Origin of the sequence: Kitasatospora sp. NPDC057223, from assembly GCF_042669755.1 — a bacterium.
Classification (GTDB): Bacteria; Actinomycetota; Actinomycetes; order Streptomycetales; family Streptomycetaceae; genus Kitasatospora.
Genome location: NZ_JBHUWW010000018.1, coordinates 1 through 54,881 on the forward strand (window position 1 = coordinate 1; position 54,881 = coordinate 54,881).

At 74.4% G+C, this 54,881-nt stretch carries 55 protein-coding genes, 1 tRNA gene, 1 other RNA gene and 1 riboswitch (1 of these 58 running past the window's edge); of the genes, 29 read left to right on the top strand and 28 right to left on the bottom strand.

All coding sequences use genetic code 11. The annotated features are described in order from the left end of the window. Positions 1-269: 269 nt before the first annotated feature. Both ACFUK0_RS09815 and ACFUK0_RS09820 read left to right on the top strand, forming a co-directional pair. Positions 270-668, top strand: coding sequence for an ACT domain-containing protein (locus ACFUK0_RS09815; RefSeq protein ID WP_380248036.1), 399 nt, complete (start codon positions 270-272; stop codon positions 666-668). A gap of 134 nt (positions 669-802) precedes the next feature. Then, positions 803-1,060, top strand: coding sequence for a Prokaryotic metallothionein (locus ACFUK0_RS09820; protein ID WP_380248038.1), 258 nt, complete (start codon positions 803-805; stop codon positions 1,058-1,060). Positions 1,061-1,224: 164 nt separating this feature from the next. Here ACFUK0_RS09820 and ACFUK0_RS09825 read toward each other — a convergent pair whose 3' ends face one another. Next, positions 1,225-1,899, bottom strand: coding sequence for a hypothetical protein (locus ACFUK0_RS09825; RefSeq protein WP_380248040.1), 675 nt, complete (start codon positions 1,897-1,899; stop codon positions 1,225-1,227). Positions 1,900-2,051: 152 nt separating this feature from the next. Further along, positions 2,052-2,897, bottom strand: coding sequence for a ketose-bisphosphate aldolase (locus tag ACFUK0_RS09830; RefSeq protein WP_380248042.1), 846 nt, complete (start codon positions 2,895-2,897; stop codon positions 2,052-2,054). Between the two features lie 356 nt (positions 2,898-3,253). Here ACFUK0_RS09830 and ACFUK0_RS09835 point away from each other — a divergent pair. The 5 genes from ACFUK0_RS09835 (at position 3,254) to ACFUK0_RS09855 (ending at position 6,374) form a co-directional block, all read left to right on the top strand. After that, positions 3,254-3,327, top strand: a tRNA-Met gene (locus tag ACFUK0_RS09835). A gap of 188 nt (positions 3,328-3,515) precedes the next feature. Continuing rightward, positions 3,516-3,770, top strand: a complete 255-nt coding sequence (locus ACFUK0_RS09840; RefSeq protein WP_380248044.1) for a hypothetical protein — start codon at positions 3,516-3,518, stop codon at positions 3,768-3,770. 546 nt (positions 3,771-4,316) lie between these two features. Further along, complete coding sequence (locus tag ACFUK0_RS09845; RefSeq protein WP_380248046.1) at positions 4,317-4,820, top strand: methylated-DNA--[protein]-cysteine S-methyltransferase; 504 nt, start codon at positions 4,317-4,319, stop codon at positions 4,818-4,820. A 33-nt stretch (positions 4,821-4,853) separates the two neighbouring features. Beyond that, positions 4,854-5,579: a 2OG-Fe(II) oxygenase gene (locus ACFUK0_RS09850; protein ID WP_380248048.1), complete on the top strand. Its 726-nt coding sequence runs from the start codon at positions 4,854-4,856 to the stop codon at positions 5,577-5,579. Positions 5,580-5,591: 12 nt separating this feature from the next. Beyond that, positions 5,592-6,374, top strand: a complete 783-nt coding sequence (locus ACFUK0_RS09855) for a hypothetical protein (protein ID WP_380248050.1) — start codon at positions 5,592-5,594, stop codon at positions 6,372-6,374. A gap of 128 nt (positions 6,375-6,502) precedes the next feature. Here the strand turns inward: ACFUK0_RS09855 and ACFUK0_RS09860 are convergent, their stop codons facing one another. From ACFUK0_RS09860 to ACFUK0_RS09885, 6 genes are all read right to left on the bottom strand, one after another. Beyond that, positions 6,503-7,357: an NmrA family NAD(P)-binding protein gene (locus ACFUK0_RS09860; protein WP_380248052.1), complete on the bottom strand. Its 855-nt coding sequence runs from the start codon at positions 7,355-7,357 to the stop codon at positions 6,503-6,505. Between the two features lie 8 nt (positions 7,358-7,365). After that, positions 7,366-7,860, bottom strand: a complete 495-nt coding sequence (locus ACFUK0_RS09865; RefSeq protein WP_380248054.1) for a hypothetical protein — start codon at positions 7,858-7,860, stop codon at positions 7,366-7,368. A gap of 94 nt (positions 7,861-7,954) precedes the next feature. Then, positions 7,955-8,476, bottom strand: coding sequence for a MarR family winged helix-turn-helix transcriptional regulator (locus ACFUK0_RS09870; protein WP_380248056.1), 522 nt, complete (start codon positions 8,474-8,476; stop codon positions 7,955-7,957). A 91-nt stretch (positions 8,477-8,567) separates the two neighbouring features. Further along, positions 8,568-8,969: RNase P RNA component class A (gene rnpB / locus ACFUK0_RS09875), an RNA gene on the bottom strand. A 13-nt stretch (positions 8,970-8,982) separates the two neighbouring features. After that, entirely contained in the window at positions 8,983-10,464 is a 1,482-nt protein-coding gene (locus ACFUK0_RS09880; RefSeq protein WP_380248058.1) for an MFS transporter, read from the bottom strand. A gap of 27 nt (positions 10,465-10,491) precedes the next feature. Then, on the bottom strand, positions 10,492-11,955 hold the full coding sequence (locus ACFUK0_RS09885; RefSeq protein ID WP_380248060.1) for an RNB domain-containing ribonuclease: 1,464 nt from the start codon (positions 11,953-11,955) through the stop codon (positions 10,492-10,494). 99 nt (positions 11,956-12,054) lie between these two features. Between ACFUK0_RS09885 and ACFUK0_RS09890 the strand changes: the two genes are divergently transcribed. Beyond that, complete coding sequence (locus ACFUK0_RS09890) at positions 12,055-12,495, top strand: DUF3995 domain-containing protein (RefSeq protein WP_380248062.1); 441 nt, start codon at positions 12,055-12,057, stop codon at positions 12,493-12,495. 77 nt (positions 12,496-12,572) lie between these two features. Further along, the gene (gene yaaA, locus ACFUK0_RS09895; RefSeq protein WP_380248064.1) at positions 12,573-13,370 is read left to right on the top strand and encodes a peroxide stress protein YaaA; all 798 of its coding nucleotides are present in this window, start codon (positions 12,573-12,575) and stop codon (positions 13,368-13,370) included. Positions 13,371-13,434: 64 nt separating this feature from the next. Here yaaA and ACFUK0_RS09900 read toward each other — a convergent pair whose 3' ends face one another. Genes ACFUK0_RS09900 through ACFUK0_RS09910 form a run of 3 tightly spaced genes read right to left on the bottom strand, consistent with a single transcriptional unit; the run spans position 13,435 to position 16,194 of the window. Beyond that, positions 13,435-14,586, bottom strand: coding sequence for a bifunctional RNase H/acid phosphatase (locus ACFUK0_RS09900; RefSeq protein WP_380248066.1), 1,152 nt, complete (start codon positions 14,584-14,586; stop codon positions 13,435-13,437). Positions 14,587-14,590: 4 nt separating this feature from the next. Then, complete coding sequence (locus ACFUK0_RS09905) at positions 14,591-15,334, bottom strand: zinc ribbon domain-containing protein (RefSeq protein ID WP_380248068.1); 744 nt, start codon at positions 15,332-15,334, stop codon at positions 14,591-14,593. Positions 15,335-15,357: 23 nt separating this feature from the next. Then, positions 15,358-16,194 carry a Nif3-like dinuclear metal center hexameric protein gene (locus tag ACFUK0_RS09910; protein ID WP_380248070.1) on the bottom strand — a complete coding sequence of 279 codons (837 nt, stop codon included), beginning with the start codon at positions 16,192-16,194 and terminating at the stop codon, positions 15,358-15,360. 539 nt (positions 16,195-16,733) lie between these two features. Here ACFUK0_RS09910 and ACFUK0_RS09915 point away from each other — a divergent pair. From ACFUK0_RS09915 to ACFUK0_RS09940, 6 genes are all read left to right on the top strand, one after another. Then, on the top strand, positions 16,734-18,758 hold the full coding sequence (locus tag ACFUK0_RS09915) for an alpha/beta fold hydrolase (RefSeq protein ID WP_380248072.1): 2,025 nt from the start codon (positions 16,734-16,736) through the stop codon (positions 18,756-18,758). Between the two features lie 219 nt (positions 18,759-18,977). Continuing rightward, on the top strand, positions 18,978-19,151 hold the full coding sequence (locus tag ACFUK0_RS09920) for a hypothetical protein (RefSeq protein ID WP_380248074.1): 174 nt from the start codon (positions 18,978-18,980) through the stop codon (positions 19,149-19,151). A 190-nt stretch (positions 19,152-19,341) separates the two neighbouring features. Then, the gene (locus tag ACFUK0_RS09925; protein ID WP_380248075.1) at positions 19,342-20,004 is read left to right on the top strand and encodes a class I SAM-dependent methyltransferase; all 663 of its coding nucleotides are present in this window, start codon (positions 19,342-19,344) and stop codon (positions 20,002-20,004) included. A 225-nt stretch (positions 20,005-20,229) separates the two neighbouring features. Continuing rightward, entirely contained in the window at positions 20,230-21,501 is a 1,272-nt protein-coding gene (locus ACFUK0_RS09930) for a hypothetical protein (RefSeq protein WP_380248077.1), read from the top strand. A 7-nt stretch (positions 21,502-21,508) separates the two neighbouring features. Then, positions 21,509-22,498, top strand: coding sequence for an N-acetylmuramoyl-L-alanine amidase (locus ACFUK0_RS09935; protein WP_380248079.1), 990 nt, complete (start codon positions 21,509-21,511; stop codon positions 22,496-22,498). A gap of 167 nt (positions 22,499-22,665) precedes the next feature. Then, complete coding sequence (locus tag ACFUK0_RS09940; RefSeq protein ID WP_380248081.1) at positions 22,666-23,610, top strand: hypothetical protein; 945 nt, start codon at positions 22,666-22,668, stop codon at positions 23,608-23,610. 107 nt (positions 23,611-23,717) lie between these two features. On the opposite strand, the gene ACFUK0_RS09945 is transcribed toward ACFUK0_RS09940, so the two are convergent. The 3 genes from ACFUK0_RS09945 to ACFUK0_RS09955 form a co-directional block, all read right to left on the bottom strand. After that, entirely contained in the window at positions 23,718-24,776 is a 1,059-nt protein-coding gene (locus ACFUK0_RS09945; RefSeq protein ID WP_380248083.1) for a prenyltransferase, read from the bottom strand. Continuing rightward, positions 24,773-25,507, bottom strand: a complete 735-nt coding sequence (locus ACFUK0_RS09950) for a class I SAM-dependent methyltransferase (RefSeq protein WP_380248084.1) — start codon at positions 25,505-25,507, stop codon at positions 24,773-24,775. The genes ACFUK0_RS09945 and ACFUK0_RS09950 overlap by 4 nt, the downstream gene beginning before the upstream one ends. A gap of 64 nt (positions 25,508-25,571) precedes the next feature. Then, entirely contained in the window at positions 25,572-26,879 is a 1,308-nt protein-coding gene (locus ACFUK0_RS09955) for a glycosyltransferase family 4 protein (RefSeq protein WP_380248086.1), read from the bottom strand. A 234-nt stretch (positions 26,880-27,113) separates the two neighbouring features. On the opposite strand from ACFUK0_RS09955, the gene ACFUK0_RS09960 reads away from it, so the two are divergent. The 7 genes from ACFUK0_RS09960 to ACFUK0_RS09990 all read left to right on the top strand — a co-directional run bounded on the left by ACFUK0_RS09960 (position 27,114) and on the right by ACFUK0_RS09990 (position 33,872). Further along, positions 27,114-27,737: a TetR family transcriptional regulator gene (locus ACFUK0_RS09960; protein WP_380248088.1), complete on the top strand. Its 624-nt coding sequence runs from the start codon at positions 27,114-27,116 to the stop codon at positions 27,735-27,737. Positions 27,738-27,885: 148 nt separating this feature from the next. After that, positions 27,886-27,959: riboswitch (cobalamin riboswitch) on the top strand. Positions 27,960-28,068: 109 nt separating this feature from the next. After that, positions 28,069-29,352, top strand: coding sequence for a hypothetical protein (locus ACFUK0_RS09965; protein ID WP_380248090.1), 1,284 nt, complete (start codon positions 28,069-28,071; stop codon positions 29,350-29,352). After that, positions 29,349-30,020 (top strand): SCO2322 family protein, encoded by a 672-nt coding sequence (locus tag ACFUK0_RS09970; protein ID WP_380248092.1) that lies wholly within the window; start codon positions 29,349-29,351, stop codon positions 30,018-30,020. The genes ACFUK0_RS09965 and ACFUK0_RS09970 overlap by 4 nt, the downstream gene beginning before the upstream one ends. Positions 30,021-30,051: 31 nt before the next feature. Beyond that, a complete protein-coding gene (locus tag ACFUK0_RS09975) occupies positions 30,052-31,155 on the top strand; it encodes an energy-coupling factor transporter transmembrane component T (RefSeq protein WP_380248094.1) in 1,104 nt (367 codons plus the stop codon). Next, on the top strand, positions 31,152-32,771 hold the full coding sequence (locus ACFUK0_RS09980) for an ABC transporter ATP-binding protein (protein ID WP_380248096.1): 1,620 nt from the start codon (positions 31,152-31,154) through the stop codon (positions 32,769-32,771). The genes ACFUK0_RS09975 and ACFUK0_RS09980 overlap by 4 nt, the downstream gene beginning before the upstream one ends. Continuing rightward, positions 32,768-33,634: an ECF transporter S component gene (locus ACFUK0_RS09985; RefSeq protein WP_380248098.1), complete on the top strand. Its 867-nt coding sequence runs from the start codon at positions 32,768-32,770 to the stop codon at positions 33,632-33,634. Before ACFUK0_RS09980 ends, ACFUK0_RS09985 begins: the two co-directional genes overlap by 4 nt. A 37-nt stretch (positions 33,635-33,671) precedes the next feature. Continuing rightward, positions 33,672-33,872: a hypothetical protein gene (locus tag ACFUK0_RS09990; RefSeq protein ID WP_380248100.1), complete on the top strand. Its 201-nt coding sequence runs from the start codon at positions 33,672-33,674 to the stop codon at positions 33,870-33,872. A 37-nt stretch (positions 33,873-33,909) separates the two neighbouring features. Here the strand turns inward: ACFUK0_RS09990 and ACFUK0_RS09995 are convergent, their stop codons facing one another. Further along, the gene (locus tag ACFUK0_RS09995; RefSeq protein WP_380248102.1) at positions 33,910-34,242 is read right to left on the bottom strand and encodes an antibiotic biosynthesis monooxygenase family protein; all 333 of its coding nucleotides are present in this window, start codon (positions 34,240-34,242) and stop codon (positions 33,910-33,912) included. 110 nt (positions 34,243-34,352) lie between these two features. Then, positions 34,353-36,440, bottom strand: a complete 2,088-nt coding sequence (locus tag ACFUK0_RS10000; RefSeq protein ID WP_380248104.1) for a DHA2 family efflux MFS transporter permease subunit — start codon at positions 36,438-36,440, stop codon at positions 34,353-34,355. Between the two features lie 289 nt (positions 36,441-36,729). On the opposite strand from ACFUK0_RS10000, the gene ACFUK0_RS10005 reads away from it, so the two are divergent. Beyond that, positions 36,730-37,815, top strand: a complete 1,086-nt coding sequence (locus ACFUK0_RS10005) for a peptidoglycan-binding protein (RefSeq protein ID WP_380248106.1) — start codon at positions 36,730-36,732, stop codon at positions 37,813-37,815. A 19-nt stretch (positions 37,816-37,834) separates the two neighbouring features. On the opposite strand, the gene ACFUK0_RS10010 is transcribed toward ACFUK0_RS10005, so the two are convergent. The 4 genes from ACFUK0_RS10010 to ACFUK0_RS10025 form a co-directional block, all read right to left on the bottom strand. Beyond that, positions 37,835-38,419 (bottom strand): TMEM165/GDT1 family protein, encoded by a 585-nt coding sequence (locus ACFUK0_RS10010; RefSeq protein WP_380248108.1) that lies wholly within the window; start codon positions 38,417-38,419, stop codon positions 37,835-37,837. 206 nt (positions 38,420-38,625) lie between these two features. Next, positions 38,626-39,342, bottom strand: coding sequence for an ABC transporter permease (locus ACFUK0_RS10015; protein WP_380248190.1), 717 nt, complete (start codon positions 39,340-39,342; stop codon positions 38,626-38,628). A 65-nt stretch (positions 39,343-39,407) separates the two neighbouring features. Continuing rightward, positions 39,408-41,054 carry a dolichyl-phosphate-mannose--protein mannosyltransferase gene (locus ACFUK0_RS10020; RefSeq protein WP_380248110.1) on the bottom strand — a complete coding sequence of 549 codons (1,647 nt, stop codon included), beginning with the start codon at positions 41,052-41,054 and terminating at the stop codon, positions 39,408-39,410. Between the two features lie 166 nt (positions 41,055-41,220). Beyond that, complete coding sequence (locus tag ACFUK0_RS10025; RefSeq protein WP_380248112.1) at positions 41,221-42,543, bottom strand: MFS transporter; 1,323 nt, start codon at positions 42,541-42,543, stop codon at positions 41,221-41,223. A 123-nt stretch (positions 42,544-42,666) separates the two neighbouring features. On the opposite strand from ACFUK0_RS10025, the gene ACFUK0_RS10030 reads away from it, so the two are divergent. Beyond that, positions 42,667-43,227, top strand: coding sequence for a MarR family winged helix-turn-helix transcriptional regulator (locus ACFUK0_RS10030; protein WP_380248114.1), 561 nt, complete (start codon positions 42,667-42,669; stop codon positions 43,225-43,227). Between the two features lie 91 nt (positions 43,228-43,318). Here the strand turns inward: ACFUK0_RS10030 and ACFUK0_RS10035 are convergent, their stop codons facing one another. The 5 genes from ACFUK0_RS10035 to ACFUK0_RS10055 all read right to left on the bottom strand — a co-directional run bounded on the left by ACFUK0_RS10035 (position 43,319) and on the right by ACFUK0_RS10055 (position 48,863). Then, positions 43,319-44,545 carry a hypothetical protein gene (locus ACFUK0_RS10035; RefSeq protein WP_380248116.1) on the bottom strand — a complete coding sequence of 409 codons (1,227 nt, stop codon included), beginning with the start codon at positions 44,543-44,545 and terminating at the stop codon, positions 43,319-43,321. Positions 44,546-44,621: 76 nt separating this feature from the next. Continuing rightward, positions 44,622-45,152: a SigE family RNA polymerase sigma factor gene (locus tag ACFUK0_RS10040; RefSeq protein WP_380248118.1), complete on the bottom strand. Its 531-nt coding sequence runs from the start codon at positions 45,150-45,152 to the stop codon at positions 44,622-44,624. Positions 45,153-45,352: 200 nt separating this feature from the next. Continuing rightward, complete coding sequence (locus tag ACFUK0_RS10045) at positions 45,353-47,167, bottom strand: glycosyl hydrolase family 18 protein (protein ID WP_380248120.1); 1,815 nt, start codon at positions 47,165-47,167, stop codon at positions 45,353-45,355. A 397-nt stretch (positions 47,168-47,564) separates the two neighbouring features. After that, positions 47,565-48,176, bottom strand: a complete 612-nt coding sequence (locus tag ACFUK0_RS10050; protein WP_380248122.1) for an FxLYD domain-containing protein — start codon at positions 48,174-48,176, stop codon at positions 47,565-47,567. A 126-nt stretch (positions 48,177-48,302) separates the two neighbouring features. Further along, positions 48,303-48,863, bottom strand: coding sequence for a DoxX family protein (locus ACFUK0_RS10055; RefSeq protein ID WP_380248124.1), 561 nt, complete (start codon positions 48,861-48,863; stop codon positions 48,303-48,305). Positions 48,864-49,031: 168 nt separating this feature from the next. Between ACFUK0_RS10055 and ACFUK0_RS10060 the strand changes: the two genes are divergently transcribed. Both ACFUK0_RS10060 and ACFUK0_RS10065 read left to right on the top strand, forming a co-directional pair. Then, entirely contained in the window at positions 49,032-49,334 is a 303-nt protein-coding gene (locus ACFUK0_RS10060) for a barstar family protein (RefSeq protein ID WP_380248126.1), read from the top strand. A 42-nt stretch (positions 49,335-49,376) separates the two neighbouring features. Further along, the gene (locus ACFUK0_RS10065) at positions 49,377-50,009 is read left to right on the top strand and encodes a MarC family protein (protein ID WP_380248128.1); all 633 of its coding nucleotides are present in this window, start codon (positions 49,377-49,379) and stop codon (positions 50,007-50,009) included. Positions 50,010-50,062: 53 nt separating this feature from the next. Here the strand turns inward: ACFUK0_RS10065 and ACFUK0_RS10070 are convergent, their stop codons facing one another. Next, on the bottom strand, positions 50,063-50,596 hold the full coding sequence (locus ACFUK0_RS10070) for an NADPH-dependent FMN reductase (protein ID WP_380248130.1): 534 nt from the start codon (positions 50,594-50,596) through the stop codon (positions 50,063-50,065). 38 nt (positions 50,597-50,634) lie between these two features. Next, a complete protein-coding gene (locus ACFUK0_RS10075; RefSeq protein WP_380248132.1) occupies positions 50,635-51,069 on the bottom strand; it encodes an Lrp/AsnC family transcriptional regulator in 435 nt (144 codons plus the stop codon). A 224-nt stretch (positions 51,070-51,293) separates the two neighbouring features. Between ACFUK0_RS10075 and ACFUK0_RS10080 the strand changes: the two genes are divergently transcribed. The 3 genes from ACFUK0_RS10080 to ACFUK0_RS10090 all read left to right on the top strand — a co-directional run bounded on the left by ACFUK0_RS10080 (position 51,294) and on the right by ACFUK0_RS10090 (position 53,980). After that, on the top strand, positions 51,294-52,127 hold the full coding sequence (locus ACFUK0_RS10080) for a tryptophan 2,3-dioxygenase (RefSeq protein WP_380248134.1): 834 nt from the start codon (positions 51,294-51,296) through the stop codon (positions 52,125-52,127). Between the two features lie 11 nt (positions 52,128-52,138). Beyond that, positions 52,139-53,362, top strand: a complete 1,224-nt coding sequence (gene kynU, locus ACFUK0_RS10085) for a kynureninase (RefSeq protein ID WP_380248136.1) — start codon at positions 52,139-52,141, stop codon at positions 53,360-53,362. Positions 53,363-53,494: 132 nt separating this feature from the next. Further along, entirely contained in the window at positions 53,495-53,980 is a 486-nt protein-coding gene (locus ACFUK0_RS10090; protein ID WP_380248138.1) for a hypothetical protein, read from the top strand. 85 nt (positions 53,981-54,065) lie between these two features. On the opposite strand, the gene ACFUK0_RS10095 is transcribed toward ACFUK0_RS10090, so the two are convergent. Beyond that, a protein-coding gene (locus tag ACFUK0_RS10095; protein WP_380248140.1) for a choice-of-anchor A family protein crosses the window boundary here: on the bottom strand, positions 54,066-54,881 show its final stretch. The gene runs 1,068 nt beyond the window's last position; only the last 816 of its 1,884 coding nucleotides appear in the window; its start codon lies beyond the right edge, outside the window — the gene reads right to left on this strand; it ends in the stop codon at positions 54,066-54,068.

The window sequence follows — 54,881 nt, forward strand, 5'->3', positions numbered from 1 at the left end:
ATCGGCAACAACGGATGGATCACCATCCTCTGGTGCCTCACCCTCGCCACCCTCGGCTACCGCTGGTCCAAAGCCGCATTCGACCGCGACCCGAAATAACTCCATGCCCCAGCTCGTCCCGCCCCGGGGCGGCGTGCTCCGACACCGAGTCGGCGTACGCCGCCCCGTAGGCGTCGCGGCGGCACCGTCGGCCTGACCGCTTCCGGCGTCCGCAGTCACCCGCACGTCGATCACCCCCGGCCGGGCCGACGGCGGCTACGGTGGCCGCCATGGCCGGTGAAAGAGATCTCGCGAAGCTGCTCAGCGGAATGCACCCCGTGCTCAACCCGGGCCGGTACGTGTACTGCACGCTCCCCGGGAAGGTGCCCGCGGGCATGCGGCCGGTGGTGACGGTCGCCGAGCCCGAGGGCGTCACCGCGGTGGTCGCCCAGGAGGAGGCCGACGAGCTCGGCCTGCGGTACGAGTACGTGGCCGCCTGGATCACCCTGCGGATCCACTCCGCCCTGGAGGCGGTCGGCCTCACCGCCGCCGTGTCCGGGCGCCTCGCCGAGGCCGGGATCAGCTGCAACGTGGTGGCCGGCTTCCACCACGACCACCTCTTCGTCACCGCCGACGACGCCGACCGCGCCGTGCGGGCGCTGGAGGACCTGGCCGCCGGCCGGGCCTGACGGGCGGCACCCGGGCGGCCGCGCCTCCCCGGACGGCTGAGCGCCGATGGCCGCGCCCGCACGCCGCTCGGAGACTGGGAAGCGCTGAGCGCCGCCCCGGCCGGTCAGCCCCCACAGGAAGGGAGACCGACCCCATGGCGGTCTGCGACGTCTGCAGGAACGACTACTGGCTGTCCTTCGAGGTGAAGACGATCACCGGCGACACCTACACCTTCGACAGTTTCGAGTGCGCGACGGAGAAGCTGGCGCCGCGCTGCGAGCAGTGCCAGGTGAGGATCGTCGGCCACGGGGTGGAGGTCTCCGGACGCTTCTTCTGCTGCGCCAACTGCGCCCGCGTCAACGGCGGCCTCGGCGAGCAGATCCGCGACGCGGTCGGCGCCCACCCGTCCTGACCCGGTGCGGTCCACCGGGGGCGGCGCGGCGACCTGCGCCGCCCCCTCGGCCCGGCAGTCGGTTGCCCTGGTCGGTGACGGCGGGAGCGGCCGCACGAGCGAAGCCGTCCACCGTCCGGACAGCGTGGCGCACGGCCCACCGGCGCATCCGCCACGCGTTCCGGCTAGCGGCCGGGCGGGCGGTGCGGCGGGGGCTCGGTCGTGTACCGGGTCACCGCACTGACGGCGATCGACTCGTGGTCCGCCAGCGTCATCCTCAGCTTGCCGCCCTCGCTCCACAGGACGTTCACCCCCTGGAGATCCTTGGTCGCCGTGGCGACACGGAGCGTCTCGGGGTGGGCCGCGAACGCGAGCAGCAGCTCCAGCTCGGCGGCGGGCAGGCCTGCACCGGCCGGGCCGGGCCCGGTCCTCTGGAACCCCGCGGCCTTGTCCAGGAAGTCCCTGGCGATCGCGGTGCCCGCCTCGACCCGGCTCACCGTGGCCACCACCCGGCCGTTGACGTCCGCCTTCACGATGACCGCGATCGCCAGGGCCACGACCGCCACCAGCAGCGCCGTACCGGCCACGATGGCGGTCTTCACCTCGGTGCCCTGCCCGTCGAAGTCGGCCCAGGCGGTACCGACGACGGCGGCGCCCCCGGCGGCGGTCAGCCCCGTCCAGACCTTGGTGACCGCCAGCGCACCCGACTTCAGCACCTGGACGCTGTAGGGCGTCCTGAGCAGGCCCCCGTCGGTCGGCTCGTCGTCGCCCAACAGGTGCAGTCTCTGCAGGAGCCCGGCGATCGGATCGGCCAGGTCCGCGCCGCTCACCGCATCGCCGGGCCACTTGATCTTCGCCATGGGACCTCGCCTGTCGAGAGCGGCACCGGCCCGCTGCCGGGTCACGTGCACCGGTTGCGCATCCGGCCGTGCTCCCAGCATCGGCTCCGCGCCTGCGGCCGTCGCGGCCGTCGCGGCCTGCGCGGCCTGCGCGGCCGAACGGGCCCCAGAGCCTACCGGCTGCTCCCTGCCGCCAGCACCCGCAGCAGCCGGGCCACCTCGGCGGCGACGGACTCGCGAGCCGGACCGAAGTACGTACGAGGGTCGACGAGTTCGGGCCCGGCGGCCAGGCCGGCCCGGAGCTCGCGGGTGAACACCCGGTTCAGCTGGGTGCCGATGTTGACCTTGGTGATTCCGGCCCGGACGGCCCGGACGAGGTCGTCGTCGCCGACACCCGAGGAGCCGTGCAGGACGAGCGGTACCGGTACGGCCTCGCGGAGCCTGGTGATCAGCGCGAAGTCGAGGACGGCGTCGCGGGTGCGCATCGCGTGCGAGCTGCCGACGGCGACGGCGAGCGCGTCCACGCCGGTCGCGGTCGCGAAGGCGTACGCCTCGGCCGGGTCGGTGCGGACGCCGGGCGCGTGGGCCCCGTCCTTGCCGCCGATCTCGCCCAACTCGGCCTCCACGAAGACGCCGTGGCGGCGGCACAGGGCCACGGCCGCCACCGTCGCCGCCACGTTCTCGGCGTAGGGCAGGCGAGCGCCGTCGAACATCACCGAGGTGAAGCCCAGTTCCACGGCCTCCGCCACCAGCTCGGCCGACTCCGCGTGGTCCAGATGGACGGCCACCGGGACGCTCGCCGCGCGGGCGGCGGCCAGTGCCGCCAGGCCGATCGGGCCCAGGGCGCCGTGGTAGCGCACGGCGTTCTCGCTGATCTGCAGGATGACCGGCCGGCCGGCCCGCTCGGCGCCCGCCACCACGGCCTGGACGTGTTCGAGCTGGATGACGTTGAACGCCCCGGCGCCCGTACCCTCCCGGGCGGCGGCGACGACGATCTCGTGACTGGCTGCGAGCGACATGGGTCTCCTGCACGGGTGCGACGGCTCGGAGGCATAGCTGAATGCTTCTTCTTGCATGATTGATAGCCTGTTCGAGCATAAATGTGCAAGCCGTGCTCATGGCTCAGAGGCGGTCCGACCGGCGCCGGACCATTGCCCGAACCAGTACACGGCAGGGCGAGGCCCCCATGGGCGAGGCGCACGTCGGAGTGGCGTGCTCGATTCTGCGTGATTCCTGCCCATGCCGAGCGCTTGCGTACGCACCTCTGCATGGGCGATTTCGACGGCGTCGACCTCGAACCTCAAGGGCATCGGCGGCCCCGGGAGCAAAAGTGGTCGAGCGGGCCGGAAATCTGCCGTACTGTTGGGTTTACCGACGCGGGGTGGAGCAGCTCGGTAGCTCGCTGGGCTCATAACCCAGAGGTCGCAGGTTCAAATCCTGTCCCCGCTACTCAGTAGCACAGCAGGCCCGGAGGATTCGTCCTCCGGGCCTGCTGCTTTTTCGGGGTGACACGCGCGGGGGTGCGCGGATGAAGTCGACGGGGAGGACCGCTGCGCGGCCCATCCTCCCGTCCGGCCGGCCGTTCGGCACCGGGCAGAACACACCGGCGGCTGGTCCCGGGCATCGGCGTCCACACGATGTCCGTACCGGCCGACCTGCTCACCGGGGCGCCGCTCGACGAGCAGCTCCAGCCGTTCGCCCGAAAGTCGGAGCCGGAGCCGGAGCCGGTGGCCTGGCCTGCCCACCCGGTGCTGGTGGCCTACTGCGTGAGATGCCTGGGGCAGGCGCAGGGCGGCCAGGAACCACTGGCCAGCGGAGCGGGGTCCACGGGGGCGAACTCGGCAGCGGCACTCGGGGCGCCGAGCGGCTGCCCGTTGGCGTCCACCCGGTAGGTGCGGATCCACATCCGGCCCACCGTCCGGCCGGATATTTCCGCAGTCATGCTGCTGCCAGGGGCGGCAACGTCGACGCTCGTGACCATGGAACCCTCCTTCTGCCTTCCGCTTGCCTTCATTCAACAAATGGACGAACAAATTACCGTCTTGTGACCAACACCTCGAAGGTACGGCACAGTGGGGCGAATATGAAGGGTGTTGACCGCCTATGTCGTAGTCGATCATTCGACTCATGAAGACACTGCTGCTAGGTCATATCGATTGACTACAGATAGCGACGACAGGCGGAGCCCAGAACGCGAACCGGGCCCGGCGGACCAGGCACTCCGAGCGGGCGCAGCGTGCCGGACGACCGAGCGGTGGGCTCACTGTGACCGGGCGTCAGGTACGGGCACGCGTGCTTCCAGCAGGCGTTCGGGCGCGGAAACGCGACGTCCGATTTCCGCCGGACGCGGCTGCCCGCAGCAGGCAGGGTGGTCCATGGCGGAAACCGGCGCACCCGGATGCCGAACGCCTGACACGCCCCGAGAACAGGACCGCGCCATGACCCTCTACACGACGATTCCCAGCCCGCTCGGCGAGCTGCTGCTGACCGGCGAGGAGTCCCCCACCGCCGCCGGCGGCACCGCCCTCGCCAGCCTCTCCACCCCCGGCCAGAAGGGCGGCGCGGTGATCCAGGACGACTGGCGGCACGCCCCCGAGGCGTTCACCGAGATCGCCGCCCAGCTCCAGGCCTACTTCACCGGCCGGGCCACCGGCTTCGACGTCGAGTACACCTCCCGCGGCACCGACTTCCAGCGCCGGGTCTGGGCCGCCCTCGACGCCATCCCGCACGGCACGACCACCACCTACGGCCGGATCGCCGCCCAGGCCGGATCGCCGAAGGCGGTACGCGCGGTCGGCACCGCGATCGGCGCCAATCCGCTGCTGATCGTCCGGCCCTGCCACCGGGTGATCGGCGCCGACGGATCGCTGAGCGGCTACGCCGGCGGCCCCGCCGCCAAGCGGCACCTGCTCGACCACGAAGGCGCCACCCGGACTGCCTGACCGCCGCGCCCTCCCCCTAAGGACGTCACCTCCGTGATCACCGGACCCACCGAAACGCAGCACGGCCGCTCCGTGGACGGCGCCGACTGGCCGGCCGTCGCCGCCGAACTCGACGCCCACGGCTGCGCACTCACCCCGCAACTGCTCACCCCCCAGGAGTGCCGCGAACTCACCGCGCTCTACGACCGGCCGGAGCGGTTCCGCACCACCGTGGACATGGCGCGCCACCGCTTCGGCTCCGGTCAGTACCGGTACTTCGCCGAACCGCTGCCCGAGCCCGTCCGGGCCCTGCGCCGGGCGCTCTACCCGCACCTGCTGACCGTCGCCCGCGACTGGGCAGCACGGCTCGGCCGCCCCGCGCCCTGGCCGGACAGCCTGGACGAGTGGCTCGCCCTCTGCCACGAGGCCGGCCAGGTGAAGTGCTCGCAGATCCTGCTGCGCTACGAGGAGGGCGACTGGAACGCGCTGCACCGCGACATCTTCGGCGAGATGGTCTTCCCCTTGCAGGTCGTCATCGGCCTCGACGAGCACGGCACCGACTACACCGGCGGCGAGTTCCTGCTCGTCGAGCAGCGCCCGCGTGCCCAGTCCCGCGGCACCACGACCGTGCTGCCCCAAGGCCACGGCCTGGTCTTCACCACCCGCGACCGGCCGATCCGCTCCGCCCGCGGCTGGTCGGCCGGGCCCGTCCGGCACGGGGTCAGCACCGTACGCTCCGGCCGCCGGCACGCCCTCGGCCTGGTCTTCCACGACGCCTGACCGAGCCGCCCCGTGACCGCGACCCCGCGCACCTACACCCTGACCGGCCCGGACAACCGCCCGTACCCCAGCCCCGTCCCGGGCACCCTGGGCGGCCACCGGCCCGGCCGCCTGTACGGGCGCCTGGACTGCCCCTCCGCCCGGCGCGCCATCGCCGCCGGCGGCTACACCCGCCACCGCGTCTTCTTCCCCGACGAACCCACCGCCGTCGCCGCCGGCTACCGGCCCTGCGCCGTCTGCCTGCCCGGGCCGTACCGGCGGTGGAAGCACACGGCCGGAGGCCACCCGATGCACCCCCGCTCCCCGCTGCTCCGCCCCGCCGGCACGCCGGCCCCCGGCGATCCGCCCGCACCCGCACCGCACACCGAAGCCGAACTCGCCGCCCTGCTCGCCCTGTTGACCGCCCAGCCGGCCGGCATCCGGACGGTCGCCGTCGGCCACAGCCGTGACGAGGCGTCCCGCGCCGCCGCCACCGCCTTCACCGAGGCCTGGCAGACCGTCGAGGGCGCCTGCATCCTCGCCGTCGTCGACTGGCCCGAGCAGGCCGCCTCCTGGCTGCGACCGGCCCGACGGCTCACCGCCGAGACCCCGGACGCCTGGGTCATCGCCGCGGCCGGCCCCGGCTGGGCCCAACTCGCCCGCCGGCTGAGGCACAGCACCGACTGGGACCCGGCCCGCACCTTCGCCTTCGCCTCCCTCGCCGACCCCCGCATCGCCACCCTGACCGGCCCCGGCATCCTGGACGGCCTGCGCGGCGCCACCGCCGGGGGCGGCGTCTGGGACGTCAACGGCTGAGCCCGGCAGCCGGACTGCCCTGGATCCCATCGACGGCCGGCATCCCGGAACGCAAGGTCCCATCGCGATCGGAGGGACGTGGAAGCCGGCCCCGGTACCCGGCCCCGGGTCAGGGGCCGTCACCGCTCTCAGCGGAAGACGTCGATGTGCTCCGTCAGAAACGCCTCCAGCCCGCGCGGGGCACGCCCCAGCAGCCGGGCGACCGTGTCGGTCGGCGTCTCCGGCCGGGTGATCGCGAGCTGCTGGATCTCCACCACGTGGTCCGCCAGCCAACCCGGCAGTCCGCCCTCCGCGCCCAGCTGGGCGCGCAACTGCTCGGGCGGCAGGTCCAGGTGGCGGACAGGCCGCCCCCGCAGCCGGCCCAGCAGCTCGGCGAGCCGGCCGAAGGAGCAGGTCTCGGCGCCGGTCAGGCTGTACGTGCCGCCGGCCAGGCCGGGCCGGGTGAGGACGGTGGCCGCCACCTCGCCGATGTCCCGGCAGTCGACGTAGTTGCACGGCGCCCGGCCCATCGCTCCCACCACCAGGCCGCCGTGGGCCACACCCGGCCCGAGCAGCAGGAGGTTCTGCATGAACGCGTAGGGCCGCAGGACGGTGGCGGTGACACCGGCCGCACGCAGCCGGGTCTCGACGGCGTGGTGGCCGCGGGCTATCGCGACCGGGGAGTCCGGTTCGGCGGCCGGGGAGGAGATCTTGACGATGTGTTCGATCCCGCTGTCCAGGGCGGCATCGATGGCGCTCAGCTCGAACTCGACCTGCCGCGGGCCGTTCTCCATGGTGAGGAACAGCTGCCGGCCGCCGCTGAACGCGGCCCGCAGCGAAGCGGGGTCGGCCGCGTCCGCGACGTGGGCCTCGACCAGTGGGCCGGCTGCGGCGCCGAGGCGGGCGCGCAGTCGCTGCCGGTCGCGGCCGAGGGCCCGACAGGGCACCGCCCTGTCGGCCAGGCTGCGCACCAGTGCGCCGCCGGTTGCTCCGGTGGCTCCCATGACGATGATCATCGGTTTCCCTTCAGGGGTCGGGTGGTGAAGCGGCCGCGCCAGCGCCAGCCGACGATGGTGGTGGCGAGCGCCGCGGAGAGCGGCAGGTCCAGGGAGAGGCGGTCGAGCCACGGCCCCTGGGACAGCCCGGTCCATCCGGGCAGCCACCGCTGGGCCGCCAAGGCGCAGGCGAGGGCGAGAGCGGCCGCGAGGGCAGCTCCGGCCAGTGACAGTGCGGCCCGACGGGCCGGCCCGGACGAGCGGCGGCGGCCGAAGCACTGCAGCCAGCCGCCGGCCAGCAGGGCGACCACCGCCGAGGTTCCGGCTATCGAGGTTCCGGCCGCCCACAGCAGTTCGGTGTTCCCTCCGACGAGCGCGCCCGCACCCGCCGTCACCGCGGGCGCGAGGTAGGCCGCCGCGACCTCGCGCCGGAGCAGGAACGGCGGCGGAGCGCCGCTCCGTCCGCCCGGCCGCTCGCCCACCCGTTCGTTCACCTGGTCCACATTGGTCATGCGATCCTCCCGAGAACGTTTGATTAGCTGCCTAACTACATGGGCCGAAAAAAGCCCTCCGGCCGGCGGCGGAGGGCAGCGTCGCCGCCCGCCCCTATTCCTCCAGCAGGGCGCCGACACCCTGCACGATCCGCTCCAGCAGCTCCAGGAACGTTCCGCGCTCGGCCTCGGTGAGCCCACCGACCATCGCCTCCAGTCGCTGGAAGTGCTCCGGCGCCATCTCCCGCAGCCGCTGCGCGCCGCGCGCCGTCAACACCACGACAGTCCCCCGGCCGTCCTCCCTGGAGGAGCGGCGAGCCACCAGGCCCTCCCGCTCCAGCCCGTCCACCAGACCGGTGACCGTCGCCCGCGACACGCCGAGCCCGGCCGCCAGCTGCGAGGGCGACTTCTCGCCGCCGCAGTCCTCAAGATCGGCCAGCAGCCGGTAGCGGCCGGTGGAGAGGCCGAACCTGCCGAAGTGCACTTCGCCCGCCTGCCCGAGCCGGGCCCCGGCGGCCATCAGCCGGACCGCGACCAGAACGGCCTGCGGATCGGCGGTCAGCCCGTAGTGCCGGATCTGACGCGCAACCTGATCCGGTGTCGGCCGGGCGGAGTCATGATCGGGTCCCTGGGGCATGAAAGTAATATGGCAGCTAATCACCTGCTCGGTCAACCGCTCCGCGCCCCCGCATGAAAAAGCCCTCCCGGTGCGGACACCGGGAGGGCGACGGACGAGGCGGCCTGTACGCCGGGTTTTGTCTCCCGGGGTGCTTGCGCGGCCCGGGGAGGCGGTCATCCATCTAGGGCTGCCGTTGCCGACAGCCTCGTGCGGTCTACCCGCGGACTCGGGCGAGCAGCCCTCGATCATCCGCGCACGGTGCCCGGGGGCACCGATCTTGACCTTGCTCCGAGTGGGGTTTACCTAGCCGGCCGAGTCACCTCGGTCGCTGGTGGTCTCTTACACCACCGTTTCACCCTTACCTGCGGCCGGAGCCGCAGGCGGTCTGTTTTCTGTGGCACTGTCCCGCGGGTCACCCCGGGTGGGCGTTACCCACCACCCTGCTCTGTGGAGCCCGGACGTTCCTCGGCGAGCCCCGTGAAGGGCCCGACGCGACCGCCCGGCCGGCTCGTCCGCCGTAGTGGTCATCGTAGCCGCTCGGGTGGTGCCTCCCGTACCCCGGCCGGGGCGGGGATGTGGTGCGGGGTGAAGTCCGCGGCCACGGCGGCGGCGCTGCGGGTGGCCCGGGCGGTGGTGGTGACGAGGCCGAGCAGCAGGATGGCAAGGCCCAGGCCGAAGACGATCCACCAGCCGGCCCGGCTGGCGGAGGTGAAGCCGGTGGCCATCGGGCCGACGACGGCCGAGGTGACGACGGTGCCGATGACGGCGACACCGAGGGACTGGCCGATCTGCCGGCTGGTGGAGGCGACGGCGGCGGCGACGCCGGCCTGGGCCCGCGGCATGCCGGAGACCGCCGCGTTGGTGATCGGCGCGTTGACCATGCCGAAGCCGAAGCCGAACAGGGCGTACGCGACGAGCAGCAGGGCGGCCGGGGAGTCGGCGGTGAGCCGGGTGAGCAGGAGGCCGCTGGTGGCGAGGCCGAGGCCGGCCGCGACGAGGGGGCCGCGCGGGCCGCGGTGGCCGACGATGCGTCCGGAGAGCGGGGCGCAGACCAGCATCATGCCGGCCATCGGGAGCGTCCAGAGGCCGGCTTCGACCGGGCTGTAGTGGCGGACGTTCTGCAGGTAGAGGGTGTTGAGGAAGAGGAAGCCGCCGAGTGCGGCGAACGCGCAGACGGCGGTGACGGTGGCTCCGGTGAACGGGATGCTGCGGAAGAACCGCAGGTCGATCAGGGGTTCGGGGACGCGGCGCTCCCAGAGCGGGAACGCCGCCAGGGCGGTCAGGGCGACGGCGGCGAGGGTGAGGATGAGCGGCGAGGTCCAGCCGTGCTCGGGGCCCTCGATGATCGCGGCGGTGCCGGCGCCGAGCAGCAGGACCATCAGCAGCTGCCCGACCGGGTCGAGCCGGCGCGGCCTCGGGGCGCGCGACTCGGGCACGTACCGGGCCGTCAGGAGGCAGGCGAGCAGGCCGACCGGGACGTTGATCAGGAAGATCGAGGGCCAGCCGGCGCTGTCCACCAGGAAGCCGCCGAGCAGCGGGCCGAGCGCCATGCTGATGCCGACCACGCCGCCCCAGATGCCGATGGCCTGGGCGCGTTCGCGCGGTTCGGTGAAGGTGTTGGTGATGATCGACATCGCGACGGGGTTGAGCATCGCCCCGCCGACCGCCTGCAGGGCGCGGAAGGCGACCAGCCACTCCAGGCTCGGCGCGAGGCTGCACAGCAGCGAGCCGAGGACGAAGAGCAGCAGCCCGGTCTGGAAGACCCGGCGCCGGCCGATGCGGTCGGCGACGGAGCCGAAGAGCATCAGCAGCGAGGCGAGCACCAGGGTGTAGGCGTCGATGATCCACTGGAGGCCGGAGGCCGGCGCGTCCAGGTCCTGCTGGATGGCCGGCAGCGCGATGTTCACCACCGTGTTGTCCAGGCCGACGATGAACAGGCTGAGGCAGCAGATCCCGAGGATCAGCAGCCTGTGGCGGCGGCCCGGCGGGGCGGTTTGTTCGAGCACATGCCGATCATCGCACCGGCCCGGCCGCTACGCGGGGGCGAAGCGGACCGTACGGGTGGCCGGGTCCGCCACCGTCAGCCGTACCTTGACCAGCGCGCCGAGCGGCAGCTCCGCCGAACCGTCCCCGTCGCACCTGGCCCGGACGGCGGGCTCGCGCAGCTGGACGGTGCCGTTGTCCGGCTTCCGCTCGTCGACGTCGATCACCACCGCATCGAAGTCCTCGCCCTCGCGGCCGTGCAGCAGCTCGGCCTCCACCAGGTCGACGCAGGCCCGCTCCACCCCGGCCGACCGGCGGTCCCCGCCCGCCATCAGCGCGGGCACCTCCGGCAGGGCCTCGCGCACCCAGGCCGGGACGTCCTCTCCCCCGGCGACCGCCACGCAGACCTCCTGCGCGAACCGGTCGGCGAGGCGGCGCAGCGGCGCGGTGCAGTGCGCGTACGGGGCGGCGATGGCGGCGTGGCCGGGATCGGCGGGGGCGGGCAGCCCCTGGGCCTCGTCGAAGGCGTGGTAGCCGGCGCCGCGCAGCAGGCCGGTGCACTCGTTGAGGAAGGCGGCGTCCAGCGGGTCGTCCGGGTTCAGCGACCGGATCAGTTCGGGATAGGGGGTGCCGTCCGGCCAGGGCACCCGCAGGGCACGGGCGACGCGGCGCAGCCGCTCGTAGGCGGAGCCGGGTGCGGCGGGCAGGGTGCGGAGCAGTCCGACGCCCGCGTCGAGCATCAGGTCGGCGGCGGCCATGCCGGTGAGCAGCGAGATCTGGGCGTTCCAGCCCTCGGCGGGGAGTTGGGCGCGGTAGGCGAGGCGGTAGCCGTGGTCGCCCGTCGCGTCGGACAGCGCCTCGATCTCCTGCTCGGGGACGGGCAGGCTGATCCCGCCCCGGGCCTGTTCCTGCTGCTCGCGCAGCCGGCCGACGGTGGCGAGCAGGGCGAGCTGTTCGTCGGCGCCGGAGTCCACGGCCTGCTGGACGCCCGTGTAGTCGAGGCGGCGGCGGGAGCGCACCCGGGCGCGGCGCAGGTCGGCGAGGGCGACGGCGCCGTCGGCGTCGAGGTCGATCTGCCAGAGCAGGGCGGGGCGGATCTCGCCGGGGAGCAGGCTGGCGGCGTCCTCGGAGAGGCGGGCGGGATGCAGCGGGACGCGCCGGTCGGGGAAGTACAGCGTCTGCACGCGGCGCCGGGCCTCGGTGTCGATCGCGCCGCCGGGGCGGACGAACGCGGCCACGTCGGCGATCGCGTAGTGCACCCGGTAGCCGTCGGGGCGGTGGGCGATGTGCATGGCCTGGTCGAGGTCGCGGGAGCCGGGAGGGTCGATGGTGAACAGCGGCAGCTCGGTGGCGTCGTACTCGGGCAGGCGGGGTGCGCCGGCCGCTTCCTCCGCCTCGGCGAGCACCTCGTCGGGCCATTCGACGCGGATCTCCAGGCGGGTGCGGAGCTCGGCCAGCTCCGCGTTGATCCGGGCGGAGTCGGCAGCCTTGACGCTCAGTTTTCGACGGGGCATGGGCGCAGAATAGGACGCGCCGGGTGCATTCCGGTGGATCTGGGCCGGGTCGGCCCGGGGCGCCGCCCGGGGTGGGCGGGCCGACGAGGGGGAGACACGATGACGGCGGTACGGACGACGGGGACGGCGGTGTCGGCGGCGCTCGCCGCCACGGGGGTGCTGCACGCGGTGTGGGCGCGCTCGCCGTGGCCGCTGCCGACGCGGGCGGAGTTCGCGGACTCGGTGGTCGGGGTGGAGGAGCGGCGGGCGCCGTCGCCGGCGGCCTGTGTCGCGGTGGCGGGGCTGCTCGGGGCGGGTGCGTACCTGGTCGGTGCCCGGGCGGGCGCGCTGCCGGCCGCGGGGCCGCGGTGGCTGCGCCGGGCCGGTGCGGGGACGGTCGCGGGGGTGCTGCTGGCGCGCGGATCGGCCGGGCCGGTGCTGTTCACCAGCGGCCGGGTCGAGCGGTCGGAGCGCTTCCTGCGGCTGGACCGCCGGTACTACTCCCCGCTCTGCCTGGTGCTGGGCGCGGGCTCGGCGGTGGTGGCGGTGGCCGGGGAGTGAGCGGGTGTCCGCACGCCGGGGCGCGGTTGCGTAGGGTGTCGGGGTCAACTGCCACAGTTTGTTGAGGAGTGCCGCCCGTGCTGGTCCTGTTGCCGCCCTCGGAGGGCAAGGCCGCGTCCGAGGCCGGCGTGCCGCTCGCGCTGGGCGGGCTCTCGCTGCCGGGGCTGACCGAGGCGCGCGAGAGTGTGCTGAGGAACCTGGTGGAGCTGTGCCGCGGTGACGAGGACCACGCGGCCGGGGTGCTCGGGCTGAGCCCGGGGCTGCGCGGGGAGGTGGCCCGCAACGCGGGGCTGCTCACGGCGGGGGCCCGGCCGGCCGGCGAGGTGTACACCGGCGTGCTGTTCGACGCGCTGGGGCTGGCGACGCTGGACGAGGCCGCGTACGCGCGGGCGGAGCGCTCGCTGCTGGTGTTCTCGGGGCTCTGGGGTGCGGTGCGGATCAGCGACCGGATCCCCTCGTACCGCTGCTCGATGGGCGTGAAACTGCCGCCGCTGGGGGCACTCGGAGCACACTGGCGGAGCGCGCTGGCGCCGGTGCTGCCGGAGGTCGCGGACGGTCTGGTGCTGGACCTGCGCAGTGCGGCGTACGCGGCCGCCTGGAAGCCGGCGGGCGAGCCGGTCGAGCGGACGGCGACCGTCCGGGTGCTCCAGGAGCGGGAGGTCGCCGGGGTGCTGAAGCGCTCGGTGGTGAGCCACTTCAACAAGGCCACCAAGGGGCGGCTGGTCCGCGACCTGCTGCTGGCCGGCGCCGAGCCGAAGACGCCCGGTGAGCTGGTGGACGCGCTGCTGGCGCTGGGTTACCGGGTCGAGGTGGCGGCCCGGGGCACGGCGCGCAAGCCGTGGCAGCTCGACGTCGTGGTGACCGAGATCCACTGACCGGGCGGCGGCCGGCGGCGAGGCCGGCCGCCGGCCCTGCGGGTCAGCGCAGGTGGCCGGCGGGTCAGCGCAGGTGGCTGGTGTCGTTCAGCAGGCGCAGCGAGGCGTTGCCGTCCGCGTAGTACTGCACGGCGCACAGGGCGGCGGCCGACAGCTCCATCCGGTAGAGCGAGTCCGGCGGTGCGCCGAGGGCCAGGCGCACCAGCGTCTTGATCGGGCTGACGTGCGAGACCACCAGCACGGTCTTGCCGGCGTACCTGGCGATGATCTTGTCGCGGGCGACGCCGACCCGGTGGGTGAGGGTGGTGAAGCTCTCGCTGCCGCCGGTCGGCTTCGCCTTCGCGGAGCCGAGCCAGGCGTTCAGGTCCTCGGGGTGGCGCTCGCGCACCTCGGCGAAGGTGAGGCCCTCCCAGTCGCCGAAGTCCAGCTCGCGCAGGCCCTCCTCGATCCGCACGTCGAGGCCGAGCCGGGTGGCCACGGCCTCGGCGGTCTGCCGGGTGCGCAGCATCGGGGAGCTCACGACGGCCTGGATCGTGCCGCGCTCCGCCATCGCCCCGGCGGCCCGCTCGGCCTGCCAGCGGCCCTTCTCGGAGAGTCCCGGGTCGCTGCCGCCGCTGCCGGAGAACCGCTTCTCCGGAGTGAGGAGGGTCTCGCCGTGCCGGAGCAGGACGAAGGTGGTGGGCGTGCCGAGGTCGGCGGGCGCGGCCCAGCCGGCCCTGGGGGTCGCCGTCTCCAGCGGCGCGGGCTCGTCCGCCACGGCGGCGGGAGCGGCCTTCGGCGGCCTGGGCTCCCACTGGCGCCCGGCCCGGCCCGCGTCCATCGCCTCGTTGGCCAGCCGGTCCGCGTCCTTGTTCCGCTCACGCGGGATCCAGGTGTACTTGACCTGGCCGCGCGGCAGGATCGTCTTCGCCTCGGCGGCGAGCGGCTGCATGTCGGGGTGCTTGATCTTCCAGCGCCCGGACATCTGCTCGACGACGAGCTTGGAGTCCATCCGGACGTCGACGGCGGCGTCCGGGTCCAGCTCGCGGGCCGCCCGCAGCCCGGCGATCAGTCCCTTGTACTCGGCGACGTTGTTGGTCGCGTGCCCGATGAACTCGGCGGCCTCGGCGATGATCTGACCGGTGTCGCCGTCCCGGACCAGAGCGCCGTAGCCCGCCGGCCCCGGGTTGCCCCGGGAGCCGCCGTCGGCCTCGACGATGAACCTCCGCGCCGCCATCGGGTCAGACGCCCGACTCGCCGGTGCGCACCAGGATGCGCCCGCAGTTGTCGCAGCGCACGACCGCGTCCTTGGGCTCGGCCTTGATGGCGTTCAGGTCGGAGACCGCGAACTCGACCCGGCAGCCCTCGCAGCGGCGCTGGTACAGCCGGGCCGCGCCGACGCCGCCCTGCTGCTCGCGCAGGCGGTTGTAGAGCTTCTGGAGGTCCTCGGGAACGGCGACGGCGACGACCTCGCGGTCGCGGCGGACCTTCTCGACCTCGGCGTCGATCTCGGTGAAGGCGGCCTCACGGCGGGCCTCGGCCTCGTTCAGGGTGACGGTGGAGTGCTCCAGGCGGGCGCCGAGTTCGGTGACCCGGGTCTGGGCGGACTCCATCCGCTCCATGATCTCCAGGACGACGTCCTCCAGGTCGGACTGGCGCTTGGCCAGCGAGCCGACCTCGTGCTGGAGGTTCTCCAGGTCCCTCGGCGAGGTGATCGCGCCGGAGTCCATCCGCTGCTGGTTGCGGGCGGCGCGGGTGCGCACCTGCTCGACGTCCTGCTCGGCCTTGGTCAGCTCGCGGGTGGTGTCACCGAGCTGCGCCTGCGCGGCGACGACCAGGGACTTCAGGGCGGTGTGGTCGGCGGTGGCCCTGTCGATCTCGGCGTGCTCGGGCAGGCTGCGGCGCCGGTGGGCCAGCAGGTCGAGCTTCGAGTCGATGGCCTGGAGGTCGAGCAGGCGGATCTGGTCGGCGGGCGCGGCGTTCAAGCGGGGGGCTCCTGTGAATCGGGTCAGGCGGTGAAGGGCATGGGGGCGTGCGCGGTCCACGGGTCGGTGACCCGGTGGGAGACCTTGGTCTCCAGCTGCCAGTCGTGCTCGGCCGCAGCCGCGTCGAGCGCCTGCGCGGCGAGGTTCAGCCAGGGCCATTCGGTGGCCCAGTGCGCGGCGTCCAGCAGGGCCAGCGGCGAGGTCTCGGCGGCCTCGGACGCCGGGTGGTGACGCAGGTCGGCGGTGAGGTACGCGTCGACCCCGGCGGCCCGGGCCTCGGCGAGGAAGCTGTCCCCGGAGCCGCCGCAGACGGCGACCCGGGCGACCGGCCGGTCCGGGTCGCCCGCGACGCGGACTCCGGCGGCGGTGGCCGGCAGGCCGCGGGCGACCCGGTCGGCGAACGCGGACAGGGTGAGCGGTGGCTCCAGCACGCCGATCCGGCCGCTGCCCCGGCGGGCCGCCGGGTCGGTCGGGTCGGCGACCAGCGGGCCGGTGACCCGCAGGCCGACGGCCTCGGCCAGGGCGTCCGAGACGCCGGGGTCGGCGTGGTCCGCGTTGGTGTGCGCGACGTGCAGGGCGATCCCGGAGGAGATCAGGGTGTGCACCACCCGGCCCTTGAAGGTGGTCGCGGCGACGCCGGTGGTGCCGCGCAGGTAGAGCGGGTGGTGGGTGACGACCAGGTCGGCCCCCCACTCGACGGCCTCGTCGACGACGGCCTGCACGGGATCGACGGCGAACAGGACGCGGCCGACCCGGGCTTCGGGGTCGCCGCAGACCAGGCCCACGGCGTCCCAGGACTCCGCCCACTGCGGCGGGTAGAGCTCTTCGAGCGCGCTGATGACGTCGGACAGTTTCGGCACCTGTCGAGACTACCGTGCGCAAGGGGCCGTCCGGGCGCACGGCCACCGGGGGACGGCCCGCGGTACGGCCCCGCGCCGGGGCCGCGCGCCCGCCGCCGCGCCGCGTCAACCGGCGCGCACCACGTCGCGGGCGGGGCCCGGGCGGCCCGGACCGGAGAGCCGCCCTCCCGGCCGGACCGGACCGGGCCGGGCGGGGCTGCTCGCGGGTGTTCGAGGGCCGGCACCGATCACCCTTATGAGTGAAGTGACCCGGTTCTCGTTGAGCGCCGCCCGACCCGAAAGTAACTTCACTCCTGCCGAGGGGAGTTGTCCCGGGCACAGGAGCGGGCAGGAGCCGGGCAGTGTGCGCACTCCGGCCGCCCGGGCACCGGTACGCCGAAGCGGCGTCGCGCCGATACGAAGGATGTGGAGCGGGTGACAGCGGGCACATCACCGCGTACGGCCGACGCTGCGGAGCGGCCGGCGGAGCGGGCGGGGAGGACCGGCCCCGTCGAGGGGAGGGGGCCGGTGCCCGCCGGCCGCCGGGCAGCGGGCGCCCCGTGAGTGTGGCGACCCGTACCTCGACCCAGGCGATCCGCCGGATCGGCTTCACCTTCGCGGCCGACGGCTCGCACGCGGCCTGCCTCGCCTCCGGCGCCGACGGCGGCTGGTACGCGGAGAGCTGGCTCCTCCCGGAGGCCGGCGCCGCCGTACCGACCGCGCTGGCGCTGCCCGGCCACCGGTCCGAGAGCCTGCACTCCCAGCTCGTCTCCCTGCCCGACGGCGGGGTGCTGGTCTGCCGGCACGACGGCGAACGGCACGAACTGGTGCTGATGGCCGCCCCCGGCGCGGGCGGCGGGCGGGCGCCCGGCGCGGAGCCGGCCGCCGAGCGGCGGCTCGCCACCCTGGTGATGCCCGGCGTGCGCCTGCTGGCGCTGCCCGCCGCCGACGGGGCGCCGCGCCCGCCCGGCGCACCGGTGGCCATCGCCCTCGGGTCGGACAGCCGCCCGGTCACGACGCTCTGGCTGGTCCGCACGGACGGCACCGAACCGGAGCAGGTCGCCGAACTGCCCGGCCTGCACGGCGGCGGCAGCTGGCTCGACCGCACCGGCCGGCTGCTCGCACTGGACCGGGTGAGCGCCGAGGGCGTCAGGTCGGTGGTGCTCGACCTGGAAAGCGGTGCGGTCAGCCCGCTGCTGGAGATCGGCGAGCACAGCAACGACCGGCTGGTCCTGATCGACCCGGACTCCCGATTCGTGATGGTGCGCAGCGACGCCGCCGGCACCGACCGGCTCGGCTGGGGCGTGCTCGGCGGCGACGCGCCCGTCCGCTTCCCCGAGTGCCTGCACGTACCGGGGATGTTCCTGCGCCCGGTGGCACTGCGTCCGGACGCGGCGGGCGACATCCGGGTCGCCGTCCAGATCGACCACGGCGCGGCCTCCGCGCTCGCGCTCTGGCGGCCCTCGGGCCACCGGCTGGACCCACTGCCGGTACCGCCCGGCCGGCTCGGCGCCGTCGGGCACTGGTCGGCGGGCGGGCTGCGGATGCCCTACTCCGCCCCCGACCACCCCGCCGCGCTGGCGACCCTGGACGTGGACGTCCTGCTCGGCCTGGGGCCGGCCGGCGCGCCCGCCGCCGTACCGCTGCCGCTCCAGCTCGCGCCGCTCAGCGCGGGGCTGCCGCAGCCGTGGCGGGAGGCCGCCCTGCCGTGGCACTCCCCCGGCGCGCCGAGGGTCTCCCGCACCTCCCCGCCCGGCTGGCGGCTGGACGGCAGTGCGCCGCCCGGTGACAGCGGCCGCTGGCACCCCGCGCAGAGCCTGGAACTCGCCGGCACCGCAGGGCCGTTGGAGGCCGTCGTGTACGGCGGGGACGCCTGGCTGAGCAGCCCGCACCTCGTCCTCGCGCTGCACGGCGGGCCGGCCGACGCCTGGCTCCTGGAGTTCGACCCGGCGCTCCAGCGGATGGCGGCCGGGGGCCTGGCGGTGGTGGCCCCCAACCAGCGCGGCAGCACCGGCTACGGACCGGAGCACGCGATGGCCGTCCGCGGCGCCTGGGGCGGGCCGGATCTGGAGGACGTCCTCGACCTGCTGGACGGGATCGCGGGGCAGCGCTCGGCGCTCGGGCTGGAGCCGCCGTCGCTGTTCGGCGTCAGCTACGGCGCCTTCCTGGCCCTGCTGACCGCCGCCCACGCACCGCCCGAACAGGTCGCGCGGTGCGCGGTGGTGGCGCCCTTCCTGTCCGGCGCCCGGCTGCTGGCCGAGGCGGCGGCCCCCGTACGGGAGCTGACCACCCGGCTCGGCGGCGGCAACCCGATCACGGACGCCCGGGGCCCGCGCGACGTCCTCCAGCTCGCGCACCGGATCAGCGCGCCCCTGCTGATGGTGCACGGCGACCGGGACGAGGTGGTGCCGGTCAGCCAGTCCCGCGCCCTGCGGCACGAGTTGCTCCGGATCGGCCGCACCGAGGGGGCCGACTTCCGCTACGTCGAGGCGGCCGGCGCGGGCCACGAGGTGCTCGCCGAGGAGGGCGCGGCGGTCCTGCACGAACTGCTGGCCGGGTTCCTGCGCACCGGCCGGCCGGGCTGACGGAGCCGGCGGCGGAGGTTACCGGCGGGTCGGTACCCCGCGCCCGCCGGAGCTGTCCGGATCGGTAGGGTCTGGCCTGTTCCCGGCCGTTTCGCCGGCCGGGGCCGAGGGCGTGATCTCCCGCCTGCGGCGCCTCGCGGCGCCGTGCCCTCCCGGTGCCGTGCGGCGGCGCCGGACAGCACCCGCATCCCCGAAACCCTCGCACGGAAGACGATTCTGATGTCCGACACCCTCACCGACACGACCGGCCCCGACACCACCGGCCGGGGCGCCGACGAAGGCGCCGCCGCCGGTGGCGCGCACGGCCGGCACCGCGGCCTGACCGCACCCGACGACACCCCCGCGGCGGACCCGCACGGCCGCCACCGGCTGGGCCCCGCCGAACGCGGCTGAGCCGGCGGGCCGAAGGCCCGGCCGCACGACCCCACCCGCCCCGGGGGCCCGGCACACCGCCGGCCCCCGGGGCGCCGCGCGCGCGGCCGCCGCCCGCGGCCCCGGCCGTACCGTCGAGTAGGGTCCCAACCGCGTCCGCCCACCGGGCCCCGGCCCGCCCCCACCGCCGCCGTCTGCAAGGAGCACCACCATGTCCGACCTCAGGGAGAGCACCGGCCCCGCGCCCGAGGTGCTCGCGGCGTTCGAAGCCGCGACCGGCTTCATGCCCGTGGACGAGGGCCTCGCCCTGTACGCGGCGGCCCTCGCGGCGGCCCGGCGGACGGGCCTGCCGGTGCTGGAGATCGGCACCTACTGCGGCCGGTCCGCGATCCTGCTGGCCGCCGCCGCCCGCGAGGCCGGCACCGTGGCCCTGACGGTGGACCACCACCGCGGCTCCGAGGAGCAGCAGCCCGGCTGGGAGTACCACGACCCGACGCTGGTGGACCAGGAGGTCGGCCGGATGGACACCCTGCCGCGGTTCCGCCGCACCCTGCACGCGGCCGGCCTGGAGGACCACGTGGTCGCGCTGGTCGGCCGCTCCCCGCAGATCGCCGCGCTCTGGGGCGGCCGGCTGGGCCTGGTGTTCATCGACGGCGGCCACACCGACGAGCACGCGACCGGCGACTACGAGGGTTGGGCGCGGCACCTGGCGCCGGAGGGCGTGCTGGTGGTGCACGACGTCTTCCCCGACCCGGCCGACGGCGGCCAGGCCCCGTACCGGGTCTACCTGCGCGCACTGGCCGAGGGCTTCGAGGAGGTCTCGGTGACGGGATCCCTGCGGGTGCTGCGCCGCGCCGCGGCCGCCGCGGCCTGAGCCGGCCGGGCGGGTGCCGCGCCGGGCGCGCCGTCTCGGGGAGCGGCAACCTCCCGCGCGGCGATCACGGATGCTCTAACGTCGTCCCAGGCCGCCCGGTTGTCCGGGTACCGGGGCCCTCGGGCCCGGGTTCTCCGGGTACGGTGGCCGCGCGGACCTCCGGGACGGCGGCGGCAGGACGCGCACGGACAGGCACGGCGAGGCAGGGACGGCGGGGGCGATCGCATGACTGACCAGAACAACACCGCTCCGGCGGTCTGGGACCCCACGGCCCGGGGGGGCGCAGGCGGCTGGGTACGCGGCGGACAGGGGGCCACCGCCGTGCCGGAGGGCGGCGGCGCACCGCCGCAGTCCGGGCCGCAGCCCCCGCAGCCCCAGCCCGTACCGCCCCGGCCGGCGCCGCCGCGCCCGATGCAGCCGCAGCCCGGCCAGGCGCAGCCGGCGCACCAGCAGCAACCGCCCGGCCCCGCCGGCGACCAGGGGCCCCCGCTCGCGCGCCCGTACCTGCCGGCCTCGCCCGGGTTCGACGCGGAGCCGACCAGGATCGCGCCCGCCGTGCCCCAGGCACCCGCCGGGTACGGCTATCCGCAGCAGCCCGGCCAGGGGCAGGGCTTCCCCTCGCACACCGCCCCGCGGCCGCCGGCCGGCCCGCCGCCGGGCCCGTACCCGCAGCACCCCTACCCGCAGGAGGCGTACCCGCAGGGCGCCTACCCGCAGGGTGACGCTGCCCCCGAGTACGCGGGGTACGAGGAGGTGGGGCGGTACGAGGACGACGAGCGGCCGCGCCGCAACCGCACCCCGCTGTTCGTGGCGCTGGGCCTGCTGGCCGTCCTCGGCCTCGGCGCCGGAGTGGTGCTGGCCGTGCAGAACAGCACCGGCGACAAGGACAAGCAGGCCTCGCCCGCGCCCGCCGTCAGCACGGCCGGCGGCCAGCAGCCCGCTCCGCTGCCGAGCGGGAGCGCCACCGCGCCCGCGAGCCCGACGGCCGCGGCGAGCCCCACGGCCGACCCGAATGCCTCCCCTTCCGCCGGGGCGAACGCCCAGGCCCAGGCCCAGGCGCTGGACGAGCTGCTCACCCGGGGCGAGGGCGCCAAGGCGCCGATCGGCAGCGCGGTGGCCAAGGTCTCCAGCTGCCCGGCCAAGGCGGACATCGAGAGCGCGGCCCAGGTCTTCGACGCCGGTGCCACCCAGCGCGACCAGCTGCTCGGCGACCTCGCCAAGCTGAACCTCGCGGACGTGCCCGGCGGGGCGGACGCCGTCCAGTCGTTGAAGTCCGCGTGGCAGCAGTCGGCGGACATCGACCGCGCGTACGCGACCTGGGCCCGGACGGTCATCACCCAGGGCTGCTCCGGCTCCAGCGCCCCGACCACCGCCGACAAGAAGCGGGCGGACGAGCTCAACCCGCAGGCCACGCAGTCCAAGAAGGACTTCGTCGCGAAATGGAACACGCTCGCCGGCAGCTACGGCCTGACGGCGCGCACGTGGGACAGGATCTGAACGACCCGTGACCGGCACCGCCCCCCAGTACCCCGACCCCCGTGACGAGAACCTCCCCCGGCGCCGGAGCCGCCTGCGCCGGGCCGCCGTCGGCGGCGCGCTGCTGCCGCTCTGCCTCGCGGGCTGGCTGGGCTGGCACGCCGTCGCGGGCGGCCCCGCCGCGGAGCCGGCCGGCGGCGCCCCGGGCGCCGACGCCGTCGCCGGGCCGGCCCCGGACGACCTGCTGACCGCCTGGCCCACCGCGCTGCCGACCGCGCTGCCCAGCGGGAGCCCGCAGCCCGCAGCCGCTGCCGCCCCGGCGCCGGCCGCGCCGACCGACCACGCCCTGGCGGGGCGCACCGTACTGCTCGACCCCGGCCACAACACGGCCAACGGGAAGCACACCACCGAGATAAACCGCCAGGTCGACATCGGCAACAGCCGCAAGGAGTGCGACACCACCGGCACGGCGACCAACGCCGGGTACACCGAGGCGGAGTACACCCTCGACGTGTCGCGCCGGGCCCGCGCCCTGCTGGAGGCCCGCGGCGCGACCGTCGTGTTCACCCAGGACGGCGACAAGCCGTGGGGGCCGTGCATCGACGAGCGGGCCAGGGCCGGCAACACCGCGCACGCGGACGCCGCCGTGTCCGTGCACGGGGACGGCGGCCCCGCCTCCGGCAGCGGCTTCCACGTGATCATGCCGGCCAAGGTGACCGCCGGGCGGGCCGACACCTCGGGGATCGTCGCGTCCTCGCACCGTCTGGGCCTGCTGCTGCGCGACAGTTTCAAGGCGGCGACGGGTGAGCCGTACGCCGACTACATCGCCTCGCAGGGCCTGGACACCCGCTCCGACCTCGGCGGACTGAACCTGTCGGCCGTCCCCAAGGTGTTCATCGAGTGCGGCAACATGCGCAACGCCGGTGATGCCAAGCGGATGACCGACCCTCAGTGGCGCCAGCAGGCCGCCCAGGGGATCGCCGACGCGCTGACGGCGTATCTGACCACACCGGGCTGACCTGCGGTGCTTGTTTTGCAACGACTTTGCCCCATTACGGAGCCCGCCGTGCACACGCTCGGGCGTTGGCCCTAGGCTCTTGGTCCGTTCGGGAGTTTTCTGGGTAGCCATCCGGTAGGCCGAACGAGCAAGCTGCCGTCCACGACACACCAACGAGGGGAACGTTAGTGAATCTGCGCGCTCTCACCAGGGGAGACGCCGCCGTCGCAGGTGCGGCCGTCCTGCTCTTCATCGCGTCCTTCCTGCCTTACCTGACCATCGACGTCTGCGGGGGCACCGCCGTCCGCAGCTGCTCGTCCTCGACGAGCGCCTGGGACACCAGCCTCTTCCCGGTCCTGCCGTCGATCTTCCTGCTCGGCCTCGCCGCGGCGGCCCTGATCCTGGTGCAGCGCTTCCAGGGCGCTGCCGCCGCCACCCGCCAGGTGCTCGGCCTGCGGCTCGACCAGTGGGGCATCGGCCTCGCCGTGGCCGCGCTGTGGTCCTCGATCTGGGCCCTCGGCGGCGGCGGCGACAGCAGCGCGATCAGCCACGGCTTCGGTGCCTGGCTCGCCGTCCTCTCGCTGCTGGTGCTCGCCGGTGCGGCCGCGGCCGGCCCGCTGGTGCCCGCGCTGCAGGCACCGCTGGTGAGCGACAAGCCCGCCGTCCAGCCCGGTTACCCCGGCGCGGCCGGCTACCCGGCCCCGGGTGCCCCGCAGGTCGGCCAGCCCGGCCAGTACGGCTACCCGGCCCCCGGCCAGGACGCGGCCCAGCCGTCGGCCTACGGCCAGCCGCAGCCGGCCGGCGGTTACGGCTACCCGGCTCCGGGCCAGCCGCAGGACGCCTCCTTCGGCGCCCAGCAGGCCCAGCCGCAGCCCGTCCAGGCGCAGGCCGCGCCGACGCCCACCGTCGCCGCCCCGGCGGCTCCGGCCGCGGACTTCGCGCCGTTCTGGTTCGCCGTCCCGGCGCCGCGCCAGCTCGCGCCGAAGGACAACCCGCACGGCGGCCCGGTCGGCCAGCTCGTTCCCGGCACCTGGTACCTCGCGGTCGAGCAGCGCGGCAGCGCGCTGGTCGCCCAGCTCCAGGACGGCTCGCAGGGCGTGCTGAACGAGACCGCGGACATCCAGCGCGGCTGATCAGGCCGGCGGTACAGCAGGACAGCGGGACAGCAGTGGGGCGGGACCGGATCTCCGGTCCCGCCCCACTCGTGTGCACGCTCCTGTTCGCGCTCCGGCCGGAGGGCTCAGCAGCAGTCCTGCACCAGCAGGCCGGCCGGCAGGTCCTCGCCGCCGAAGACCGCGACGGTGGCCGGGTCGCCGCCGAGCGCGGCCACCGCGAGCAGCAGGGCGCCGGCCGTCCAGGTGGTGCGCTCCTCCGGCCAGACGGCGTCGTCCTCGAAGACGTAGCCCGTCCAGTACGAGCCGTCGGTGTGCCGCAGCCGCTGGATCCAGCGCAGGATCTCCACCGCGCGGTCGGACTCCCCCACCGCCCAGAGGGCGAGAGCGAGTTCGGCGCTCTCCCCGCCGGTGACCCAGGGCCGGTCGCTGACGCAGCGCACGCCGAGGCCGGGGACGACGAAGCGCGCCCAGTCCCGTTCGATCCGCTCCAGGGCGGCCGGGCCGCGCAGTGCGGTGCCGAGCACGGGGTAGTACCAGTCCATCGAGAAGCGGCCCTTGTCGAGGAACCGCTCCGGATGGCGGGCCACTGCGTGCCCCAGCCGGCCGGCGGCCAGCTCCCAGTCGGGCTGCGGCTCCTCCAGGTAGTCGGCGACGGCCAGGCCGCAGCGCAGCGCGTGCAGGATGCTGGAGGAGCCGGTGAGCAGCGCCTCGTCGGGCGCGGTGCCGTCCGCGTCGAGCCGCCAGGCGATCGGCCCGCCGGGCAGCCGCAGGCCGACGGTGAAGTCGAGGGCGCGCCTGACGGTGGGCCAGATCCAGTCCAGGAAGGCGTCGTCGCCGGTGCTGAGGTGGTGGTGCCAGACGCCGACCGCGATGTACGCGCAGAAGTTGGTCTCCTTCGACGCGTCGGTCACCTCGCCGTCGGTGTAGGCGGCGTACCAGGAGCCGTCGGGGTTCTGGTGGGCGGCGAGCCAGCGGTAGGCGGCCTCGGCGGCGGCGTGCTCGCCGGCCGTGTCGAGGGCCATCGCGGCCTCGGTGTGGTCCCACGGGTCGAGGTGGTGGCCGGTGAACCAGGCGATGGCGCCGTCCGGCCGCTGCTCGGCGAGGATGCTGCGGACGGTCGCGGCGGCCTGCTCGGCGTCCAGCACCCCGTCGAGCAGCAGCGCCTCGGGGACGGCGGCGCTCACGCGCCGGCCAGCCGGGGCTTGGAGGCGTACGCGACGAAGCTCTTGCCGATCACCGGGTTGAGCGCCTTCTCGGCGGCCTTGGTGAGGGTGCTGATCACCGGGGTGCCGACGATGTCCCAGACCAGCAGCTGGTGGTAGGCCTTCACCGGCAGGGCCTTGTCGTTGCCGACGCCGACCGCGCACTTGATCCACCAGTACGGCGAGTGCAGCGCGTGCGCGTGGTGGGTGCCGTACGGGGTGAGGCCGGCGTCCGTCAGCTTCTCCAGCAGCTCGTCGCCGCGGTAGATCCGGATGTGGCCGCCCTCGTTGGCGTGGTACTCGTCGGAGAGCGCCCAGCAGATCTTCTCCGGCAGCCAGCGGGGCACGGTGACGGCGAGCAGCCCGCCGGGCTTGAGCACCCGGAACATCTCGTTCAGCACGCCCTTGTCGTCCGGGATGTGCTCCATCACCTCGGAGATGATGATCTTGTCGAAGGACTCGTCCTCGAACGGCAGGGCCAGTGCGTTGCCCTCCATCGCCACCGCGGAGGCGCCGGCCGGGGCCTCGCCCGCCTCGGCCATCGCCGCGAACCACTTCCGGACCTCGGCGATCTCGTCGGCGTTCTGGTCGAGGGCGACCACGTCGGCGCCGCGCCGGTAGCACTCGAACGCGTGCCGCCCCCCGCCGCAGCCCAGGTCGAGCACCCGGTCGCCGGGGGCGAGCGGGAAGCGAGAGAAATCGACGGTCAGCACTGCGGGGCTCCCATTCCTTGGTACCAAACCTTCTTGACGCTACGTCATGCGGGGCGTGCGGCGGTCAGGCGACGTAGCGCCAGCCCGCGCCGGAGCGCGCCCGCTGCCCGGCTCCGGTGGCGACCGCCGCCCGGTAGCGCTCGACGGTCAGCTCGGCCGCCCGCTCCCAGGTGAACCGGGCCAGCACCCGCTCCCGCCCGGCCGCGCCGAGCGCCGCCCGCAGCGCCGGGTCGTCCAGCAGCCGGCCGAGCGCCGTGGCCAGTGCGCCCGCGTCGCCCGGCGGCACGGCCAGGCAGCTCTCGCCGTCCGGCCCGGCCACCTCGGGGATCGCCCCGCCGGTGGTGGCGACCAGCGGCGTGCCGGTGGCCATCGCCTCGGCGGCCGGCAGCGAGAAGCCCTCGTACAGCGACGGCACGCAGGCGACCTCGGCGGAGCGGTAGAGGTCGACCAGCTCCTGGTCGGTGAGCCCGCTGCGGAACTCGATGTGCGCCTCCAGGCCGAAGCGCCGGACCGCCTCCGCGACCGGGCCGTCGGTGCGCTGCCTGCAGACCACCACCAGGTGCGCCTCGCGCTCGGTGCGGACCTTGGCCAGCGCCTCCACCAGGTACACCAACCCCTTCAGCGGGACGTCGGCGCTGGAGGTCGTCACGATCCGGCCGGGTACCTGCGCGATGTCCGGCGAGGGCGACCAGAGCCGGGTGTCGGCGCCGATCGGCACCACCGAGACGGCGTCCGGGGCGGCGCCCAGGTGCTGGGCGATCTCGGCCTTCGAGCTGCCGGACACGGTGATGATGTGCTCCAGGCGGGCGGCGACCCGGCGCTGCATCCGGGTGAAGGCGTACCAGCGGCGCAGCGAGAGCCGGCGCAACCGGGTGGGGGCCGCGTCGAGCTCCAACTGCCGGTCCACCGTGATCGGGTGATGGATGGTGGTGACCAGCGGGAAGCCGTGCCGGGCCAGGCCGAGCAGGCCGTAGCCGAGTGTCTGGTTGTCGTGCACGACGTCGTAGCGGCCCTTGTGCCGGGCCAGGTACTGCCGGGCGCGCAGCGAGAAGGTCAGCGGCTCGGGGAAGCCGCCGGTGCGCATCCCGGCGACCTCCAGTACGTCGACCGGGCCGCGGTACTCGGCGAGGGCGGGGGTGCGGAACGGGTCGTCGGCGCGGTAGAGGTCCAGGCTGGGCAGTTCCACCAGCCGTACCGAGCCGGGGCCGGCGACCTCGTCCAGGACGGGGAAGGGCTGCGAGCCGATCACGTCGACGTGGTGGCCGAGCCGCGCCAGCTCCCGGGACAGGTGCCGGACGTACACGCCCTGGCCTCCGCAGAACGGATCGCCTCGGTAGGACAGCAGAGCAATCCGCAGCGGCTGCGCGGTCATCCTCGGCCCCTTATCTCTGCTGTTCGGGTCTGATCCCCGCCCGGGCCCGGAACGGCCACGGCGCTAAAGTAGATCAGGTTTCACTGTGGTGCGGGATCGTCATTGCGTAGGTGAACAATGAGAGACCTCGAAGATACCGGCCCGTAGCTTGTGCTTCAGAGCCAGGGCTGGTGATTCACGCCACGCCGCGACCCATCCTGCGACCCGCCGTGACCTCGCGCCCTGGGGGCCCCTTTGCCGACCACCCCGACCGCCCCGACCAGCCCGGCCGCGGCGCAGCCCACCGGCGTCCCGCTGACCCCGCGCCAGGCCGAGCGCCGGCTGCGGATCCTGCGCACCGCCACCTCGCTGGCCGGCCGCGGCGGGTACGAGGCGGTGCAGATGCGCGAGGTGGCGGACGGCGCCCAGGTCGCGCTCGGCACGCTGTACCGCTACTTCCCGTCCAAGGTGCACCTGCTGGTCGCGGTGATGCAGGAGCAGCTCCAGCAGCTGCTCGACCAGGTCCGCCGGTACCCGCCGGCCGGCGATGACCCGGCGCTGCGGGTCGCCGAGACCCTCACCCGGGCCTTCCACGCGCTGCAGCGCGATCCGCTGCTGGCCGAGGCGATGGTCCGGGCGCTGTCCTTCGCCGACCGCTCGGTCAGCGCCGAGGTCGACCGGGTGGCCGCCCTCACCGCACAGATCATCCTGGACGCGATCGGCCAGGCCGGGCCACCCAGCGAGCAGCAGCGTGCCGCCGTCCGGGTGATCGAGCACACCTGGCACTCCGCACTGGTCTCCTGGCTCTCGGGCCGCGCGTCGATCGCCGAGGTCCGGGCCGACCTGCACACCGCCGCCCGGCTGCTCGCCCTCCCCTGAACCCGGCGGCCGGGGGTGCTGATACCGGTTCTAGTTCTCGTCCCGGCGGCCGGCGGGTGCGACCCACCCCACACCGCGCCCGGGGCACGGCGGCGGGGCGGGCGGCTAGAGTCGTCGGGCACCACAACTGCATCCGCCTCTCTTCCGGGGAAAGCCGGTGCGACACCGGCGCTGACCCCGCAACCGTGAGCCCGCGCGCCCAGGCGCCGGGCGAGCCGGACCGCCCGGGAAGGGGCGAGCGGCCATGCCGGGCGTCCGCCCGGCACCGTCGAGGTCTACGGACGGCCCGTCACCGGGCCAACCACCGCTCACCGAAAGGCACCCTCCCGCCATGCTGACCGCCGCCCGCCTGGGCGCAGCCACGCTCTCCGCCGTACTGCTGGCCGGCGCCGCCGCCGCACCGGCCCTCGCCGACAGCCCCGCTCCGACCGCCCCCGCCGCCCCGGCCGGGCTGTACGGCGCGGGCGATCCGACGTACGACGGCGTGTGGCGCCAGTCGCTGGCGCTGACCGCGCTTGCGGGTGCCAAGGTCGTCCCGGCCGACTCCGCCGTCGGCTGGCTGACCGGCCAGCAGTGCGCGGACGGCGGCTGGATGTCCTACAACCCCGACAGCGCCGCCGCGTGCGACGCGAAGACCGAGGACAGCAACGCCACCGCCGCCGCCGTGCAGGCCCTGGTGACGCTCGGCGGCCACCAGGACGCGGTCGACAAGGGCGTCCAGTGGTTGAAGGCCAACCAGAACGCGGACGGCACCTGGGCCTACAACCCCGGCAACCCGGGGGACGCGAACTCCACCGGCCTCGCCGTCAGCGCGCTGTTCGCGGCCAAGGCGGACCCGGCCGGCGTCGCCAAGGCCGGAAAGAGCGGCTTCGACGGGCTCGCGCTGTTCCAGCTCGGCTGCGCCGCCCCCGCCGAGCAGCGCGGTGCCTTCGCCTACCAGCCCGCGCCCGAGGGCACGCTCAAGGCCAACGACCTGGCCAGCTCGCAGGCCACGCTGGCTGCCGCCGGGGGCCGGCTGCCGGTCACCAACACCAACCAGGTGGAGGCCGCGCCCAAGGCGCTGACCTGCACCGACACCTCGGCGCAGCCGATGGCGCGCACCGACTCCGCCGAGGCGGCCGCCGCGTACCTGACCGGGCAGCTCGGCGCCAACGGGCAGCACCTGATGCTGACCATGCCGGGCGCGGCCGCCACCCCCGACTTCACCGCGACCTCCTGGGCGGCGCTCAGCCTGATCCAGGCGGGCCACCCGAAGCAGGCGGCCGGCGCCGTCGACTGGCTCGCCGCCCAGGGCGGGAGCTGGACGAAGGACGGCACGGACGCGTCCGCCACCGCCACGCTGCTGCTGGTCGCGCAGGCCGCCCAGCGCAACCCGGCCGACTTCGGCGGCGCCGACCTCGTCAAGCAGCTCACCGCCGCCGGGCCCGCGCCCAAGACGGTGGCCGCGACCCCCACGGCCGCCGCGACCGCCGAGAAGAAGAAGGACGGCGGCAGCGGCATCTCGACCCTGTGGGTGGTCGGCGTCGGCCTGCTGATCGGCATCGGCGGCGGCCTGCTGCTCAGCCTGCAGCGCAGGCGCGGCAGCGGGCAGCAGGCCGGGAAGCCCGGCAAGTGATCCGCCCGGCACCCCTGCGGACGGCGGTGGCCGCACTGGCCGCCGCCGTCCTGCTGGGCCTCCTGGCCCTCCTCACGGCCGCCCCCGCGCACGCCACCGGCTACCGCTACTGGTCGTTCTGGAAGTGGTCGGCCGGCGCCTGGACGTACCAGCAGCAGGGCCCCGCCCTGTACGTCCCGCAGGACGGCGCCGTGGACGGCTGGCGCTTCGCGGTGAGCCCGGACGGCGGGCAGGACGCCGCCCGGCCCGGCGCGCCCGGAGACTTCGACGCGGCCTGCGCCGCCGTGCCCGCCGAGGCCGGCCGCAAGCGGGTCGCCGTGGTGCTCGACTTCGGCACCGCCGCCGACGCCCCGCCCGGCGCCCTCCCGGCCGGCGGCTCCCCGCCCGCGCCGCGCACCGCCTGCGCCGCCGTACCCACCGGCGCCACCTCGGCCGAGGTGCTGGCGGCCGTCGCCCCGCCGCTGCGCTACGACACGGCGGGCATCCTGTGCGCCATCGCCGGCTACCCGAAGGCCGGGTGCGGCGAGGCCCTGGCCGGCTCCGGCTCCTCCGACTCCCCCGGCTCTCCCGGCGGCGACAGCGGCCCGGACCTCGGCCTGGTCGCGGGCGGCGCCGTCGTGGCGGTGCTGGCCGCCGGCGCCGTGTGGCAGGCCCGCCGCCGCCGCTGACCGCCCCCGCCCCCTCACCTGGACCTCTCCCGTGACCCCACCGCGCACCACCCGCCCGGCCTCCGGCCCGCGCCACCTGCACCCGGGGGCGTGGTGGCTGTGGGCGCTCGGGCTGGGCGCGGCCGCCACCCGCACCACCGATCCGCTGCTGCTCCTGCTCGTCGTCGCGGTCGCCGGGTACGTGGTCGCGGCCCGGCGCAGCGACGCGCCGTGGTCGCGCTCGTACGGGGCGTTCCTCAAACTGGGGCTGCTGGTGCTGGGGATCCGGCTGGTCTTCGCGGTGCTGCTGGGCTCCCCCATCCCCGGTTCGCACGTGCTGTTCACGCTGCCCGAGGTGCCGCTGCCGGTCTGGGCGCAGGGGGTGCGGATCGGCGGCCGGGTGACGGTGGAGGGCCTGCTGTTCGCCCTGTACGACGGGCTGCGGCTGGCCGCGCTGCTGATCTGCGTGGGCGCGGCGAACGCGCTGGCGAGCCCGGCCCGGCTGCTGCGGGCGCTGCCCGGAGCGCTGTACGAGGCGGGCGTGGCCGTGGTGGTGGCGATGACCTTCGCGCCGAACCTGCTCGCGGACGTCCAGCGGCTGCGGGCCGCCCGCCGGCTGCGCGGGCGCTCCGACCGCGGGCTGAAGGCCCTGCTGAGCGTCGGCATCCCCGTTCTGGAGGGCGCGTTGGAGCGGTCCGTCGCGCTGGCCGCCGCGATGGACACCCGGGGCTTCGGCCGCACCGCCGACGTACCGCCGAGGGTGGCCAGGACCACCGCCGCCCTCACCCTGGCCGGGCTGCTCGGGGTCTGCGTCTCCGCGTACGGGCTGCTCGGCGCGGGCGCGACCGCCTGGGCGCTGCCCGTCCTCGCACTGGGGCTGGCCGCCGCAGCCGGCGGACTGCTGCTCGGGAGCCGACGGGCCGTCAGGACTCGCTACCGGCCCGACCCGTGGGCCTGGCGGGAGTGGGCGGTGGCCGGCTCGGGCATCACGGTGGCGGTGCTGGTGACCTGGCTGTCGAGCCGTGATCCGGGCGCCTTCACGCCCTCCGTCGTCCCGCTGACCGCGCCCACCCTGCCGTTGTCCGCCGCCCTGGCCGTCCTGGTCGGCCTGGTGCCGGCGGTGGCCGCCCCGATCCCGCCCCGGAGTGTCTCGTGATCACCTTCGAGCAGGTCTCGGTCAGCTACCCCGACGCCGGGGCGCCCGCGCTGAGCGGGCTCGACCTGACCGTCCCCGAGGGCGAACTCTGCCTGCTGGTCGGCCCGTCCGGCTCCGGCAAGTCCACGCTGCTGGGCACCGTCAGCGGCCTCGTCCCGCACTTCACCGGCGGTGTCCTGCACGGCCGGGTGACCGTCGACGGCCGCGACACCAGGACCCACCGCCCGCGTGAACTCGCCGACCTGGTCGGCACCGTGGGGCAGGACCCGCTCGCGCATTTCGTCACCGACACCGTCGAGGACGAACTCGCCTACGGCATGGAGTCGTTGGGGCTCTCCCCCGAGGTGATGCGGCGCCGCGTCGAGGAGACCCTGGACCTGCTGGGCCTCGCCGACCTGCGCGGACGCGCCCTCGTCTCGCTCTCCGGCGGCCAGCAGCAGCGGGTCGCGATCGGCTCGGTGCTGACCGTCCACCCCAAGGTCCTCGTCCTGGACGAGCCCACCTCCGCGCTCGACCCCGGCGCCGCCGAGGAGGTGCTCGCCGTGCTGCAGCGCCTGGTGCACGACCTGGGCACCACCGTTCTGCTGGCCGAACACCGGCTGGAGCGGGTCGTCCAGTACGCCGACCAGGTGCTGCTGCTCCCCGGTGGCGGCCGGCCGCCGGTGCTCGGCGATCCCGCCGAGGTGATGGCGCACTCCCCCGTCCACCCGCCCGTCGTCGCCCTCGGCCGCCTGGGCGGGTGGTCACCGCTGCCGCTCACCGTCCGGGACGCCCGGCGCCGGGCCGGCCCGCTGCGCACCCGCCTGGACGGCCTGCGGCCGGCCGCCGCCGACGCCCCGCACGGCGAGCCGGTCGCCGTGGTGGAGCGCCTCGCCGTCACCCGCGGCCCCGTCCGGGCGCTGCGCGGCGTCGGTCTCACCGTCCGCCCCGGCGAGATCACCGCCCTGATGGGACGCAACGGCGCCGGCAAGTCCACCCTGCTCGGCAGCCTGGCCGGCCTGCACGCCCCCACCTCCGGCACCGTCCGGGCCGGCGGCCTCACCCCGCACCGGGCGCGGCCCAGGGATCTCGTCCGGCAGGTCGGCCTCGTCCCGCAGGATCCGCGCGACCTGCTCTACAGCGAGAGCGTGGCCGCCGAGTGCGCGGCCGCCGACCGGGACGCGGACGCCGCCCCCGGCACCTGCCGCGCCCTGGTGGAGCGGCTGCTGCCCGGCATCGCCGGCACCGCCCACCCCCGCGACCTCTCCGAGGGCCAGCGGCTCACCCTCGCGCTCGCCGTCGTCCTGACCTCCCGGCCGCCCCTGCTGCTGCTCGACGAGCCCACCCGCGGGCTCGACTACGCCGCCAAGGGCCGGCTGGTGGAGATCCTGCGCGACCTCGCCGCCGACTCGCACGCCGTCCTGCTGGCCACCCACGACGTCGAGCTCGCCGCCGAACTCGCGCACCGGACGGTCATCCTGGCCGAGGGCGAGATCGTGGCGGACGGCCCGACCCCCGAGATCGTGGTCTCCTCCCCCGCCTTCGCCCCGCAGGTCGCCAAGATCCTCGCCCCGTCCCCGTGGCTCACCACCGCGCAGGTCGCCCGCGCCCTCGCCACCGTGGAGGGCCCCGCATGACCGCGCCCGCACCCGACCGGGACCGGCTGGCCCGGCCCGTTCCGCTCGGCCGGCGCTCCGTCGCGACCCTGCTGCTGATCTCCGCGATCGGCGTGGTCGCCTTCGGCTGGCCGCTGCTCGCCTCGGCCAAGTCCGCCCTGGTCGGCCACTCCACCGACGCCCCCTGGCTGTTCGCCCTGCTGCTGCCGCTGCTGCTCGCCGTGGTGGTCGCGCAGATCTCCGAGGGCCGATCGGCCGGCGACGGCGAACCCGGCCTGGACGCCAAGGCGGTCGCGCTGCTCGGCGTGCTGGCGGCGGCGGGCGCCGCGCTGCGGCCGCTCGGCGCGGGCACGGCCGGCCTGGAGCCGATGTTCTTCCTGATGGTGCTGTCCGGACGGGTGCTCGGCCCGGGCTTCGGGTTCGTCCTCGGCTCGGTCTCGATGTTCGCCTCCGCGCTGCTCACCGGCGGCGTCGGCCCGTGGCTGCCGTTCCAGATGCTGGCCATGGGCTGGGTCTGCCTCGGCGCGGGCCTGCTCCCCGGCCGCGCCGGCCTGCGCGGGCGCCGTGAACTCGCCCTGCTGGCCGGCTACGGCGCCGCCGCCTCGCTCGCCTACGGGACGATCATGAACCTGCAGGGCTGGCCCTACATCGGCGGCCTCTCCAGCTCCATCGCCTTCCACCCCGGCGACCCGCTCAGCGCCAACCTGCCCCGCTTCGCGGCCTACTGCCTGACCACCTCGCTCGGCTGGGACCTCCCCCGGGCCGCGCTCACCGTCGTCCTCTGCCTCACCCTCGGCACGCCACTCCTGCGCGCCCTGCGCCGCGCCACCCGCCGCGCCGCCTTCGGCGCCCCGGTCGCCTTCGGCCCGCCGCCCGGCCCCTGACCTGCGCCGACGGGCCCCGGAGCACTACCCTGGTGGCATGGGCAGCCCCATGGAGTTCCTGCCGACCGCGGACGACGAGCGGATCATCGCGTCCGTCATGCACGACGGCGAACAACCCGCCGACGTCATCCGCCGGGCCCTGCGCCTGCTGGAACGCGAGGCCCGGCTCGACCACGTCCGCCGGGAGAGCGAACGGCTGGCCGCCGACACCCCCTCGCAGGAGACCGGCCGCTGGTGACCGGTGCGGCGCACCCCACCGGCCACCACGCCGGACGTCAGGCCTTCGGCCCCGCCGACTGCACGACCTCGAACGACCACAGCGTCGACCCCGAGGCGGCCGGACGCTGCGGCGCCGCACCCTCGGCGGCGGGCGGCCCCTGGCGGTGGGCGGCCTGCATCGGGCCCGCCATCCAGGCCTCGAACGAGGCCTCGTCCGCCCAGCGGGTGTAGACCAGGTACTGGTCCGTCCCCTCCACCGGGCGCAGCAGCTCGAACCACTCGAAGCCGTCCGAGTTCTCCACCGACCCGGCCCGCGAGGCGAACCGCTTCTCCAGCACCTCGCGCTGCTCGGCCGGCACGGTCAGTACATTGATCTTCACGACAGCCACAGGAGCGCCTCTCATCACGCCGGGCCCCACCTGCGGGGCCCGGTCCCGACCTTCTCCGAGCAGTCTCCTACACCTGCCGTACGGGGAGGATCAGCCCCGCGAACTCCTCGTCAGGCCGGGTGCCCGCCACCGTGCGGGGTGTGCTCGGCGGGCTCGGTGCGGTCGGGGCGGTCGCGGGTGTCGGCGCAGAGGCCGGAGCTGAGGCGGGTGAGGAGTTCGGCGAGGTCGGCGTACTGCTTCTCGTCCCAGTCGCCGAGGAGTTCGGCGAGCTGGGTGCGGCGGGCCTCGACCAGGCGGACGGCGGTGGCCTCGCCGGATTCGGTGAGGCGCAGCGGGAGGCCGTGGCCCCGGGCGGCCAGGCCGCGGCTCTCCACCTCGGCGGCGGCCTCCTCGATGACCTCGATGGGGACGATCCGGCGTTCCGCCAGTTCGGCGGGCTCGGCGGAGCCCTGGCGGTACATCTGCAGGATCAGCCAGCTGGAGGCCGGTCTGAGGTCGAGTCCGGCGGCGGCGGTGATCCGGCGGAACAGGTCGCGGCGGGCCTCGCGGGTGCTGAGCGCGGACAGGGCGCGGGCGATCTCGTCGATGGAGGAGCGCTCCACCGGGTTGAGGCCGATCGACTCGCTCAGGTCCGGGGCGGTGACGGTGGTGCGGAGCTTCTGTTCGCGCAGGAAGAGCGAGAGCACGAAGGCGACCAGGACGACCGGCACCGCGAACAGGAAGACCCGGGTGATCGACTCGGCGTACGCGTGGTGCACGCCGGCCTGGACGGCGGGCGGCAGCACCGCGATGGTGTGCGGGTCGGAGCTGATCACCCCGGGGTCGAAGCCGGGCGGGAGCGGCACGCCGGCCAGGGCGTCCGCGAGCCGGCGGTTGAGGCCGCTCGCGAAGACGGTGCCGAAGATGGAGACGCCGAAGGAGGCGCCGATGGAGCGGAAGAAGGTGGCTCCGGCGGTGGCGACGCCCAGGTCGGCGTAGCCGACGGAGTTCTGGACGGCGAGCACCAGCACCTGCATGACGAGGCCGAGGCCCAGGCCGAAGACCAGGAAGTAGAGGCTCATCTCGGTGGTGGAGCTGTTCTCGGTCAGGCGGGAGAGCAGCAGCAGGCCGACGGCGGTGAGCGCGGTGCCGACGATCGGGAAGATCCGGTAGTGCCCGGTGCGTGCGACGATCTGGCCGGAGCCGATCGAGGTGAACAGCATCCCGAGGACCATCGGCAGCATGTGGATGCCGGACATCGTGGGCGACACGCCCTGGACGACCTGGAGGAAGGTCGGCAGGTAGGTGAGCGCGCCGAACATCGCGAAGCCGACCACGAAGGAGATGACGGCGACCAGGCTGAAGGTGCGCGAGCGGAACAGCCGCAGCGGCAGGACGGGCTCCTGGGCACGCCGTTCGACGGCGATGAAGACGCCGAGCAGCACCACGCCGAGGACGGCCAGGCCGACGATCTGCCAGGAACCCCACGACCAGGTGGTGCCGCCGAGGGAGGTGACCAGGACCAGGCAGGTGGCGACCGAGGCGATCAGGACGGTGCCGGGGTAGTCGATCCGGTGCTTGCGCTTCACCTCGGTGCCGTGCAGGACGGCGCCGATCACGATCAGCGCGACGATGCCGATCGGCACGTTGATGTAGAAGACCCAGCGCCAGCTGAGGTTGTCGACGAAGACGCCGCCGAGCAGCGGGCCGAGCACGCTGGTGACCCCGAAGACGGCGCCGAACAGGCCCTGGTACTTGCCGCGGTCCCGGGGCGGCACGAGGTCGCCGACGATGGCCTGGCTGAGCACGATGAGGCCGCCGCCGCCCAGGCCCTGGAGGGCGCGGAAGCCGATCAGCTGGCCCATGTTCTGCGCGATGCCGCACAGCACGGAGCCGATCAGGAAGATGACGATGGAGGCCTGGAAGAAGCGCTTCCGGCCGTACATGTCGCCGAGCTTGCCCCAGAGCGGGGTCGCGGCGGTGGAGGCGAGCAGGTAGGCGGTGACGACCCAGGAGAGGTGTTCGAGGCCACCGAGGTCGCTGACGATGGTCGGCAGCGCGGTGGAGACGATGGTCTGGTCGAGGGCGGCGATCAGCAGGGCCAGCAGCAGCGCGCCGATCGGCACCCAGAGGTTCGCCACCGTGCTCTCCGGCGGCGTCGGCCCACCGGCAGGGTCCTGCGCCGGAGCCCGGCCGGGCTCGGAAACCGGGTCCGCCATGGCGCTTCTCCTCGGGGTGGGGGCCCGGCCGGCCGGGGCCCGCGCGGGTCGTCGTTCCCGCCGACAATTGCCCATATTGTCAGAATTGCCCGTATGTACGACATCTGACTGCGCCATCCGGACATCCGGCGGGCACGGCACCGCCATGCCGTCCGAACAGATTGTTCATCGGAGCCAACCGGTACGAACCGTCACAACTGCCCCGATGACGGACGATCAGCCCTGTCCCCCTCCCGGGACGTCATGCATAATCGGGCGGGTTCGACCCCAATCCGAGGAGGACCCGGCCGTGCCGGACCAGCACTGCCCCGTGTGCGGCACCGTACGGACGGCCGGCGGTTGCGGGTGCTCCCCGGATCTCACGGACACCACGGTGCTCCCGCACATCGAGGGCCCGCCACTGGTCCGCCCGTACGTCCCGCAGGCGGTGGGCCGGCCGGGGCAGCAGGCGCAGGCGGCCCCGCCGCCGCCCGACTACGACGCGTTCCCGCCCGCGGTGTACGCCACGGCGCTGATGCCGCCCGTCCCGCCGGCCGCGCCGCATCCGGTCGCACCGCACCAGGCGGCGCCGCACCAGGCCGCACCGCACCAGGCGGCGCCGGTCCAGTCCGCGCCGGACGAGCTGGGCCTGTTCGCGTTCGACAACTCCCCCGACCCGGATCCGGCGCACACCGTCGGCCCCGGTCGGGGCCGGGCGGCCCGCCGGGCCGAGCAGCGCGGACCGCTGACCCGGCGACGCGGCGCGATGCTGGCGGCGGGTGCCGGGGTGGTGCTGCTCGGGGTCGGCGCCGCCCTTCTGACGGCGCCCTCGGACGGGGGCGAGAAGACGGCGCTGCCCGTCCCGTCCCTCACCAGCACCCCCACCGTGAACGCCCCGACGGATCCGCCCAGCAGCGCCGAGCCGAGCCCGGACGCGGAGGCCACCGCCGCCTCGGCGAGCCCCTCGCCCGCGCGGACCAGCAGGGCCCCGGCGAGCAGGCCCCCCACCGCGGCGGCGCCCGCCCCGGTGACCGCGGCGCCGGCGCCCGCCGTTCCGGCGGCTCCGACGACGACCCAGGCCGCACCCCCGGCCCCGCCGTCCGCACCGGCGGCCACGAGCGCCCCCGCCACACCCTCCCCCGGCCCGTCGGCCACGCCCGCGACGCTCCGGCGGGACGCCGTCAACGACCCCGCCGAGGTCAAGGCGATGCAGGTCAAGCTCGTCGCGGTGAGCTGCGGGACGGTCGACAAGTCGATCGAGTCCGGCACCTTCGACTGGTGGACCCAGTGGGTGCTGTCGAACTACCAGAAGCAGCACAAGATCACGAAGAGCGAGGACGGGATCTACGGGCCGGCCACCCGGGCGGTCCTGGAGGCCGACAAGCCCGCCTGCTGACCGCCCGGCCCGGCCGGGGTCAGCCGGTCACGGCCTGGAACAGGCTGAACCCGGCCATCAGCAGCATCGCGCAGGCCGCCACCCGGACGACGACCTTCATCGGCACGTGCTTCAGCAGCTTCTGCCCGCCCACGATGGCGAGCCCCGCGACGGCGCACAGCGCCAGCCAGGCACCCAGGCCGACGGCGAGCGGGTCGGCGTACTTGGCGGCCAGGTTGGCGGTCATGATCTGGGTGAGGTCGCCGAACTCGGCCACCGCGACGACCACGAAGCTGGCCCCCGCGACCTTCCAGAAGTTGTTGGCGGACGGCTCCTTGGCGGCGTGGCCGTCCTCGTCCCCGCCGTGGTGGAAGAGCAGCATCGCGGCGCCGGCCAGGAAGAGCAGGCCGCTGACGCCCTCGACCCAGCGCTGCGGGAGCAGGGAGAGCAGTTGGCCGGCCACCAGCGCCAGGCCGACCTGCACGGCCATCGCGGCGGCCACGCCCGCGAAGACGTAGCTCGCCCGGTAGCGGGTGCCGAGCACCAGGCTGGCCAGGGCGGTCTTGTCCGGCAGTTCGGCCAGGAAGACGATGCCGAAGGTGATGGCGAGGACGGTCAGACTCATCGGGGTTCGGGTTTCCCTCGGTCGGGCTGCCCGGCCGTGAGTCCTGAAGGGGACGCCTCGGCCCGACAGCACTGGTTGGAAAGCACAGCACTGCGGCCGAAGGTCTCGCCGACACCCGGAGGAACAGGGTGTCCCGGGCGCCGGGCCCCGAGGGGCCAGTATGTCGACGGTCCGGTGGAGGGCTACTCCCCTTCAACACCTGAAGTCTACCCGATGCCGCCCGGGCCCGGGCGGGCCACCAGGCCCCGGCCGACCAGCTCCAGCACCACGACGATCGCGACGGACTCGACCAGCAGCAGCGCGACCAGGACGAACAGCTGCACCGCACCCGCCTGCACCGGCGACGCCCCGCCGAGGAGCATGCCGACGAACGCCCCGGGCAGGGTCACCAGCCCGACGGTGCGGGTCTGGTCGAGCGCCGGGACGAGGGAGGTCGCGGCGGCGGCGCGGCAGATCTCCAGCCGGGCGTCGCGGTCCTCCAGGCCGAGCGCGAGGGCCGCCTCGACCTCGCCGTGGCGCTGGCGCAGCTCGTCCAGGGCGCGGCGGCCGGCCAGGGAGGTGGCGGTCAGCGCGCCGCCGATCAGGATCCCGGCCACCGGGATGACCGTCAGGCCCTGGCGCGGCAGCAGCCCGCCGGCCAGCAGCAGCGCCAGGACGGGCAGGACGGCGGTGCCGATCGGCGCGGCGGCCCAGACCCACGCGGGCCCGTCCGTCATCCGCCGCCCGGCCGTCCGCACGGCCACGGCGAACATCAGCAGCACGAACAGCGCCGAGGTCCACAGCGAACCGACCACCCAGGCGATGACCAGCGCGACGACGCCGAGCTGGAGCGCCGCCCGCAGCCCGGCCCGCAGCACCGCGTGCCCGTACCCGAGCAGGCCCCGCCCGGCGACCGCGACGGCGGCGCCGAGCAGCAGGGCCATCGCCGCCCAGAGCGCGGGGGTGACCGGGAGCAGCTGGCTGCCGGAGGCGAGGCGCGGCACCGCGGTCAGACCCAGCTGACGAACCACATCCGGTCCTGCCAGTCCGTCATCGGGAACACCTCCGCCGTGTACAGCGGGAGGAAGTACGCGAAGCAGACCACGACGGCCAGCACGATCACACCGGCGCCGGCCGCGCCGAGCCGGCGGCGGTCGGGCGAGCTGCCGGCCGGGCCGAGCATGGCGCCGAGCATCTGGGCCACGGCCAGGCACAGGAAGGGGACGAGGACGACCATGTAGAAGGAGAAGACCGTCCGCTCCTGGTACTGGAACCACGGCAGGTAGATCCCGGCGACGGCGCAGAGCACCGCGCCCGAGCGCCAGTCCCGGCGGAAGGCCCAGCGCCACAGCAGGTAGACCAGCGCGACGCAGGCGGCCCACCACAGCAGGGGGGTGCCGAGCCCGAGGATCTGGCTGGCGCAGCCGCCGGGGGCCGTGCAGCCCTTCTGGCCCTGCGGCAGCTGCTCCCAGTACATCGAGACCGGGCGGCCCTGGACGAGCCAGCTCCACGGGTTGGACTGGTAGGTGTGCGGGGTGCTCAGGCCGGTGTTGAAGTCCCACATCTGCGAGTGGTAGTGCCAGAGGCTGCGCAGGGCGGCCGGCACCCAGGTCAGGTCGACCTGCGGCAGCGGGATGCCGAACAGCTTGTCCGGGGAGAGGCCGGACCGGCCGTCCGCCCAGTGCCGGTTGTAGCCGCCGTCGGTGAGGAACCAGCCGCCCCAGGACCCGAGGTACACCACGGCGGCGGAGCCGACGGTGGCGAGCAGGGCCGGGCCGGCGTCGCGGCGCAGCATCGAGCGGTACGGGTGGCGGGCGCCGGCCCAGCGGCGGCGCGAGGCGTCCCACAGGACGGTCAGCAGGCCGAAGGCCGCCAGGATCGTCAGGCCGTTCCACTTGGTGGCGCAGGCCGCGCCGAGCAGGACGCCGGCGGCGATCCGCCAGGGGCGCCACCCGAGGCCGGTGCGGTCGCCGTCCGGGTGCTTGCCGTCCGGCCCGGGGGCGAGCCGTTCGCGGGTGCGGTCGCGGTCGACGAGCAGCGCGCCGAAGGCGCCGAGGACGTAGAACATCTGGACGCCGTCCAGCAGGCTGACCCGGCTCATCACGAACTGGAGGCCGTCGACGGACATCAGCAGCGCGGCCGTGCAGCCGATCAGCGTGGAGGCGAACAGGCGGCGGCCGATCCGGGCCAGCATCAGCACCGTGACGGTGCCGAGCAGGGCCGTCATGAACCGCCAGCCGAACGGGTTCAGGCCGAAGAGCTGCTCGCCGACGGCGATCGTCCACTTGCCGAGCGGCGGGTGGGCGATGAACTCCGGGTTCGGGGTCAGCGGGACGGTCTGCGGGGTGCCGAGGATGTCGGCGTTCGCGCTGTCCGGCCAGGAGCCCTCGTAGCCCAGCTTGAGCAGCGACCAGGCGTCCTTCGGGTAGTACGTCTCGTCGAAGACGAAGGCGTGCGGGTAGCCGAGGTTCCAGAACCGCAGCACCCCGGCGAACAGCGCGACCGCGAGCGGCCCCAGCCACCCGGAGTGGGTGACCGCCCAGGACACCGGACCCCAGGACGCCGGGCCCCAGGACGCCGGCCCCCGGCGGGCCGGTTCGGGCGCTGCGGGGGCCGGCGGTGCTGCCGGGGTTTGCGTGACTACCGCTTGTGTCATTGCCTCGCCGATTCGCTCACTCGCCTGCTCGGCCCGGGGCTCTCCCCGCCCAGTGCCAACAGCGACTGACACTATGTGGCTCCCGGCGTGAAACCAAGCGTGTCGGACGATCACGCCGCGATCGCCCGGCCGGCCGCCCGACCGGCCGGTGGCCGGGCCGGCGGGATCAGGCGGCGGTCTGCAGCGCCCGGACGGGGACGGCCTCGGAGGCGGTGTGCAGCGGCGCGGGCCGGGCGTTGTCCTGGGCGGGCGTCAGGTGCGGGCGCAGCCGCAGAGCGGTGAGCACGATCAGCAGGGTGCAGCCCGCCATCGCCGCCAGGTACAGCGGCCAGGTGCCGGAGCCGACCAGCAGCACGCCGACGGCCGGGCCGACCGCGACGGAGATCTGCTTCACCATGGCGTAGCCGGCGTTGTAGGTGCCGAGCAGCCGGGCGGGGGCCAGATCGGCGACGATCGGGCCGAGCGTCGGCGCGAGCAGCGACTCGCCGACGCCGAACAGCGCGTACACGGAGACGATCGCGACGGTGGCGGCCATCGCCTCCGCCTTCACCAGGCCGGCGACCAGGGCGGCCGTCCAGGCGACCAGCCAGACCAGGCCCGCGGCGGCCATCGCGGTGGTGCGGCGGCGGCGCGCGGTGATCCGCACGACGAACATCTGCAGCACGACGATGGTCAGCGCGTTGGCGCCGATGGCGAGGCCGAGGGTGGACGGCGCGACGCCGACGGTGTCGGTGGCGAAGGCTGCGACGCCGGACTCGAACTGGCCGTAGCAGGTGAAGAAGATCAGCGCGGCGAGCACGCAGAGCCGCAGCATGGCCTTGTCGGCGACCAGCGCGCGCAGGCCGCTCGGCCCGGCCTTCTGCTCGGCCGGCGCGGCCTCGGCGGCCGGGATCCGGGCACTGCCGGCGACCACGCCGAGCGCCAGCAGGGCGGCTGCCTCGATGCTGAACAGCAGGGTCAGGCTGCCCGGCTCGGCGACGTCGACGATCTGGCCGCCGATCAGCGCGCCGATGCCCATGCCCAGGTTGACCAGGGTGAACTGGAGGGCGAAGGCGTGCGCCCGGGTGGCCCGGGTGGAGCAGCGGACGATCATCGTGGCCAGCGCGGGCTGGCAGGTGGTGAAGCCGGCCCCGAAGAGGAAGGAGAAGAGCAGCAGCGCGGGTGTGCCGGATGCGTGCCCGAAGGCGAACGCGCCGACGGCCGCCACGACCGACCCGGCCACCAGGACCGGGCGGGGCCCGTACCGGTCGATGCTGCGGCCGGTGAACGGCAGCACGACCAGTGCCGCCAGCGCGAAGACGGTGAACACCATCCCGGCGGCGAGCGAACCGAGGCCTCGCACCTGGTCCACGTAGACGAACATGTACGGCATCGTGAATCCGCTGCCGAACGCGCTGAGCGCGTTGCCGATCTGGACGCGGCGCAGCGGGCCGCCCGCCCCGTGCCGTCGTTGCTCCTGCCGCCCCTGCTGCTTCACCGTGCCGGTCACCGTGCACACCCTTTCTCTGGATACTCTTAAGTCCGCAAGATTTCAGACCTAAAATCTACGATCCGGAAGTATCAGGTGTCAAAGCCTTAAGCGGTGCAGTCGTCGCGTGCGACACTTGGGCCCATGAGTTCACCCAAGCCCGAGCCGCCCGCCACCGGCGAGCTGGGGATCTCCGAGCAGGTGGCCGTCTACCAGCGGGAGTTCCCCCTGGTGGACCCCCAGGTCGAGACGATCGTCCAGACCCTCTCCCGGGTCACCCGGCGGATGAACGTGTCCTACACCCGGCAGCTGAATGTGCTCGGAATCACCTCCGCCGACTGGGAGGTGCTCAAGGCCCTGGTGATCGCCGGCAGCCCGTACCGGCTCGGCCCCGGTGACCTGGCCAAGCGGCTCGGCCTGACCCCGGCCGCGATGACCCACCGGATCGACCGGATGGTCGCCGAGAACCTCGTCACCCGGGACCGCGACGAGGCCAACCGGGTCCGCGTGATCATCGAGCTGACCGAGAACGGCCGCGACAAGTGGCTGGAGTCGATGCGGATGGCCGCCGTCTTCGAGGAGGACCTCCTCCAGGACGTCGTGGGCGAGGAGCGCGCCGTACTGGCGGGCATGCTCACCCGGATGCTGCGCCGGATCGAGGAGACCCAGCCCGACGCCCTGGGCCGCACCGACGACCTGGACTGACCTCGGACGGCACCCCCGGACAGCTAACGGCCCGCCGGGGTGCACCCCGGCGGGCCGTTCGCTGTCTGCGGGAAGTACCCGGAGGCCCGGGTCAGGAGCGCCAGGACCGGCCGGCCGCGATCGCCGTCAGCTGCTCGACCGTCAGCGCCGGGGTCCCCGGATTGAACTCGTACCCGGTCAGGCCGTTCCACTCGCTCACCTGGATGCGCCGCCCGTCCGGGTGGAAGGCCTCGACGGACCACTGGGTCTGCGAACCGCCGCCGCCCCTCGTCGCGCTGCTGTCCCGGACGGAGACGCCGCTGCCGTCCGGCAGCCTGGTCAGGTCCGGCTCCGCGCCCTGTTCGAGCAGCTCCTTGGCCCTGCGGTTCTCCTCCGAGGCCGGCTGGACGCTGACCAGCAGCATGCTGGTCCGGCCCTCGAAGGTCACCTGGAGGTGCGCGCGGCCGGCGCTCTCCTGCGTCTGCGGCGGGCCGGCCACGGCCCCCGGCGGCAGCAGCGGAGTGGCGGTGGCCAGGATCTCGGCCGGGTCCGGGAGCGGCGCGACGGTCGGGGTCGCTCCCGGCGACGGCACCGGCGACACGTCGGAGGCGGAGGCCGCGGGAAGCGCCGCGAACACCGCGTCCCAGCTCGGGCTGGTCACCACGGCGGTCAACTGCTCGGCCGACAGCGGCGGGTCCGGGCGGGTCAGTGGCGGGCCGCCGGTCACCGCGTTGTACGAGCTCAGCAGTACCTGCTTACCGCCGGGCGTCGCGTAGACGGCCCGCCACTCCTTGGGCCGGCCGGCGGTGCGCGCGTTCATCCTGTCGATCACGACCGCCGAACCGTCCGGCAGCCACGTCCGCTCGCAGGACTCGGTCGGGGTGTCGAACGAGTCCATGCACTGTGCCGCGTCCGGGCCTGCGACGCGCTGGATGATCAGGCTGATCATCGCCGCGCCCCGGCCGTCGTCGAAGGTCAGATGGGCCCCCGGCCGGGCTCCGGGGCCGCCGGCATCCGAGGTGCCGGTGCCCCCCGCGTCGCTGATCCCGCCGGGCGGCAGCAGGGCCGTCAGCAGGGCGACCATCTCCGGGCCGGACACTCCCCCGGCGGTGGCCCGCCCGCCGGACGGGCCGAGGGCGCGGCCGGAGCCGGAACCGGGGAGCAGCAGGGCGCCCGCCGTCGCGACCGCGAGCACCGCGGCCACCCCGGCGAGCACGCCGCGGGTGCGCCGGCGCCGGGCCCGCCGCACGGCGCCGGCCGCGAGCACGACGGTGGCCGGGTCCGGAGCCAGCTCCGCGGCGTTCCGCAGTGCCAGGGGGAATTCGTCTTCGAAGGGCATGGCAGTGCACCGCTTCCTCGGTCGGTCGTCCGGTTCGGGACGGGGCAGGGCTGTCTGACGGCGGTTCGGGTCCTGGTCAGGAGCGCATGACGGCCGCCGCCTCCTCACCGAGCCGGGCGCGCATCCGCGCCAGCGCCCGGCTGCTGCGCGAGCGGACGGCGGTGGAGCTCAGGTGGAGCGCGGCGGCCGTCTCCTCCACGCTGCGGTCCTCCCAGAAGCGCAGCACCAACACCGCCCGGTCCAGCGCGGCGAGTTCGCCGAGCGCCCGCAGCAGGGTCAGCCGCAACGCCGGGTCGGGGTCGCTGACACCGGTCTCGGGGATGCTGTCGGTCACCCGCTCGGTGCTGCTGCGCCGCCGCCGGTACGACAGGAAGGTGTTGACCAGGACGGTCTGCACGTACCCCGCCGGGTTCTCCAGCCGCGAGACCCTGCGCCACTTCCCGTACACCCGGCCCAGCGCCTCCTGGACGAGGTCCTCGGCGAGGTGCGCGTCACCGCCGGTCAGCAGGAACGCCGTCCTGAGCAGGTGCCGCCCCCGGGCCGCGACGAACTCGGGGAACTCCACCGGCTCCCGCGGCGCCGCGACCGTACCTGTTGTCTGGTCCATACCCCTCTAACGCACTGAACGGCCTGCCGTGTGGCAGGCCGTTCGGTGCGGATCTGCGCCGTCCTGGTCCGGACAGCCCTCCGGCCCGCCGGGAGGAGTCCCAGCGGGCCGGATCCGCGGACGGCCGAGGCGGCCCGTCCAGGGGTGTTTCAATGCGGTGCGGGCTCCGTCAAGTGCCCTTCGCAGTCAGGTGCTCTGCGTCAGCAGGCGCCGTTGTCGGTCCAGACGCCCCACTGACCGGTGGTGGTCGGGTCCTCGTTCGTGGTCCACCACTTGCTGGTGTAGTAGTGGCCCTTCCAGGAGACCTTGGTCGGGGTGGCGTAGATGGCCGAGGCGCTCCAGCTCGGAGCGGCGGAGCAGGTGCCGGCGGTCGCCGTGGCGGTCGGGGAGACCGTCGCGGTCGGGGAGGCCGTCGCGGTGGCCGTCGCGGTCGGGGAGGCCGTGGCGGTCGGGGAGGCGGTCGCGCTCGTCGAGGCGGTGGCCGACGGGGACGGGGCGGCCGGGCAGGCGGCGGCGGAGCCGTCGGTGGCCGAGGCCATCTTGTCGAACAGCGCGGTCTGGGTGCCCATGTCGTACAGCGAGAAGGCGAAGGAGCCGCCGAGGCCGTTGCAGTGGGCGTAGTCGATCTTCGCCTGGATGGACTGCGCGTTCTCGCCGGACCAGAAGGTGGTGCCGTCGTAGAAGTAGGCGGCCTTGGCGGCGTCGTCCCAGTAGGTCTTCGCCGGGTTGTCGACGAAGCCCGTGAGCTCCTTGTACATCTGGATACCGGCGACGCTGCCGGACATCGGCGCGCCGGCGGCGGGGCCGGTGGCGGTCTGGAACAGGCCGTTCTTGCCGTTGTTCGGCACGCCGGTCCAGCCGCGGTAGTAGAACGGCACACCCATGTTGATCTTCTTGGCGGGGAAGCCGCCGGGGATGCCGTACTGCGGGTCACCGACCGTGAAGGCCTTGATGGCGTTGTCGATCGAGTACTTGCCGGTGCCCGGGGTGACCGGGGTCATCGGGTCGTTCGGACCGGAGTAGATCGGGGCCTGGTGGTTCGTCGGGCCCTTCGCCTCCCAGCCGCCGTGCATGTCGTACGTCATGACGTCGAGGAAGGTGAGGTACTGACCGATCTTGTCGGTCTCCAGGTTCTTGATCTTGTCCTGGCCGGCACCGACCGCCGCCGCGGTGGCGTAGGTCTTGCCGTCGGCCGCACCCTGCGCGTCCAGCTGGGTGCGCAGCTCCTTCAGGAGCAGGGTGAAGTTGGCCTTGTCGTTCGGGCTCTCGTGGTTGCCGAGGTGGCCGCCGCCGCCCGGGTACTCCCAGTCGATGTCGATGCCGTCGAAGATGCCGGCCGCCGTGCCCGCGCCGCCGTAGCCGGCGTCGACGGGCAGGTTGCCCTTGATGAACATGTCGATGCAGGAGGACACGAGCTTCTTGCGCGAGGCGTCCGTGGCGGCCGCGTCGGAGAAGTACTTCGAGTAGGTCCAGCCGCCGAGCGAGATGAGGATCTTGAGCTTGGGGTTCTTCGCCTTCAGCTTCTTCAGCTGGTTGAAGTTGCCCGCGATCGGCTGGCCCCAGGCGTCCGCGACACCGTCGACGGAGGTGTTCGCGTCGAAGGACTTCTGGTAGTCGGCGAACGCGTCGGCCGCGCCGTCACCCGCACTGGGGTTGTTCTCGTCCTGCGAGGCCGCCTTGGTGGCCTGGAAACAGGAGAGCGTGGTGGGGTTGATGTTGGCGAAGTCGTAGATCAGGTAGTCGAGCTTCCCGGCGACGCCGGTGTCCTGGATCGTCTTCGGGTAGTAGGCGTTGCCGTAGATCGACCACTGGTCGAAGTAGGCGACCTTGATGCCACCGCTGGTCGCCGCGGCGCCCGTGGTGTTGGTGGCGGCCGCGCTGGCGGTGCCGCCGGAGGTGAGCGCGAGACCCGCGCCGAGCAGCAGGGAGGCGGCGGTGCCGGCCGCGAGAGCGACGACGCTCTTCGGACGCCGCCTGCGGACCGGCTCCTGGGCCGGGGAAACAGAGCGAAGCATGGGTGCGTGACTCCAGGTTGTGGGGGACTCCGCCGCGGCCCCGGAGGCCCGTGCGGGGTGGGGCCGCACGACCAGGGACATGACAGAAGGGAATCGAGCTGGGACATGCTGTGACGGACGCCGGGGGTGTGCCGAACCGGCGCCAGAGGTCTGGACCTCTGACGCCGGCTCAGGGGCTCCCTGCACCTGGGGATTAAAATGGACTAGACCAACTCACCCGTCAAGGCCCCCGATTGACCCTTGAGGACCCCTTAAGGTTCGCTTCTCCTCCACATCGCGCCTGACCTGCGGGTAAACATCGCACAACGCGGAATGGGCCGATCCCCCAACCTGGAGGACCGGCCCAAACATGCGTGTTCTGATCGGTGAACGTTCGGCCGGCGGCCCGGTCGGCGGTTCAGTAGCGCACCGCCCGCGCCACGACGGCCGAGATCCCGCCGGAGAGGCTGCGGTTGCTGCGCACCGTGGCCTGCGAGCTCTGGCCCGCGGCCACCTCCGGCACGTTCACCACCGCGGCGTCCAGCACGTTGCCGGACCCGTCCGTGAAGTTGACCTGCACGCTGTAGCGGTACGACTGCGACGCGTGGTCGGTGACCGTCGCGGTGACCTCCACCCGGCCGTCCGAAGCGGTCGTCACCGGGCCGAGGGTCACGTCGTCCTTCGCGTCCAGGCCGCCCTTCACGCCGGCGATCGCCGAGGAGGCGGCGGCCTCCGCCGAAGCCGCCGCGGAGGAGGCGCCGGACGCGCCGGAGGCGATCGCGGAGTTCGCCGCGGAGGCGGCCTCGGACACCGCCGACTGCACCGCGGAGGCCGCCGCCGAGACCGCGGACTGCGCCGCCGACGCCACCGAGGACACCGTCGGATTCGCGTCGCCGTCCGAGGAACAGCCCGCCAGGGCCGTGGCACCGAGCACCGCCGCGGCCAGCGCGGTGACCGCGAGCACGCGCGGCCGGCGGACGGTGGGGGCCGCCTGGTCCTGATGGGTCCTGCGGGGCTGCTGACGCTCCATCGTGTCCTCGTTCTCTCGCCGTTCGTACCCGTGGCTCCCCGCCCACCCTCCGGGCCTCCCGCAGCGGCTGCCAGCAGGGCTGCGCCGACCGGGTGACGGCGCGGGGACGTGCCGGAAGGCCCCCGTTCAGGAGAGTCCGGTGCCCTCCTGCCCGGCGTCCACCGCCGCCCGCTCCTCGCGCAGGCGCACCACGTGCCGGCGCCGGGCCACCACCGAGTACGCCGAGACGGCGCTCGCGGTGAAGGCCAGCAGGCCGATCCAGGGCCGGTCCACCCGGTGGCCCAGCGCGTGGTCCAGCGAGTAGCGGCCCGCCCCGGAGAGGCCGAGCGAGAGGCCGGCCGCGCCGATCAGAGCCGGGTACTCGAAGCCGCCGGCCGTACTGAAGAACCCGGCGGGCGCGTGCACCGAGACCGCGCCGGCCATCGTGCCGGCCACGATGGCCCCGGCCGCCGGCGTGGCCAGGCCCACCACCAGCATCGCGCCGCCGCCCGCCTCCCCCAGGCCGGCGGCGATCGCGCTCTGCCGGGCCGGGTGGAAGCCCATCGCCTCCATCCCCTGCGCCGTGCCCTCCAGGCCGCCGCCGCCGAACCAGCCGAACAGCTTCTGGGTGCCGTGCGCGATGAGCACACCGCCCACCGCGGTGCGCAGGGCGAGCAGGCCGAGATCCTTGCGATTCAGACAGGTCATGTCGAGCCTCTGTTCGTGCGGCCGGTACTTGGCAGAGCGGACGATCGTGCCTCCCATCCCAGCCCAAAGGGCCCGTCCGCTCGACCCGGCGCCGCCATCCGGGCGAAAATCGTGCCAGGGCCGCACCCGCCGGGAGCGGCCCCGGAACAACCGAGGTCAGGAGCCGGGATGGGCGCGGACGAGCACCACCTGCGGGGGGCCGGGATCACCGACCGGGCGAGCTGCTACACCGCGCTCGGCGAGGCCGTCAACGGCCCCGGCGGCTACTACGGCGGCAACCTGGACGCGCTCGCCGACTGCCTGCGCGGCGGCTTCGGCGCCGAGCCGCCGTTCACCCTGGTCTGGCACGAGGCGGCCGTCGCCCGCCGGCTGCTGACCGGGCGGGTGGAGATCGCCGGACGCGGGCTGAGCTACTTCGAGGCGCTCGTGCACACCCTGCGCGAGGGCGGCGTGACGGTGCTGCTGCGCTGATCCCCGGGGGCGGCGGCGCCCGGCGGCGGCGAGGCTTGGGGCATGTACGTCTTCGATCTCAGCAGTGCCTTCATCGCGTTCTTCGCGGTGGTCGGGCCGCCCAAGGTCCTGCTGTCGTTCGCCCAGCTCGGCGCCGGGCGCAGCACCGCCGAGCTGCGCCTGCTCGCCCTGTGGAGCACCCTGGTCGCCGCGGTGGTCGGCGGCGTGATGTCGTTCACGGCCGACTTCGTCACCTCGCTGTTCCACGTCAGCGACCAGTCGCTGCAACTGGCCGGCGGGGTGATCTTCTTCCTGTACGCGGTGGCGCTGGTGCTCGGCATCCACCTGGGCGGCGGCTCGGACGACGACGAGCATCTGGCGAACCCGCTGGTCGACGGCATCCGCGGACTGCTGCTGCCGTACATCGCCAGCCCGCTGGCGATGACGGCCGTGCTGATCGGCTCGCTGAGCAAGGACACCTGGGCCTGGCACAGCACCGTCGCCGTGGCGTACCTGGCGGTGGTGGTGATCAACTGCGTCTGCGTGCTGGTCCTGGCGCCGCTGCTCCAGCGCACCCACCGGACATCGCTGGAACTGCTGTCCCGGCTGCTCGGCCTGCTGCTGGCGGCGGTCGGCGTGGAGCTCGTCCTGTACGGGCTGGCCGGGCTCGGCGTGCCCGTGTCGGGCGCCCACTGACGGGCGCCCAGGACGGGCGCCCGGGCGGCGGCGCGGCCGGGGGCCGGCCGGGGTCAGCCCGCGGTGAGCAGGGTGAGCACCCGGGCGAGCTGCTCGCGGACGGCCGGGTCGGTGATCACGCCGTCCGGGCCCACCGAGTCGCGGTCCACCGGGATCCGTACGCAGGCCTCCTCCAGCACGGCCGCGCCGGTGTAGTCGAGCACCATCCGCAGGGTGGCCTCGGCGCCCTGGCCTCGGCCGGGGTTGGCGGCGTTGATCCAGGCCGTCGGCTTGTCGGAGATCTCGACGCCGCCGACCGTCCAGTCCAGCAGGTTCTTGAAGGAGCCGGGCAGGGTGCCCGCGTACTCCGGCGCGCAGACCAGGATGGCATCGGCGGCCGTGATCGCCTCGCGCAGGGCGGCGACCGGGGCGGGCAGCGGGGCCGCGTCGTCGTCCGGGTTGAAGTGCGGCAGCCCGCCCAGCCCGGTGTAGAGGGTGGTGGTGACGCCCTCGGGGGCGACCGCGGCGGCGGTGTGCAGCACGGTGTGGTTGGAGGAGCCGGTGCGCAGGCTCCCCGGGAGCAGCAGGACGTGACGGTTCGTCGGCATGCCCGCCAACCTACCCGCAGGGCCTGGACCCCGGTCCCTCAGGGCGCGACGACGGGGCGCCACGGCACCGGGCTGGAGAGGATCATTGAGCTGGCGGGCTGACCGTACCCGGCGAGCCGGTCGATCAGCGCCTCGAAGTCGGCCATCGCGGGCACCGCGACCAGCAGGGCGCAGCAGGCCCCGCCGGTCACCCGGTGCAGTTGCAGCACCTCGGGCCAGGACGTCACCTCGGGGTCGCGCAGCAGGCAGCGCGGGCCGTAGCACTGGATCTGGACGAGCGCGGTGACCGGCAGCCCGGCCTGCGCCAGGCCGACGTGCGCGTGGTAGCCGCTGATCACGCCGTCGGCCTCCAGCCGGCGCACCCGCTCCGCGACGGCCGGGGCGGAGAGGCTGACCCGGCGCGAGAGCTCGTTGTAGGAGAGCCGGGCGTCGGCCTGGAGTTCGGCGAGCAGGCGGCGGTCGACGGCGTCCATGGGTGGCTCCTGCGGGTGGTCCGGGGCTGGTGCGGGCGGGCGGTTCACGTTCGTGAGGCCGGATGGCGGAAACACCATTTGAATGGAAGGCGCGGCCGCCGATCCGGTGTCCGGAGCCCATTCAAGAGCGGGCCGGGCCGCCGCACAATGGGTTCGCCCCACCGGGACGGACCGGGAACGGCCGGAGAATCCGGCGCAGGGCGGGCCGTCAGGAGGTTTTCGGGATGGGGCACGACACGGTGAGCACACCCAACCTGTCGTTCGGTAGGGCCGAGGAGCCGGGGCACGGCACCCCCTACGCGAGGTACGTACGGCTGGAGGAACTGCACGGCCTGCAGCACCCGCGCAGCAAGGTGCCGGCCGAGCTGTCGTTCATCGTCACCACCCAGGTGATGGAGCTGCTGTTCGACCTGCTGCGGCACGAGTGGACCCAGGCCCAGCAGGCCCTGCGCGAGGACGACGTGCCGGGGGCGCTGGCGGCGCTGCGGCGCGGCACGCACGTCCAGGACGTGCTGGTGAACTCCTGGGACCTGCTGGCGACGATGACGCCGCTGGAGTTCGGCGCGTTCCGCGAGGTGCTCGGGGAGGCCTCCGGCTTCCAGTCCTCGGCGTTCCTGCGGCTGGAGTTCCTGCTCGGCAACAAGAGCGAGCACCTGCTGCGGATGTACGAGGAGGTACCGGGCACGCACGCCGAGCTGGCGGACGCGCTGCGGGCACCGGGGCTGTACGACGACGCGCTGGCCCTGCTCGCCCGGCGCGGCCTGGCCGTCCCGTACGAGCCCTCGGCGGAGCGGTACCGGCCGCTCCCGGAGGTGGCGGCGGCCTGGCGGCGGGTCTACACCGACCCGGCGGAGTACCCCGGCCTGGCGGAGCTGGGCGAGGCACTGCTGGACGTCGCGGAGCGGGTCACCCGGTGGCGCCAGCGGCACTACTCCTCGGTCAAGCGCACCATGGGCGACAAGCCGGGGACGGGCGGCTCCAGCGGCCTGGCCTGGCTGAAGCGCTCCGCCGAGCAGGACGTCTTCCCGGAGCTGTGGACCGTCAGGAACGAGCTGTGAGGGGGCCGGGTGTGATCACCCGCGAGGAGTGCGAGGCGCTGGACGCGGCGGACCCGCTGGCGGCCTTCCGCAAGGAGTTCAGCCTGCCCGAGGGCATCGTCTACCTGGACGGCAACTCGCTGGGCGCCCTGCCCGTCCGCACCCCGGAGCGGGTGCGCGAGGTCGTCGAGGCCGAGTGGGGCCGGGAGTTGATCCGCAGTTGGAACGACGCCGGCTGGTTCGAGCAGCCCTACCGCCTGGGCGGGCGGATCGCACCGATGATCGGGGCCGGCGACGGCGAGGTGGTGGTCTGCGACACCACCTCCGTCAACCTGTTCAAGGTGCTGGCCGCCGCCCTGCGGCTGCGGCCCGGCCGCCGGACGGTGCTCGGCGACGGCGCCGCCTTCCCCACCGACCTGTACATCGCCGAGGGCGTGACCGGACTGTTCGACGGCACCCGCAGCGTGCTGCTGCCCTCCCCCCGGGAGCTGGCCGGACACCTGGACGACCAGGTGGCCGCCGTGGTCCTCTCCCACGTCGACTACCGCACCGGCGAGCTGCTGGACATGGCCGCGATCACCGCCCAGGTGCAGGCCGCCGGCGCCCTGATGATCTGGGACGTCTGCCACTCGGCCGGGGCCCTGCCGGTCGAACTGGGCTCCTGCGGCGCGGACTTCGCGGTCGGCTGCACCTACAAGTACCTCAACGGGGGCCCGGGCTCGCCCGCCTTCCTCTACGTGGCCGGGCGGCACCAGGCGGCGGCCGAGCAGCCCCTGAGCGGCTGGTTCGGGCACGCCCGCCCGTTCTCCTTCGAGCCCGGGTACGCGCCGACCGACGGCATCGGACGGTTCCTGACCAGCTCACCGTCACTGCTCGGACAGGCCGCGCTGGGGGCGAGCCTGGACGTCTGGGAGCGGGCCGACCTGAACGCCGTACGCGCGAAGAGCCTGTCCCTGACCGACCTGTTCATCACCCTGGTCGAGCCGCTCGACGTGGAGGTGGCCACGCCGCGCGAGCACGCCCGCCGGGGCAGCCAGGTCGCCCTCCGCCACCCGGACGGCTACCCCGTGGTGCAGGCACTGATCGAGCGCGGGGTGATCGGAGACTTCCGGGCACCCGACCTGATGCGGTTCGGCTTCACGCCGCTGTACCTCTCGTACGCGCAGGTCTGGGACGCCGCAGGGCAGTTGGCCGAGGTGCTGGAGTCCGGCGAGTGGCGGGAGGAGCGGTTCGGGCGGCGCGGTGCGGTGACGTAGGGGCGGTGACGTAGGGGCGGTGACGTCGCGGACGATGGCTTCGCGGAGCGCGTCCGTCAAGTGCGCTCCGGAACAGCGGTGTTGTGCCGCCCGGCCTGTGGTGATGGTGCGTCATTTCGTAGGATGGTCCGTATGGGACCTCTGGAGCCTGACCCCACCGAAATCATCGTCGGCCTGATCTGCTTCTTCCTGATCTTCGGCATACTCGGCCGGATCATCCTGCCTCGCCTCGAACAGACCCTCGCCCGGCGCGAGGACGCCATCGAAGGCGGGGCGGAGCGCGCCCGGGCCGCCATGGCCGAGGCCGAGGACACCTACACCGCCTACCGGCAGGAACTCGCCGCGGCCCAGCACGAAGCCGCCCGGATCCGCCAGGCAGCCGCCGAGGAGGGCGCCGCCCTGATCACCGCGGCCCGCGAACAGGGCCAGCGGGAGCGCGAGGAACTCGTCGCCGCAGCCCACGCCCAGATCGCCGTCGACCAGGCCCTCGCCGCGATCACGCTCCGCGAGAACGTCGGCGGCCTCGCCACCGACCTCGCCGGCCGGATCATCGGAGAACCGCTCGACGCGTTCGCCGCGCAACGCGGCTCGGTCGAGCGGTTCTTCGCCGATCGGTGACTGTTCAGTACTGATCCGCTCACCACTGATCCGCTCGGCCGAGGCCGGCCGTCACCGGCCGGCCTCGGTCGTTCTCAGCGCCAGGTCAGCTGTGACGCCCGCGACGACGGGCGACCAGCACGACCAGGCCACCACCGGCCAGCAGCGCCGCACCCGCCAGACCCAGCATGACCGGGTTCCCGGAACTACCGGTGGACGGCAGCGACGGACCGCTCGTCGTACCGCCGGTGGGCCCGTGCGTCGGCGATCCACCAGGGGTGGTGTGCGACGGGCTCGGGCGATGCGACGGACTGTGCGACGGGGTCACGCTGGGGCTGTGGGACGGGCTGTACGACGGGGAGTGAGTCGGGCTGTGGGACGGGCTCATGCTCGGGCTCGGCGAGGGCGAGGGCGAGGGGCTGGGGCTCGGGGACGGGGAGGGGGAGGGGGACGGGCTCGGAGACGGCTTGGGCGAGTGGGTGAAGCTCGGGCTGTGCGTGGGGTGCGGGCTGCGGGACGGGCTCGGAGAAGGCGACGGAGACGGGCTAGGGCTCGGGCTCGGGCTCGGCGAGGGCGAGGGCGAAGGGCTGGGCGACGGGGACGGGCTCGGGCTCGGCGAAGGACTCGGCGAGGGCGAAGGCGAGGGGCTCGGAGAAGGCGACGGGCTAGGCGAAGGACTCGGGCTCGGCGACGGGCTGGGGCTCGGGCTCGGCGAGGGAGACGGCGACGGACTCGGCGAGGGGCTCGGAGAAGGCGACGGGCTAGGCGACGGACTAGGGCTCGGGCTCGGCGACGGACTAGGGCTCGGGCTCGGCGACGGACTAGGGCTCGGGCTCGGCGACGGCGACGGGCTCGGGCTCGGCGACGGCGACGGGCTCGGCGACGCACACTCCGGAAGGTCTCCGTCGAACGGGTATGCGTG

Excerpts from the sequence above, each read along its gene's own strand:
- ACFUK0_RS09990 (WP_380248100.1), top strand. The coding sequence starts at position 33,672 with ATGGGCAGCCCCATGGAGTTCCTGCCGACCGCGGACGACGAGCGGATC.
- ACFUK0_RS09890 (WP_380248062.1), top strand. The coding sequence starts at position 12,055 with ATGACGGCGGTACGGACGACGGGGACGGCGGTGTCGGCGGCGCTCGCC.
- ACFUK0_RS10000 (WP_380248104.1), bottom strand. The coding sequence starts at position 36,440 with ATGGCGGACCCGGTTTCCGAGCCCGGCCGGGCTCCGGCGCAGGACCCT.
- ACFUK0_RS10040 (WP_380248118.1), bottom strand. The coding sequence starts at position 45,152 with ATGGACCAGACAACAGGTACGGTCGCGGCGCCGCGGGAGCCGGTGGAG.
- ACFUK0_RS10060 (WP_380248126.1), top strand. The coding sequence starts at position 49,032 with ATGGGCGCGGACGAGCACCACCTGCGGGGGGCCGGGATCACCGACCGG.
- ACFUK0_RS09930 (WP_380248077.1), top strand. The coding sequence starts at position 20,230 with ATGACTGACCAGAACAACACCGCTCCGGCGGTCTGGGACCCCACGGCC.
- ACFUK0_RS09845 (WP_380248046.1), top strand. The coding sequence starts at position 4,317 with ATGACCCTCTACACGACGATTCCCAGCCCGCTCGGCGAGCTGCTGCTG.
- ACFUK0_RS10035 (WP_380248116.1), bottom strand. The coding sequence starts at position 44,545 with ATGCCCTTCGAAGACGAATTCCCCCTGGCACTGCGGAACGCCGCGGAG.
- ACFUK0_RS09820 (WP_380248038.1), top strand. The coding sequence starts at position 803 with ATGGCGGTCTGCGACGTCTGCAGGAACGACTACTGGCTGTCCTTCGAG.
- ACFUK0_RS10075 (WP_380248132.1), bottom strand. The coding sequence starts at position 51,069 with ATGGACGCCGTCGACCGCCGCCTGCTCGCCGAACTCCAGGCCGACGCC.
- ACFUK0_RS10080 (WP_380248134.1), top strand. The coding sequence starts at position 51,294 with ATGGGGCACGACACGGTGAGCACACCCAACCTGTCGTTCGGTAGGGCC.
- ACFUK0_RS09825 (WP_380248040.1), bottom strand. The coding sequence starts at position 1,899 with ATGGCGAAGATCAAGTGGCCCGGCGATGCGGTGAGCGGCGCGGACCTG.
- ACFUK0_RS10030 (WP_380248114.1), top strand. The coding sequence starts at position 42,667 with ATGAGTTCACCCAAGCCCGAGCCGCCCGCCACCGGCGAGCTGGGGATC.
- ACFUK0_RS09900 (WP_380248066.1), bottom strand. The coding sequence starts at position 14,586 with ATGGCGGCGCGGAGGTTCATCGTCGAGGCCGACGGCGGCTCCCGGGGC.
- ACFUK0_RS09885 (WP_380248060.1), bottom strand. The coding sequence starts at position 11,955 with ATGCCCCGTCGAAAACTGAGCGTCAAGGCTGCCGACTCCGCCCGGATC.
- ACFUK0_RS10090 (WP_380248138.1), top strand. The coding sequence starts at position 53,495 with ATGGGACCTCTGGAGCCTGACCCCACCGAAATCATCGTCGGCCTGATC.
- ACFUK0_RS09870 (WP_380248056.1), bottom strand. The coding sequence starts at position 8,476 with ATGCCCCAGGGACCCGATCATGACTCCGCCCGGCCGACACCGGATCAG.
- ACFUK0_RS09840 (WP_380248044.1), top strand. The coding sequence starts at position 3,516 with ATGTCCGTACCGGCCGACCTGCTCACCGGGGCGCCGCTCGACGAGCAG.
- ACFUK0_RS09860 (WP_380248052.1), bottom strand. The coding sequence starts at position 7,357 with ATGGGAGCCACCGGAGCAACCGGCGGCGCACTGGTGCGCAGCCTGGCC.
- ACFUK0_RS09955 (WP_380248086.1), bottom strand. The coding sequence starts at position 26,879 with ATGACCGCGCAGCCGCTGCGGATTGCTCTGCTGTCCTACCGAGGCGAT.
- ACFUK0_RS09815 (WP_380248036.1), top strand. The coding sequence starts at position 270 with ATGGCCGGTGAAAGAGATCTCGCGAAGCTGCTCAGCGGAATGCACCCC.
- ACFUK0_RS10020 (WP_380248110.1), bottom strand. The coding sequence starts at position 41,054 with ATGACACAAGCGGTAGTCACGCAAACCCCGGCAGCACCGCCGGCCCCC.
- ACFUK0_RS09985 (WP_380248098.1), top strand. The coding sequence starts at position 32,768 with ATGACCGCGCCCGCACCCGACCGGGACCGGCTGGCCCGGCCCGTTCCG.
- ACFUK0_RS10015 (WP_380248190.1), bottom strand. The coding sequence starts at position 39,342 with ATGGCCCTGCTGCTCGGCGCCGCCGTCGCGGTCGCCGGGCGGGGCCTG.
- ACFUK0_RS10065 (WP_380248128.1), top strand. The coding sequence starts at position 49,377 with ATGTACGTCTTCGATCTCAGCAGTGCCTTCATCGCGTTCTTCGCGGTG.
- ACFUK0_RS09830 (WP_380248042.1), bottom strand. The coding sequence starts at position 2,897 with ATGTCGCTCGCAGCCAGTCACGAGATCGTCGTCGCCGCCGCCCGGGAG.
- ACFUK0_RS09865 (WP_380248054.1), bottom strand. The coding sequence starts at position 7,860 with ATGACCAATGTGGACCAGGTGAACGAACGGGTGGGCGAGCGGCCGGGC.
- ACFUK0_RS10010 (WP_380248108.1), bottom strand. The coding sequence starts at position 38,419 with ATGAGTCTGACCGTCCTCGCCATCACCTTCGGCATCGTCTTCCTGGCC.
- ACFUK0_RS10045 (WP_380248120.1), bottom strand. The coding sequence starts at position 47,167 with ATGCTTCGCTCTGTTTCCCCGGCCCAGGAGCCGGTCCGCAGGCGGCGT.
- ACFUK0_RS09965 (WP_380248090.1), top strand. The coding sequence starts at position 28,069 with ATGCTGACCGCCGCCCGCCTGGGCGCAGCCACGCTCTCCGCCGTACTG.
- ACFUK0_RS09920 (WP_380248074.1), top strand. The coding sequence starts at position 18,978 with ATGTCCGACACCCTCACCGACACGACCGGCCCCGACACCACCGGCCGG.
- ACFUK0_RS10055 (WP_380248124.1), bottom strand. The coding sequence starts at position 48,863 with ATGACCTGTCTGAATCGCAAGGATCTCGGCCTGCTCGCCCTGCGCACC.
- ACFUK0_RS09925 (WP_380248075.1), top strand. The coding sequence starts at position 19,342 with ATGTCCGACCTCAGGGAGAGCACCGGCCCCGCGCCCGAGGTGCTCGCG.
- ACFUK0_RS10050 (WP_380248122.1), bottom strand. The coding sequence starts at position 48,176 with ATGGAGCGTCAGCAGCCCCGCAGGACCCATCAGGACCAGGCGGCCCCC.
- ACFUK0_RS10070 (WP_380248130.1), bottom strand. The coding sequence starts at position 50,596 with ATGCCGACGAACCGTCACGTCCTGCTGCTCCCGGGGAGCCTGCGCACC.